Consider the following 57,671-nt stretch of genomic DNA (forward strand, 5'->3'; position numbering starts at 1 on the left):
GGGTGGCCCTGGCTGGCGGGGCGTGGTGGCCGCTCGCGGTGCCGGGTCCAGGTGTAACGACTGGCGGAGGCGGGCCATTCCCGTGGGGATCCGGCGTAGCCGTACTCGGGCGTTGGCCCTGCGTGCCCAGTCCCCGATTACAACGTCCTCCGCCCGCCACGAATTCCGCCGCCCTGATGCCAGGAGCCGACAAAAGCCTCATAAGCGGCGCCTGGTCAGGCATGCCCACCGGAGGTGGGTTGATTTGTTGTCGCTATGGCAGCAACAAATCAACCCACCTCCTCGCTTCTCCCGTGCCCACGCGCCGAGGCGTTAAGAGGGGACCCTTCCTTGCGTCGGGGGTCCAGCGGGGTGGGGGTGGGTGCAAGGAGGGGTCCCCTGCTAACGCCTGGTGTATAGGAAGGGTCCCTTCCTTGCATCCGGCCCGGCGGGGGTTGCGGAGTGCGGGGGGAGGGGGTGATCGGGGTCACAGTGAATACGGATCGGTTCCGTATCGAAATTGGGGGGCCTAGGCTCGGGGGGATTACGGTACTTGGCCGTATCGAAATGTGAAGGGTGTCGGGGGATGCAGCCGAACGAGAACACCGGGCACCCGAGGCGGTGGGCGATCCTGGCAGTGCTGGTGATCAGCCTGCTCGTCGTCGTCCTGGACAACACGATCCTCAACGTCGCCCTGCGTACGCTGGCCGACCCGGTGCACGGGCTCGGGGCCACCCAGGGTGAACTGGAGTGGTCCATCAACTCGTACACGCTGGTCTTCGCCGGGTTGCTGTTCACCTTCGGCGTGTGGGGTGACCGGGCCGGGCGGCGGCGGATGCTGCTGGTCGGGCTGGTCCTCTTCGGACTGGCCTCGCTGCTCTCCGCGTACGCGCAGAGCCCGACCCAGCTGATCGCGGCCCGCGCGCTGATGGGGGTCGGCGGCGCGGCGATCATGCCGGCGACCCTGTCGATCATCTCGAACGTCTTCGACCCGAGGGAGCGGGGACGGGCCATCGGTATCTGGGCCGGCGCGGTGGGGCTGGCGGTGGCGATCGGCCCGGTGCTCGGCGGACTGCTGCTGGAGCACTTCTGGTGGGGCTCGGTCTTCCTGATCAACGTGCCGGTGACGGCGCTCGGCGTGGTCCTGGTAGCGCTGTTGGTGCCCGAGTCGCGGGACCCCGCGCCGGGGCGCGTCGACGTGGTCGGTGTGCTGCTCTCGGTCGTCGGTCTGGTGACCCTGACGTTCGGCATCATCGACGGCGGCGAGCACGGCTTCGGTCGCCCGCTGGTCTGGGCCACGATTCTCGGCGGCCTGGCGGTGCTGGCCTGGTTCGTCGCGTACGAGCGGCGCAGCAGCCACCCGTCGCTGGACGTACGACTGTTCCGGGTGCCGCGTTTCGCCGCGCCGGTGGCGATGATCGGGCTGGTCTTCTTCGCCGCCATGGGCGTGATGTTCTTCAGCTCGTTCTATCTGCAACTGGTACGCGGCTACAGCCCGTTGCAGACCGGCCTGCTCTTCCTGCCGTTCGCGGTGGCCCAGCTGGTCTTCGCGCCCCGTAGCGCCACCATGGTCCGCCGGTACGGTGCACGGGCGGTCTCGGCGGTGGGACTGCTGTTGACCACGGTGTCGTTGGGCGCGTTCGCCTTCGTCGACGCCACCACGCCGATCTGGGTGGTGCTGGTCGTCTTCTTCCTGCAGGGGACCGGGATGGCGAACATCATGCCGCCCGCCACGGAGTCGATCATGTCGGCGCTGCCCCGGGAGAAGGCGGGCGTCGGTTCCGCCGTCAGCAACACCATCCGCCAGGTGGCCGCCGCGCTCGGTGTCGCGGTGATCGGCTCGGTGCTGGCCGCCGGGTACCGCACCGGCATCGCCCCGACCGTGGCGGACCTGCCGGCCGAGGCACGGGCGGTGGCCGGGGAGTCGATCTCCGGCGCGTACGGCGTGGCCGGTCAGCTCGGGCCGGCGGCGCCGCAGGTGATCGCGGCGGCCGACGACGCCTTCGTCTCGGCCATGCACCTGTCTGCGGTACTCGCCGCGCTGGTCGCGGCGGCCGGTGTCGCGGTGGCGCTGCGCTGGATGCCGGGGCGGGCCGCCGCCGCAGCGCCGACGCCGGTCGGCGAGCCCGAGTTGGCCGGTACGCCCTGATGTCAGGAACAATGCCGGCATGACGAGCAGCGCGGACGCCCCGCGACCGCCCGGTCGGCCGCGGAGCGTCCGCGCGGACGAGGCCATCGTCGAGGCGACCCTGGATCTGCTGGCGGAGGGCAGCACGATCGAGGCGATCTCGGTGGAGGCGATCGCCGCCCGGGCCGGAGTCGGCAAGGCCACCATCTACCGACGGTGGCCGGGCAAGAACGCGCTGCTGAGTGACGCGTTGCGGACGCTCAAGGGCGACCCGCCGCAGCCGGCCGGCGGGTCCGTCCGGGAGGACCTGATCACCCTGGTCAGCGCCATCGGGCATCACATCGACCCACGTGCGGCGAAGATCATGCCGTGTCTGGTGCCGGTGGTGAAACGAGACCCCGAGCAGTACGCGCTCTACCAGAACATCATCGAGCCGCGCCGCGCGGTGATGCGGGAGGTGCTGCGACGCGGCGTACGCGACGGTGAACTCCGCGCCGACCTCGACGTCGAGGTCACCATGGCCATGCTCACCGGCCCGATGCTCATCCAGCGGGTGATGAACTGGAACCCCGACCTCGACACGACGACCCTCCCGGAGAAGGTCGTCGACCAGGTGCTGGAGGGCATCACCGCCCGCTGACCACAAGCCGGAACCTCGCCCGGACCACGGCACGGTCCGGAAGTACGGCACGGTCCGCAGTGCGGCGCGGCGGGACGCGTTGGTACGAGAGGACGGCTCACGACCCGCCGCAACGCCCGTGACCTGCGCGGATCGGTGTGAGCTGATGTCGGGCACCGGGGCGATCGAAGGCGGCCTAGACTACGGGCGTCCCGCGCCGGTCGGGACGAATGCCGCGGTCTTCGGAGGTCTCCGTGTCGACGCCCATCACCACCACCCTGGCTCTCGGCCCGGACTGGCTCGATCCGGAGTGGTTGATCTCGACCTTCGGGTTGATCGGCATCCTGGTGATCGTCTTCGCCGAGTCGGGCCTGCTGATCGGGTTCTTCCTGCCGGGTGACTCGTTGCTGTTCACCACCGGCCTGCTGGTCGCCGACGGGCAGTACATCAAGTATCCGCTGTGGCTGGTGTGCCTGCTCATCACCATCGCCGCCATCGCCGGGGACCAGGTGGGATACCTGTTCGGCCGCAAGGTCGGGCCGGCGCTGTTCCGGCGCCCGAACTCCCGTTTGTTCAAGCAGGAGAACCTGCTCAAGGCCCATGACTTCTTCGAGAAGTACGGTGCCCGGTCGATCGTGCTGGCGCGCTTCGTGCCGATCGTCCGGACGTTCACCCCGATCGTGGCCGGGGTGAGCCGGATGAACTACCGCACCTTCGTCATCTACAACGTGGTGGGCGGCATCCTCTGGGGCACCGGCGTGACGGTGCTCGGCTACTTCCTGGGCCAGATCCCGTTCGTCAAGACGAACATCGAGTTCATCCTCATCGCCATCGTGGCGATCTCGGTCCTGCCGATCGTGTTCGAGCTGCTGCGGGCGCGGATGGCCGCCAAGCGGGGCGCCACGCCGCAGGAGCGCGCGGCGGCCGAGGAGGCGATCCGCGAGACCCGGGAGCACTACGGCAAGCACTGAGCGTCGCCACGGTGACCCGGGCGCCGTCGTCCGGGTCACACCGGCCACCGGAGATGGTGGTCCCGGTGGTGCCGCCCCATAAGGTGCGATCATGCAGACGCCGGCGGCCGAGATCGATCAACCCCGCCGGGACGTCGGGCGCCTGGTGGACCTGTTCCTGTGGGGTGCGACCGCACTCGGTGCGATGCTCGCGGCCCTGGCCCATCTCAGCGGCGCGGCGCCGGTGCTGCGGTTCTTCGTCGTGTTGGCCGCGATCACCCTCGCCTCGGCGGTGCTCGGGCGGTCGCTGGACCAGCTCGGTGGCCGGATGCGTCCGGCCGCCATCGGCACGTTCCAGGCCGTGGTCGGCAACCTGCCCGAGCTGATCATCTGCATCTTCGCGCTCCGCGCCGGCCTGGTGGCCGTGGTGCAGGCCGCGCTGATCGGGTCGGTGCTCAACCTGCTGCTGCTGGGCAACGGAATGTCCTACCTGGCCGGCGGGCTGCGCAACGGCACGATGAGCATCGACGGTCGGCACGCCAAGGTCACCCGGGTCATGCTCGTGCTCCTGATGGCCACCCTGATCACCCCGGCGATCGCGGTGAACCTCGGCACCCCCGCCGCCGAACACACCACCGCGGTCTCCTACGTGGTGGCGATCGCCCTGCTCACCGTCTTCGTGGTGTCGCTGCCGTTCCGGCTCGGCAAGGACGCCGACGCGCCGCCGCCGGTGCACAACGGGGCCGGTGAGGCCAAGGTGGGCACGTGGCCGCTGCCGCGCGTACTGGTGCTGGTGACCGTGGCCGGTCTGCTCATCGCGTTCGAGGCGGACTGGCTGATGGACGCCCTGCTGCCGGCGACCGAGGCGATGAACCTCAACGCCGCCTTCGTCGGTCTCTTCCTGGTGGCCACCGTCGGCAACCTGTCGCAGCTCGCCCCGGCGGTGCAGCTCAGCCTGCGGGGCGACGCCGACACCGCCACCGCGATCACCATGGAGGGCGCGCTCCAGGTCGCGTTGATGCTGGCCCCGGTGCTCATGCTGATCGCCCCGCTGCTCGGCGCCGGCGAGTTCACGCTGATCTTCCCGCCGTTGCAGATCGTCGCGGTCATCGTGGCCGCCCTGCTCGTCGTCTTCGTGACCATCGACGGCACGGTCAATCACCTCGAAGGTCTGGCGCTGGTGGCGCTCTACACCGTGCTCGGTTCGCTGTTCTGGTGGGGATGAGACCGGGTCGGGCCACACGGCGACTCCGGTGGCGTGGTGCGACGGTGCCGGGCGTGTCCCGGAGCGTGGCTCGCGGACGGCATCGGTAGGGTGTCGAACACACGTACTGGCCGGTGGCCGGGGGAGGAGGCGGCGTGCGGGTGCTCGGCGTCGACCCGGGGCTGACCCGGTGTGGGGTCGGCGTGGTCGAGGGGGTCCCCGGGAAGCCCTGCACGTTGATCGCCTACTACGTCGTCTACACCGATCCCGGTGACGAGCTGCCGGCCCGCCTGCTGCATCTGGACCGTTCGCTGACCGAGCTGGTCGCCGAGCACCGGCCGGACAGTGTGGCCGTGGAGCGGGTGTTCAGCCAGCACAACGTGCGTACGGTGATGGGCACCGCGCAGGCCAGCGGGATCGCCGTACTCGCCGGGGCGCGCGCCGGGCTGCCGGTGCAGACGTACACGCCGAGCGAGGTGAAGGCGGCGGTGACCGGCTCCGGGAAGGCGGACAAGGCGCAGATCACGGCGATGGTCACCCGGCTGCTGCGGCTGCCCGAGCCGCCGCGCCCGGCCGACGCCGCGGACGCCCTCGCGCTGGCCATCTGCCACGTGTGGCGCGGCGGCACCCGGTCCAAGCTGGCCGTCGCGGCGGACCGGGCGAGACGAGGAGGAGCGAGATGATCGCCAGTGTGCGCGGTGTGGTGACCGCGACCGGCCCGGCCCATGCGGTGATCGAGGTGGGTGGCGTCGGCCTGGCCGTGCAGTGCGCCCCCGGCACCATCGCCGACCTGCGGGTGGGTCAGTCGGCACGGCTGGCCACCAGCCTGGTGGTGCGGGAGGACTCGCTCACCCTCTACGGCTTCGCCGACGACGACGCGAGGGCGCTGTTCGAGCTGCTCCAGACCGCGAGCGGGGTGGGGCCCCGGTTGGCCCAGGCGGTGCTCGCGGTGCACACCCCGGACGCGGTACGCAAGGCGATCGCCAACGCCGACACGGGCGCGCTGACCCGCGTACCCGGGATCGGCAAGAAGGGCGCCGAGCGTCTGGTGCTGGAGCTGCGCGACCGGATCGGCCCGGTGGCCGTCGGTGCCGACGGCGCGGCCGGGGTGACCGGTGGGGCCTGGCCGGAGCAGGTCCGTCAGGCGCTGATCGGGCTCGGCTGGACGGCCGGTCAGGCCGACCAGGCGGTCACCGCCGTCGCGGAGACCGTGGACGGTCCCACGCCGCCGGTGCCGGTGCTGCTCAAGCAGGCCATCCGGCTGCTGGGCCGGTCCCGGTGACCGCGCCCGACGGCGGGCTGGTCTCGGCGTACGTCAGCGAGGCGGAGCGCGACGCGGAGGTCAGCGTCCGGCCGAAGCGGCTGGACGAGTTCATCGCCCAGCACCGCGTCCGCGACCAGCTCGACCTGCTGTTGCAGGGCGCGATGCGGCGCGGCTCGCCACCGGACCACATCCTGCTCTCCGGGCCGCCCGGCCTCGGCAAGACCACCCTGGCCAACATCGTCGCCGCGGAGCTGGGCACCGGCATCCGGGTGACCAGCGGCCCGGCGATCGAGCGTTCCGGCGACCTGGCCGCGATCCTGACCAGTCTCGCCGAGGGCGACGTGCTCTTCATCGACGAGGTGCACCGGATCGCGCGGCCGGCCGAGGAACTGCTCTACAGCGCGATGGAGGACTTCCGGGTCGACGTGGTGGTCGGCAAGGGGCCGGGCGCCACCGCCATCCCGCTCGACGTCGAGCCGTTCACGCTGGTCGGGGCGACCACCCGGGCCGGTCTGCTGACCAGCCCGATGCGGGACCGCTTCGGGTTCGTCGCCCACCTCGACTTCTACGCCCCCGCCGAGTTGGAGCTGCTGCTGCACCGCTCGGCCCGGATCCTCGGTGTGCCGATCACCGACGACGGGGCGGTGGAGATCGCCGGCCGGTCGCGGGGCACCCCCCGGATCGCCAACCGCCTGCTGCGCCGCGTCCGCGACTTCGCCGAGGTACGCGCCGACGGGGTGGTCACCGTCGAGACGGCCCGCGCGGCGTTGACCGTGTACGACGTGGACGCGCTCGGCCTGGACCGGCTCGACCGGGCGGTGCTGACCGCCCTGGTGGACTCGTTCCGGGGTGGCCCGGTCGGCCTGTCGACCCTGGCCGTGGCCGTCGGGGAGCAGCCGGACACGGTGGAGGAGGTCTGCGAGCCGTTCCTGGTGCGGGCCGGGCTGCTGGCCCGTACGCCGCGCGGCCGGGTGGCGACCGATGCCGCCTGGCACCACCTGGGACGTACACCCCCGAATGGTACATTTGGGGCCGAGGCTGCCGCTGTGCCCGATCTCTTCTCCGTGGACAGCGACCAGCCGTGATCTGTTCGTGATCTGTGCCGCATTCGGCGTTCCCAGATAGAGCGACTAGACTCGCCGCGGTCCGCACAGGATGTGAAAATCCGCCTCCGCTCGGTGTCAGCACCGTGACGGAGGCCAATGGGAAGGTCTACAACCGTGCACTACGCAGCAGAAGGCGGAGGAGCGGCGGGCTTCACGCCGATCCTCATGATCGCGCTGCTCTTCGGCGTCATGTACTTCATGATGATCCGCCCGCAGCAGAAGCGCCGCCGCGAGGCCGAGGCGATGCAGACCGGCCTCTCCGTCGGCGACGAGGTGGTCACCATCGGCGGGCTCTACGGCACGGTCACCGGCGTGGAGGACGACAGCGTCCTGCTCGAGATCGCTCCCGGAGTGCAGACCCGCTACGCCCGTCCGGCGATCGCCCGGGTGGTCACCAAGGCGGAGCGACCGGTCGAGTCGCCCGTCGAGGAGAGCGACACCGTCAAGGACTGAGCACCGACCACCCGGTCGACCGTCGCGCGGCGGTCATGCCCGGATGGAGCCGCCCGCACGCGTCCCCGAGCGGGTGGTCGCCGCACGCGGCGCGCGTGTGACAACTGGATAGATGGCCGACGCCGGGCGTCGGTGCTCCGGCTCGACCGGTCCACGCGCCCGCGTCGACCACCCGAGGCGGCGGCGCCGGCCCGGGCGCCGTCGGAAGGCAGACCGTGGGCCGGGCAGCCGGCCGACCCGCCGCCGCGCCCGCGGCGGCGCGACCGTACAGGGAGACAGGACAGCCGTGGCACCACCTCAGGGACAGATGCGCCCGGGACGGCAGTTGGCCGTACTCGGGGCCATCTTTGTCGTCCTCTACCTTTTGGTGTTCTTCTCGGCCGGCGCCAGCGGGGGCTGGAAGGACCGGCTCGAGCCTCGTCTCGGTCTTGACCTGGTCGGTGGTACCCGGCTGACGCTGGAGGCCACCAACACCCTCGACGGACGGGCCCCGACGGCGGAGAACCTCGAACAGGCCCGACAGATCATCGAGAGCCGGGTCAACGCGTACGGCGTGGCCGAGGCCGAGGTGATCACCGAGGGCGACCGCAACATCGTCATCTCCCTGCCCGGCGAGAACCGCGACCTCACCGAGGTCGGCAGCGCCGCCGAGCTGCGCTTCCGCAAGGTGCTGAAGATCGCCGACGGCAGCGGCACGGTCCAGGCCCCGGCGCCGACCCCGAGCGGGGCCGTCGAGCCGACGCCGTCCGGCGACGCCGCCGCGAGCCCGTCGCCCACGCCCGAGGCCGAGGTCACCTCCTCGCCGTCGGCCGGCGGCCAGGGCGGTGGCGCGCCGACCCCGACGCCCACCGAGTCGCCCGCCGCGACGCCCTCGCCGTCGCCGAGCGCGGAGGAGGACGTGCCGCAGAGCGTCGAGGAGCAGCGGCAGGCCGTCGAGCAGAAGGTCGGCGCCGAGGCGTGGGCCGCCGCCACCGGCCTCCAGGCCCCGGCGGACCTGGCGGCCGACCCGTCGCTGGCCGAGAAGCTCGCGCCCTTCGCCGAGCTGTCCGGCCGCGAGGTCGCGGTGCTGCCGACGCAGATGCAGTTCAACGTGCCGACCATCAGCTGCCTCCAGCTCGACGACCGGCCGCCGGCCTCGATCTCCGACCCGGAGCAGCAGGCGGTCTCCTGTGAGGCCGGTTCCATCAAGAACCTGCTGGACGTGGCGAAGGTGCTCGGCACCGACGTCAGCAGCGCCACCGCGGTGCGCGACCAGACCAGCCAGTGGGTGGTCAGCCTGGACTTCACCCGCAGCGGCGGGGAGAAGTGGACCGCGCTGACCCGCGAGGCGTTCAACAACGAGGGCCAGGCCTGCGACGCCTCCGCGCTCGGTGACGAGGGGCGCTGCCGGGTCGCGGTGGTGCTGGACAACCAGATCATCTCGTCGCCGCAGATCCAGGGCGTGCTCGTCGGCAGCTCGCAGATCACCGGCAACTTCACCAACGCCGAGGCCAGCGAACTGGCCGGCTACCTCAGCTACGGCGCGCTGCCGGTCACCTTCGAGGCGCAGGAGCAGCAGAACGTCACCGCCACGCTGGGCGCCAGCCACCTGCGGGCCGGTCTGCTCGCGGCCGGCATCGGCATGCTGCTGGTCATCATCTACTCGTTCTTCTACTACCGCCTGCTCGGCTCGGTCATCTTCCTGAGCCTGGTCGCGTCGGCGCTGCTCCTCTTCGGCGCCATGGTGTTCCTCGGCCGGCAGATCGGCTTCACGCTCACCCTCGCCGGCATCGCCGGCATCATCGTCTCGCTCGGTGTGGCGGCGGACTCCTTCGTCATCTACTTCGAGCGACTCAAGGACGAGATCCGCGAGGGCCGCAGCCCGCGCAGCGCGGTGCCGCGAGCCTGGATCCGGGCCCGCCGGACGATCATCTCGGCGAACGCCATCACCATCCTGTCGGCGGTGGTGCTCTACATCGTCTCGGTCGGCACGGTGAAGGGCTTCGCCTTCGCCCTCGGTCTGGCCACGGTGCTCGACCTGCTCGTGGTCTTCCTGTTCCGACACCCGATCATGACGATGCTCGCCAGCACCAAGGCGTTCCTGTCCCCGCGGGTCAGCGGGCTCGGCCGGGTGCTGCCCGCCCGCTCGGCGCCGACCCAGCCCCGCAACCAGCGCGCCAAGGAGGCGTGACATGTCCGCTGAGAACGGTCTGGCAGCTCGCCTCTACCGGGGCGAGGCCGGCCTCAACATCGTCGGCCGGCGCAAGATGTGGTTCACCATCGCCGCGGTGCTGGCGACGATCGCACTGGCCAGCGTCATCTTCACCGGGTTCAAGCTCGGCATCGAGTTCGCCGGCGGCAACTCGTTCCAGATCCCGACCAGCGTCGGCACCCTCCAGGACGCCGAGGCGGCCACGAAGGACGTTGTCGCTGCCCAGGGCGGCCAGGTGGTCACCGCGCAGCAGGTCGGCGGCGGTGGCGGCAACTTCTACGAGCTGCGGACCACCGAGCTGAACGGCGAGCAGGTCCAGGCGGTCAAGACCGCCCTCGGCCAGCAGTTCACCATCGACCCGGAGTCGATCAGCAGCAACCGGGTCAGCGAGGCGTGGGGCAGCCAGGTGACCAACCGGGCCCTGCTCGGTCTGGTCATCTTCCTCGCGCTGGTCACCGTCTACCTGGTCCTGCGCTTCGAGCTGAACATGGCCATCGCGGCGCTCTTCTCGCTGCTGATGAACCTGGTCCTCACCGCCGGCATCTACTCGATCGTCGGCTTCGAGGTCACTCCGTCGACGATCGTCGGATTCCTCACCATCCTCGGCTTCGCCCTGTACGACGTGGTGGTGGTCTTCGACAAGGTGCAGGAGAACACCAGAGGGATCACCGCGAACAACAACCAGACGTACGGCGAGGCGGCCAACCTGGCCGTCAACCAGAGCCTGATGCGGTCGATCAACACCTCGGTGGTCGCTCTGCTCCCGGTCGGTGCCATCCTGTTCATCGGGGCCGGCCTGCTCGGCGCGGGCACCCTGAAGGACCTCGGTCTGGTGCTGTTCGTCGGTATGGCGATGGCCTTCATCACCTCGATCACGCTGGCCACGCCGCTGCTGGTGGTGCTCAAGAACCGCGACCCGCGGATCGACGCGCACAACAAGCGGGTGCAGGCCCGGCGGGCCGGGATCGCCAAGGGCGAGACGCCCGCCAAGGGCTCCCGCAAGGCGGCGTCGACCGAGGCGATCGAGGCGGACGAGGAGCCGGTGACCGCCGAGACGGGTGCCGCCCTGGCCGGTGCCGCCGCGCCGAAGGTGGGCGCGCGTCCGGCCGGCAAGCGTTCCGGCGGGGCCCGTGGTGGCCGCCCCGGCGGTGGGGGCGGTAACCGCCCGGGTGGCGCCAAACGGCGCTGACCGGGCCGGGACCGACCCGGTAGGGACGAACACGACGGCGTCCTGCATGCTGTGCGAGCAGCGTGCAGGGCGCCGTTGTCTGGTGGAAGGGACCAAGCGTCGTGACGGAGACCCACAGCAGCGCGGTACGCGGCGACAGCGGCCCGGAGACCGCCCGGCTGGTGGCCAGCCGGGTGCTGGACGTGCCCGACTTCCCGAAGCCGGGCGTCATGTTCAAGGACCTGATGCCCCTCTTCGCCGACGGTGAGACCTTCCGGACGGTGATCGACGGGATCGTCGCGCACCACGGGCGGGACTCCTTCGACACGGTGGTCGGCATCGAGGCGCGCGGGTTCGTGGTCGCCGCCGCGATCGCGTACGCGACCGGGGTCGGTGTGGTGCCGGTGCGTAAGGCCGGCAAGCTGCCCCGCCCGGCGTACGCCGCCTCGTACGAGCTGGAGTACGGCGAGGCGACGCTGGAGGTGCACCAGGACGCCTTCACGGCGGGACACCGGGTGCTGGTCGTGGACGACGTCCTCGCCACCGGCGGCACCGCCGCGGCCACGCTGGACCTGGTGGAACGGGCCGGTGGCACGGTCGCCGGTTTCACCGTGCTGCTGGAGCTCTCCTTCCTGGGCGGGCGGGCGAAACTGGCGCCCCGTCCCGTCCATGCCCTGCTGACCGTTTGAACCGACCCGCCCCCGGCGACGGAGGCGGCACGGTACGTCCGGCGGAGCGGCAGGGCACCGTCGGTGCGGGTAGCATTGCCCATTGCTGACCGGACGGTGAGCCGTCCGAGAGGCGCGAGACCAGACCGGCCGACGCACGGTCGGTGTTTCCCCGGCGAGCGGTGAGGAGGCCGGTGTCCCACGATGTCGTCCCTCCGGTGGAGGGCACGGTGCACCCGACAGGTGACGCGAACGGCTCGCTGACCGACCCCGACGGCGCCACACCGGCCGTCGCCGGGGCACCCGGCCGGGTGCCGCCCAGCGGCGACGTGGCGGTCCCCACCGCGTCCGACGGCGCGTCCGTCGCGACCACCGGTGACCCGTTGCCGAGCAGCGGATTCGGGCTCTCCAACGCGCCCACCGGCCGACGGGTCCGGGCGCGGCTGGCGCGGTTCAACGCGCCGTGGCAGTCCTCGCAGGTCAGCGAGGTGTTGGAGCCGCTGATCTCGTCGCACCGGGAGAACCATCCCAAGGCGGACGCCCGGCTGCTGCAACGGGCCTTCGACACCGCCGCGCGGTGGCACTCGGGTCAGTACCGCAAGTCCGGCGACCCGTACATCACGCACCCGCTCGCGGTGGCCACCATCCTGGCTAACCTGGGCATGGACACCACCACGCTGGTCGCCGCGCTGCTGCACGACACCATCGAGGACACCGAATACTCACTGGACCAGATGCGGACGGACTTCGGTGGCGAGGTCGCGCTGCTGGTCGACGGCGTCACCAAGCTCGACAAGGTCAAGCTCGGCGACGCGGCGAAGGCCGAGACGATCCGCAAGATGGTCGTCGCCATGGCCAAGGACCCGCGTGTCCTGGTGATCAAGCTGGCCGACCGGCTGCACAACATGCGGACGCTCTCCTTCCTGCCCGCGCCCAAGCGGGAGCAGAAGGCCAAGGAGACGCTGGAGATCCTCGCCCCGCTGGCCCACCGCCTGGGTATGAACACCATCAAGTGGGAGCTGGAGGACCTCGCGTTCGGGACGCTGTTCCCGAAGCGGTTCGAGGAGATCAACCGGTTGATCGGGGAGCACCAGCCGCAGCGTGAGGCATTGCTGCGGCAGGTGACGCAGAAGGTGCAGGTGGATCTGAAGGCCGCCAAGATCAAGGCGGAGACGACGGGTCGGCCGAAGCACCTCTACTCGATCTACCAGAAGATGATCGTGCGGGGTCGGGACTTCAACGACATCTACGACCTGGTGGGTGTGCGGATCCTGGTCGACACGGTGCGGGACTGCTACGCGGCGTTGGGGGTCATCCACGCGAACTGGCAGCCGGTGCCGGGGCGGTTCAAGGACTACATCGCGATGCCCAAGTTCAACATGTACCAGTCGCTGCACACCACGGTGATCGGGCCGACCGGCAAGCCGGTGGAGATGCAGATCCGCACGTACGCGATGCACCGTACGGCGGAGTTCGGCATCGCGGCGCACTGGAAGTACAAGGAGAAGGGCACCCAGATCGTCGGTCCGCCGGCGCACATCGACGAGATGACCTGGCTGCGGCAGTTGCTGGACTGGCAGCGGGAGGCGGCGGACCCGAGCGAGTTCCTGGACGCGTTGCGGTTCGACCTGTCCAGCCAGGAGGTGTACGTCTTCACCCCGAAGGGCGACGTGATCCCGTTGCCGACGGGGTCGACGCCGGTGGACTTCGCGTACGCGGTGCACACCGAGGTGGGGCACAAGTGCATCGGGGCGCGGGTCAACGGCAAGTTGGTGCCGTTGGAGTCGACGCTGTCCAACGGCGACGTGATCGAGATCTTCACCTCGAAGTCGGAGACGGCCGGGCCGACGCAGGACTGGTTGGGCTTCGTCAAGAGCCCCCGGGCGCGGACGAAGATCCGGCAGTACTTCAACAAGGAGCGGCGCGAGGAGGCGATCGAGGAGGGCAAGGACGCGATCGTCAAGGCCATGCGCAAGCAGGGCATGCCCCTGCAGCGGATGCTCACCTCCGACAACCTGATGGCGATCGCCCGGGACCTGCACCTGGCCGACGTGGCGTCGTTGTACGCGGCGGTGGGGGACAGCCAGGTCTCCGCGCAGTCCGTGGTGCAGAAGCTGATGGCCACCTACGGCGGCGAGGAGGGTGCGGCCGAGGACATCGCGGAGACGGCGGTGGCCACCCGGCCGCCGCGCAGCCGGGCCTCCAGCCACGACCCGGGTGTGGTCGTACGCGGTGTCAGCGACGTCTGGATCAAGCTGGCCCGCTGCTGCACCCCGGTGCCGCCGGACACGGTGTTCGGCTTCGTCACCCGGTCCGGCGGGGTGAGCGTGCACCGCGACGACTGCGCCAACTCCGAGGACCTGCGCGCCCAGGGCGAACGGGTGGTCGAGGTGAGTTGGAAGCTCACCTCCGCCTCGACGTTCCTGGTCGCCATCCAGGTGGAGGCGCTGGACCGGCACAAGCTGCTCGCCGACGTCACCCGGGTGCTCTCCGAGGAGCGGGTCAACATCCTCTCCGCCACCGTCACCACCACCCGGGACCGGGTGGCGGTGAGCCGGTTCAGCTTCGAGATGGCCGACCCGAAGCACCTGGGGCATCTGCTGGCCGCCGTCCGCAAGGTCGACGGGGTCTTCGACGCCTACCGGGTCACCTCCGGCGCCTGACGCGTACGACCGGACGACGAAAAGCGCCCGCCGGCTCAGCCGGCGGGCGCTCTCGCGTGGAACCGAGGCGTCAGGCGTCGCTCATGGTGAGGTCGGTGATGACGATCTCCTTCTTCGGGTGACCGCCGCCGGCCTGCTGGGCGAACGCGCCGTCGTCACCGGCGGCGGCGACGTCGTTGACGATGTCCATCCCGCCGGTGATCGTGCCGAGCACGGTGTAGTTCGGGTCCAGCGGCGAGTCGCCGTAGACGATGAAGAACTGGCTGCCGGTGCTGGACGGCTGGCCCGAGTTGGCCATCGCGATGACGCCGGCCTCGTACGGCGGGCGCTTGTCGGTGGGCAGGTTCTCCTCCGGCATGCGGTACGCCGGGCCGCCGGTGCCGTCGGTCTCGCGCCAGCCGTCGCCGGTGGAGCTCGGGTCGCCGCACTGGAGCACCTTGATGCCCTCGGTCACCAGCCGGTGGCACTTGGTGTTGTCGAAGAAGTTCTGCTCGGCCAGGTGGGTGAAGCTGCCTGCGGTGCAGGGCACCGCCGACCGGTCGATCCGCGCGGTGATCGGGCCGAGGTTCGTGGTGATCGTCATGGTCTGGGTGCCGACCCGGCTCTGCTCGGCGTTCGGCAACCCGACGTCCTTGGTCGTCGGGGTCCGCTCACCCGCCGGGATCTCCACCCAGCCGCACTCCGCGGTGCTGCCGCCCTGGGCGGCGGTGTCGCCGCCGCTGTCGTCGCCGATCAGGTTGGTGGCGAGCCAGGCCGTGCCGGCGACCACCAGCAGCAGGACCACTCCGGCCCCGACCACCGCCTGGGTCTGGCGGCGCTTGCGCGCCCGCGTGGCCCGCTCGGCCATCTCCTTCTCGAGCCGGGCGCGGGCCGCCGCGCGCTGCCGCTCTCTGGTGGACGTCACGCCTCGATCCTCCTGGACTGTATGTGGATGCCGCTGGGGCGGGTGGAACCGCCGATTACCGGTCAGCCGGCGCTTGCGCTGGCCTCGGGCGCGCCGGATGCCGCCGGGCTTGCCGTGCCCGCCGGCGTGGGCTCGGCCGGCGACGCCGGGTCCAGCCCCGGCTCGCCGACGGTCAGGCTCTGGATGACCACGTCGTCGTCCTTCGGCTTGACCTTCTCCCCAGCCTCATTCTCCACGGTCGGCAGTGCGCCGATCTTCTCCACCACGTCCAGGCCGCCGGTGACCCGGCCGATGACCGGGAAGCTCGGCTCGGCGGTGGTGAAGTCCTCGAAGAAGATCAGGAACTGGCTGCCGTTGGCACCCGGCGGGTTGCTGATCATCGCCACCGTGCCCTTGGGGTACGTGGGCGGCTGGTCCGGCGACGGGCTGGGCGACGCCTCCGGGGCGGTCGGCACGTTCTCGTTGTGGAACGAGTACGACGGGCCGCCGAGACCGGTGCCGCTCGGGTCGCCGCAGCGCACCGCCCCGTCGGCCGTGATCTCGTGGCACTTGGTGTCGTTGTAGAAGCCCTGCCCGGCCAGGTGGGCGATGCTCGCGGCGGCGCACGGGGCGTTCGCGAGGTCCAGCTCGACCGAGATCGGGTCGCCCTGGTTGGTGGTGATCGTCATCGGTTGGGTGCCGGTCACCGGCAGGCCCGTGGCGGCCGGCTCGCCGACCTGGCGGAGGTTCGGGTTGCCCTCGGTGTTCTGCGGGGTCCAGAGGCAGACCTCGTCGTTCGCGGTGTCCTGTGTCGGCTCGCTGTCGAAGGCGCCCAGCGCCCACGCCGAACCGGCGACGACGAGCACGAGGATCAGGGCGGTGCCGACACCGGCTCGGATCCGTCGGCGGCGCCTGACGGTGGCGGCCCGGCGGGCCTGTTGCCGGTCGAGCTTGGCCCGCGCCAGTTTGCGCTGCCGGTCCCTGCTGGAAGCCACCCGTGCTCCCCTTTCCTCTACCCTGGTCGTCACCTGGTGGTCGCGTACCCGTCGGGCGGCAGGTGCGCCACGCCACACGCCCGCCAGAGTGTACGGGTACCGGCTGGGAAAGTCGTGTACGAGGTCGGTGCACATCCGCATCGGAGTCCGTCACTGCCCCCGCGCGCCGGTGGGACGACCGGCCCGAGCCCGCCGGGGGACGCCGGTAGGCTGCTGGCGAGGACGACTCGACGGAAGGGGAGCGGACGTGCTCGTGGCCGGCTTTCCCGCGGACGCCTTCGGCACCAACTGCTATGTGGTCGCCGCCGCGCCGGGGGAGCAGTGCGTGGTGGTCGACCCCGGCATCGGGGTGATCGACCGGCTCGACGCGCTGCTCGCCGAGCATCGACTGCACCCGGCGGCCGTGCTGCTCACCCACGGGCACCTCGACCACACCTTCTCCGTCGCGCCGGTGTGCGGCGCGCGCGGCATCACCGCGTACGTGCACCCGGCGGACCGGGAGTTGCTGGCCGACCCGACCAAGGCCCTGTCGATGGACCTCACCCAGCTCTTCGGTGGCCGGCTGCCGTACGCCGAGCCGGAGGATGTCGCCGAGCTGTCCGACGGGACGACGCTCAGCCTCGCCGGTCTGGAGATCACCGTCGACCACGCACCGGGCCATACCGGCGGGTCGGTGCTGTTCCGGCTGCCCGGCGCCGGCTCGCCGTGGGAGGCCGAGCAGATCTGTCTCTCCGGTGACGTGCTGTTCGCCGGCTCGATCGGCCGCACCGACCTGGCCGGTGGCGACATGCCGACGATGGTCGCCAGCCTGCGGGACAAGATCCTCCCGCTCGCCGACGACACCGTCGTGCTGCCCGGCCACGGCCCCACGACCACCATCGGCCGCGAGCGCGCCACCAACCCGTACCTCGTCGAGGTGGCCGGGATGGGCGGCGGACGACCGGCGGCCCCCACCCGCGGCCTGTAGTCGCCGCGGACCAGGACCTCCCCGCGCCGCTCGCGCGGGTGCCGAAGGAGCATCATGAGCAAGCCCACGCCCATCTCCGGCTTCCCGGAGTGGACGCCCGCCCAGCGGATGATCGAGCAGTACGTCCTGGACCGGATCCGGTCCACCTTCGAGCTGTACGGCTTCGCGCCGCTGGAGACCCGGGCCGTCGAGCCGCTGGACCAGTTGCTGCGCAAGGGGGAGACCTCGAAGGAGGTCTACGTGATCCGGCGCCTCCAGGGCGATCCGGAGGGTCCGGCCGGTGACGACGCCCTCGGCCTGCACTTCGACCTCACCGTGCCGTTCGCCCGGTATGTGCTGGAGAACGCCGGCAAGCTCCAGTTCCCGTTCCGCCGCTACCAGATCCAGAAGGTGTGGCGGGGCGAACGCCCTCAGGAGGGCCGGTACCGCGAGTTCCTCCAGGCGGACATCGACATCGTCGACCGGGACACCCTCGCCGGGCACCACGAGGCGGAGATGCCGCTGGTCATCGGCGACGCGTTGCGGGCGTTGCCGATCCCGCCGGTACGCATCCAGGTCAACAACCGCAAGATCTGCGAGGGGTTCTACCGGGGCATCGGGCTGACCGACCCGGAGGCGACGCTGCGCGCGGTCGACAAGCTCGACAAGATCGGCCCGGCCGGCGTGACGGAGCTGCTGGCGACCACGGCCGGGGCGAGCGAGGCGCAGGCCAAGGCATGTCTGGCGCTGGCCGAGATCTCCGCGCCGGACGCCTCGTTCGCCGACGCGGTCCGCGCGCTCGGGGTCAGCGACCCGTTGCTGGACGAGGGGGTCGCGGAGCTGACCGCCGTGGTGGAGACCGCCGCCGCGCACTCGCCCGGTCTCTGCGTGGCCGACCTGCGGATCGCCCGTGGCCTGGACTACTACACCGGCACGGTCTACGAGACGCAGATGATCGGGTACGAGAAGTTCGGCTCGATCTGCTCCGGCGGCCGGTACGACAACCTGGCCAGCGCCGGGACCACCCGCTTCCCCGGGGTGGGCATCTCGATCGGGGTGACCCGGCTGCTCGGTCTGCTCTTCGGCGCCGAGGCGCTGACCGTCTCCCGGTCCGTGCCGACCTGTGTGCTGGTGGCGGTGACCAACGAGGAGCTGCGGGCCGACAGCAACCGGGTCGCCGAGGCGCTGCGGTCGCGGGGCGTACCCACCGAGGTGTCGCCGAGCGCGGCGAAGTTCGGCAAGCAGATCCGGTACGCGGAGCGACGCGGCATCCCGTACGTCTGGTTCCCGGGCGCGGAGGGTGCCCCCGACGAGGTGAAGGACATCCGCTCCGGTGAGCAGGTCGTCGCGGCGGCGGGGGAGTGGTCGCCGCCTCGGGCGGACCTGACACCGCTGGTCAGCTGAACCCGGATGTAAGGAAGGGCCCCCTGCTAACGCCTCGCGTATAGCAGGGGGCCCTTCCTAACGTCGGGCCGAGCAGCCGGCAGCGGTGGAGCCCTCACTCCAGGGGGAGCAGCAGGCAGCTCGACGTGGCGTGCGCGACGAGGCGGGACCGCCCGTCGGTCAGTCGGGCCTCGGCCAGGGCGGTCCGTCGACCGCGTTGCAGCACGGTGCCTTCGCAGCGAAGCGTCCCGGAGCGGACGGTCACCGGGCGGAGAAACTTCACGTTGAGGTCCAGCGAGGTGTAGCCCATGCCGACCGGCAGCGTGGTGTGTACGGCGCACGCGGCGGCGGTGTCCAGCAGCGTGGAGAGCACGCCGCCGTGCACGGTGCCGAGCGGGTTGTAGTGGAACTCCTGCGGCTCCAGTTCGACGACGACCCGGCCCTCCTCGGCCTCCATCCGGGACATGTCGATCAGGTGCATCACCGGTGGGGCGGCCAGCTCCCCGGCGATCATCGCGCGGAGCAGTTCCAGTCCGCTGCGCCGGCCGACCTGGTCGGCGTTGAGGCCCGGGTCGGACCAGGAGAAGGTGCGGCTGCGCGTCGCCCCCTGCGTCTGCGTCATGGACGCAGCCTGTCAGGGCTTGCTGGGTCTGTCAATCAGACCTAGCCTGGCGGGCATGAGACCCGTGGCCCTGGACTGGTCGATCGACAACTGCACGGTCGCCCGCGCCATGGAGGTCCTCGGCGAGAAGTGGACCCTGGTGGTGCTCCGCGAGGTGTTCAGCGGCGTCCGCCGCTTCGACGACATGCGGGTACGCACCGGCGTCCCCCGGCAGGTGCTGGCCAACCGGCTGGCCACACTGGTCGCGCAGGGGGTGCTCCGGCGGGAGCCGTACCGCGAGCCGGGCAGCCGGCTGCGACACGAGTACCGGCTCACCCCCAAGGGAATGGATCTGTGGCCGGTGCTGGTCGCCGTGCTGGCCTGGGGGGACCGGTACCTCGCCGACCCGGAGGGGCCGCCGCTGAGCGTCGGACACCGCGACTGCGGCGCCGAGGTCGGGGTGGAACTGCACTGCGCGGACGGGCACCACGTCACCGACGCGCGTGACGTCGTGCCGCGTCCGGGGCCGGGCGCCCGTCGACGATGACGCCCGGCCGGTCTCCGGCGATGATGCCCGGCCGGTCTCCGGCGGTGGTGCCCGGCCGGCTTCCGGCGGTGGTGCCCGGCCGGCTTCCGGCGGTGGTGCTCGGCGGCTACCAGGCGAAGCCGACGGGGTAGGAGACGTTCGCCAGGACCTGCTGGCCGCTGGCGTTCGGGTGGAAGTAGTCCCAGCCGGAGAGCTGGGAGAGGCTGAACGGGTAGCCGAAGACCGCGTTGTCGTCGTACCGGCAGTTCGACCCGTACGCGGCGCAGGCGGCGGCGAGCTGGCCGTTGAAGTCGATCACCCGCTGCCGTACCCGGTGGCGTCGGTCCACCTCGGTCTGGGCGGTGGAGGTCGGGTTGGCCAGCAGCGACTGGCCGGTGCAGGCGCGTTCGCGTCGATCAGGATGGTGACGTACCCGGCTCCCCGGCTGACAGCGGTGCCGGGCCGGGTGCGGCCAGGGCGGGGGCGGCGGCGAGGGTGGCCAGCGCGCGTCGGACGAGGGTCATGGGTGGCCTCCGGTTCACGGTTGCCGGGTGGCGGCGGTGACCAGAGCGTATAGATGACCGTCTGTGTCCACAATGTTGCAGAGAGATGACTTGGGGGTGGTTGGTCGATTCGGCCGGAGGCGGGGCTTGTTGACGATCTTAAATGTGTGAATACTTTCCCTCGCTTGGCCATTTCCCCAGGTGGCCGAGTTGCCCCCGCTCCTGTCGACGTGACAGGGCACGAAACCCCCTACCGGGAGGCTGTTACATGCGACCCACAAGGTCAATGCTTCGCCGCGTCTTCTCCGTCGCCGCCGCCGGAACTCTGGTCGCCGGCGTACTGGCCGGTGCCCCGGCCCAGGCGGCGCCCGCGTCCGCCACACCCGACGCGGCCTCCGCCCTCGCCGACCGCCTCGGCGACCGCGCGGCGGGTGCCTACGCCGACGCCAGCGGCGCCATGGTCGTCGCGGTGACCGACGCCGTCGCGGCCCGCCAGGTGGCCGCCGCCGGCGCCACCCCGAAGCTGGTCACGCGTGGTGCCACCGAGCTGAACCGGGCCACCGCGGTGCTGGAGCGCTCCGCCGCGATCCCGGGCACCGCCTGGTGGACCGACCCCGCCACCAACCAGGTCGTCGTCTCCGTCGACAGCACCGTCACCGGCGCCAAGCTGGAGCGGGTCAAGGCCGCCGCCGCCCGCACCAACGGCGCCGTCCGCATCGAGGCCCAGGCCGGTGTGCTGAGCACCCGCATCTCCGGTGGCGAGGCGATCTACGCGCAGGGTGGCGGACGCTGCTCGCTCGGCTTCAACGTGCGCGCCGGCAGCACCTACTACTTCGTGACCGCCGGCCACTGCACCAACATCGCCGCGAACTGGTACAGCAACTCGGCGCAGACCGCGCTGCTCGGTTCGCGTACCGGCAGCGTCTTCCCGGGCAGCGACTACGGCATCGTCCGCTACGCCAACCAGAGCGTCGTGCAGCCGGGCAACGTCTACCTCCACAACGGCACCTACCGGGAGATCACCGCTTCCGGCAACGCGTACGTCGGCCAGTCGGCGCAGCGTTCCGGCAGCACCACCGGTGTGCGCAGCGGCTCGGTGACCGCCCTCAACGCCACCGTCAACTACGCCGAGGGTCAGGTGCGCGGCCTGATCCGGACCAACATCTGCGCCCAGCCGGGCGACAGCGGCGGTTCGCTCTTCAGCGGCACCATCGCGCTCGGCTTGACCTCCGGCGGCAGCGGCAACTGCAGCATCGGCGGCACCACCTTCTTCCAGCCCATCGGACCGGTGCTGAGCCGGTACGGCGTCAGCGTCTACTGACCCGTACTCACGTATCTGACCTTCTCCTCCGCCAGCGGGCCGCCGGATTCCTCCTCCGGCGGCCCGCCCGGCTTGTAAGCAGGGGTCCCCTGCTAACGCCTGCGGTATAGGAAGGGTCCCCTGCTAACGCCAACCGGCGCGCTGGTGTTAGTAGGGGACCCCTGCTATGCACGAGGCGTTAACAGGGGGCCCTTCCTTGCACCCGGGGAACGGGGACGGGTGAGGGCTGACAGAATGCCGGGAGCAACGGACGTAGAGCCAGACGAGGGAGACGCACGTCGTGATCCGTACCCATGACGCCGGCAGCCTGCGCGCGACGGACGCCGGCACCACGGTGACGCTCGCCGGGTGGGTGGCCCGCCGGCGCGACCACGGCGGTGTCATCTTCGTCGACCTGCGCGACGCCTCCGGCGTGGTCCAGGTGGTCTTCCGCGAGGAGGACGCGCACGCGCTGCGCAACGAGTACTGCGTCAAGGTCGTCGGTGAGGTCACCCGTCGCCCGGCGGGCAACGAGAACCCGGAGCTGCCGACCGGCGAGATCGAGGTGACCGCCGCCGAGTTGGACGTGCTCTCCGAGGCCGCTCCGCTGCCGCTGCCGATCGACGACCAGGTGGTGGCCGGCGACGACGTCCGCCTCAAGTACCGCTATCTCGACCTGCGCCGGGGCGGCCCGGCCCGGGCGATGCGCCTGCGCTCGCGGGCCAACCAGCTCGCCCGTGGCGTGTTGCACGAGCGGGACTTCCTGGAGATCGAGACGCCGACGCTGACCCGGTCCACCCCGGAGGGCGCCCGCGACTTCCTGGTCCCGGTCCGCCTGCAACCCGGCAGCTGGTACGCGCTGCCGCAGTCCCCGCAGCTGTTCAAGCAGCTGCTCATGGTCGGCGGCATGGAGCGGTATTACCAGATCGCCCGCTGCTACCGCGACGAGGACTTCCGGGCCGACCGGCAGCCGGAGTTCACCCAGCTCGACATCGAGATGTCCTTCGTCACCGAGGAGGACGTGATCGACCTCGGTGAGGAGATCGCCGCCGCCCTCTGGTCGGACCTGGCCGGGTACGAGATCCCGCGCCCGATCCCGCGCATCACCTGGCACGACGCCATGGCCCGGTACGGCTCGGACAAGCCGGACCTGCGCTACGGCGTGGAGCTGACCGAGCTGACCGACTACCTGCGCGGCACCCAGTTCCGGGTCTTCGCCGGGGCGATCGACGCGGGCGGGTACGTCGGTGCGGTGGTGATGCCCGGCGGCGCCGGTCAGACCCGCAAGGAACTGGACGGCTGGCAGGACTGGGCCAAGGCGCGCGGTGCCAAGGGACTGGCGTACGTGGTGTTGGACGCCGAGACCGGCGAGCCGCGCGGGCCGGTGGCGAAGAACCTCTCCGCCGAGCACCTGGCCGGGCTGGCCGACGCCGTCGGCGCCAAGCCGGGCGACGCCGTCTTCTTCGCTGCCGGCCCGGAGGCACGCCCGGCCCAGGAGCTGCTCGGTGCGGCCCGGATCGAGATCGCCAAGCGGGCCGGTCTGGTCGACGAGAGCGCCTGGGCGTTCTGCTGGGTGGTGGACGCGCCGATGTTCGAGAAGACGGACGATGGTGGCTGGACGGCCGTGCACCACCCGTTCACCTCGCCGAACGCCGAGTGGATGGACCGCTTCGAGGAGGCGCCGGACCGGGCGCTGGCCTACGCGTACGACATCGTCTGCAACGGCAACGAGATCGGCGGCGGCTCGATCCGTATCCACCGTCGTGAGGTGCAGCAGCGGGTCTTCGAGCTGCTCGGTATCACGCCGGAGGAGGCGCAGGACAAGTTCGGCTTCCTGCTGGAGGCGTTCAGCTACGGCCCACCCCCGCACGGCGGTATCGCGTTCGGCTGGGACCGGGTCTGCATGCTGCTCGCCGGTGTCGACTCGATCCGCGAGGTCATCGCCTTCCCGAAGACGCGCGGCGGCTTCGACCCGCTGACCGGCGCGCCCACCCCGATCACCGGGCAGCAGCGCGCCGAGGCCGGTATCGACGCCAAGCCGAAGCCGGCCCAGGTCCCGCACACCGGCACCGCCGGTCCGGCCGCCCCGGTCGCCGACCCCACCTGACCGACACCGCGTGAGGTCGGCGGGCGACGCGCCCGCCGACCTCATATCGCGTGGCCGTGGCCCGGCGGGAGGGCCTGGACCCGACCGGCCTGCACACCACCACCGGGGTCGCTGCCGGGGTGCTCCGTCCCGGCGAGGTGCGTCTGGATTCCACGCGCGCCGCCACGCTCCTGCGGACGCGGTTGCGTGGCGTCACCGAGCTTCTCGCCGTCTGAGTCGAACCACGAACACCGCTCCGCCCGGATGCACGATCTCTATGCACAATACTTGTGCATAAGAACTGTGCACCGCTACGGTGTGGTCATGGGAGACGTGCAGAAGCCGGCACCGCGACGGGTGCGGATCGATCATCGGCAGGTCCGTGCGTTGGCGCACCCGCTGCGTAACCGGCTGCTCGGTGCGCTGCGGGTGAAGGGGGCGGCGACCGCCACCACCCTCGCCGAGCTGCTGGACACCAACACCGGCGCGACCAGTTACCACCTGCGCCAGTTGGCCGAGGTCGGGCTGGTCGTCGAGGAGACCGACCGCGGCGCCGGGCGGCAACGCTGGTGGCGGGCCGCGCACGACGTCACGAGCTTCGAGAGCACCGACTTCGACGACGATCCGGACGCGCGGGCCGCGATCGAGTGGATCCAGGCCGACCAGGTGCGCCTCTTCGTCGAGCACGCCGAGCGATGGTTCGCCGTACGCGACCAGTGGTCGCCGCAGTGGCGCGAAGCCTTCGGCATGAGCGACGTCTTCATGACCATCCCGGCGGCCCGGCTCAAGGAACTCCAGGCGGAGCTGTTGCAGATCCTCCAGCGCTACCACGCCGAGGCGGATCCCGATGCGCCCGGCGCCGAGCAGGTGCAGGTCGTCCTGGCCAGCCACCCGCTGCTGATGGGGGAGAAGCGGTGACGAGCGACCTGTCCGTGCTCCAGATCCGCCGTCGTTTCCTGATCCTGCACGGGCTCCGGTGGTTACCGGTCGGTCTGATGATCCCGGTGACCATCCTGCTGATGCAGGAGCGGGGCCTGACCCTGACCCAGATCGGCCTGGCCGTCGGCGCGCAGGGGGTGGTGGTGCTCGCCCTGGAGCTGCCGACCGGCGGGTTCGCCGACGCGCTGGGCAGCCGGCCGGTGCTGGTGGTGGCGAACGTGGTCGGCCTGGTGTCGCTGGCCCTGCTGGTGGTCGCCGACTCCTTCGCCCTGCTGGCCGCCGTCTGGGCGTTGCAGGGCGTGTTCCGAGCCCTGGACAGCGGGCCGTTGGAGTCCTGGTACGTCAACAGCACCCTCGCCGCCGACCCGGACGCCGCGTACGAGAAGGGGCTCGGTCAGGGTGGCGCGGTCCTCGGCCTGTCGATGGCGGCCGGTGCGCTGCTCAGCGGCGGGCTGGTGGCGCTGGGGCCGGTGGGTCCGGTCAGCGCGCTCACCACGCCGATCGTGATCGCGGTCCTGTTGCAGGCCGTCGCGCTGGTGGCGTTGCTGGCGCTGCTGGTGGAGCAGCGCCCGGCGGCGGGCGCGGGTGCGCTGCGGTCCTCGGTCCGCGCGGCGCCGCGGATGGTGGGCGAGGCGTTCGGCCTGCTGCGTCGGTCCCGGGTGCTGCTCGCGTTGGTCGCGGTCGAGCTGTTCTGGGGCTTCGGCATGATGACCTTCGAGGGCCTGCTGCCGGTGCGGCTGGCCGAGGTGGTGGGTGACCCGGACCGGGCCGCCGCCCTGCTCGGTCCGGCCAACACCGTGGCCTGGCTGGCGTCGGCCGGCGGTGCGGCGCTCACCCCGCTGCTGATCCGTCGGCTGGGGGCCGCACCCGGTGCCGCCCTGCTGCGGATCGTGCAGGGCGTCACGGTCGTCGGCATGGCCCTGCTGGCCGGTCCGGTCGGCGTGCTGATCGCGTTCATCGCCTGCTACGCCGTGCACGGCGCGTCCAATCCGCTGCACATGGGACTGCTGCACCGGCAGGTGGACGGTCCCTACCGCAACAGCGTGATCTCGGTGAACTCGATGGTGGCCATGCCGGCGGGAGCGTTGGGCGGGGCGGTGCTCGGCTTCGTCGGCGACCGGGCCGGGGTGGGCACGGCGATGCTGGTCGGCGCGGTGGTGCTGGCCGTGGCCGCGCCGCTCTACCTGCCGGCCTGGCGGGCTGCCCGCGCGTCCGCCGGGGCGTCCGCCGGTGCGGGGAGACGGACCGAGGTGAGCGGGAAGGCGCCGGTGTAGCCGAGCCGCCGGTACAACCGGATCGCGCCGGTGTTGTCCGGGTAGACGCCGAGCGCCACCATGTCGTACCGCCGGGACAACGCCCGGGTCATGCCGGCGGTCAGCGCCGCGCCCAGCCCCTGGTTGCGGTGTGTCGGGCAGACGACCAGCCCGGCGAGGAATCCGACCTCGTCCCGGGTCCGGTCGGCCCCGGCGGCGATCAACCGGTCGCCGTCGCGGATGCCGTACCAGTCGACGATCCGGGGATCGCCCGGCCGCGCCGTACTGGTGGGGAACGCCGCGTCGATCAGCGCGGTCAGCGCCGGATGGTCCGCCGCGTCCAGGCGGACCACGTGTTCCTCACCGGGCTGCGGCGGCGGCGCGCCGGTCGTCCAGAGAAAGTCCCAGTCCCGGTACGCCGCCACGACCGCACCGGCGCGGTCGGTGGCCGGATCCCGCCGGGGCAGGTGCACCCACTGGCCCGGGTCGAGCGTCCGCTCCTCGGCCAGCGCGGCGACCAGTGTGACAGCCGCGTCCGGCGGCCCCACGGCGGCGCAGACCGTCGACTGTGGCGACGACAGCAGCCAGCACACCGCCCCCTCGTGTCGCCAGCCGCGCACCGGGGCGTGGCGCGGCACCGTGTGCCGGAAGAAGGGGTGGTGGTCCACGGCGGTCAGGATCGCCTCCCGGCCCACCAGCGCCTCCGCAGGGATGATCACCGCAACAGCCTAGGTGGGGGCGCTGCGGGGCGGCTCGCATCCAGGGTGGAGATTGGCGAGCCGACCGATCGGGTACATCCCGCGCCGAACCTACTGGAACCCCCACCGGAGGAACGACATGCTCGCCATCGCCGCCGCTGCGGTCTTCGGCTTCGCCCTGTTGCTCGACCTGCTCGACACCGACCTCGGCGCACCGGACCTGTTCAACTGGAACACGCTCGTGCTGATCGGCCTGCTGCTGCTGGCCCTCTTCCTGGCCGGCGTCGGCCGGGGCGGCGGTGGCGGTGGCGGCCGCTGGTACCGGGGCCGCCGGCCGGGGCGCGGCTGACCGAGCCCGGTACTGTTCTCGTGATGGAGTCCGACGCCCTGTTCACCCTCAGTGAACCCACGGCAGCACCCGGTGCGCCGACGGGTTCCGGCGGCGTCGGCGGCTTCACTCCGGCCGGTCCGGACGCGCCGCTTCCGGTCCGGATGCGCCCGGCCACCCTGGACGAACTCGTCGGTCAGGACCACCTGCTCGCCCCGGGAGCGCCCCTGCGGCAACTCGTCGCCGGCAACGCGCCGATGTCGGTCATCCTCTGGGGCCCGCCGGGCAGCGGCAAGACGACCATCGCCCACCTGGTGGCCGCCGCCACCGACCGGCGGTTCGTGGCCATGTCGGCGCTCTCGGCCGGAGTCAAGGACGTCCGGGCCGTGATCGACACCGCCCGGCGGCAGCGGCGCACCGGTGGCCCGCCGACCGTCCTCTTCATCGACGAGGTGCACCGGTTCAGCAAGACCCAGCAGGACTCCCTGCTCGCCGCCGTCGAGGACCGTACGGTCACGCTGCTCGCCGCCACCACGGAGAACCCGTACTTCTCGGTCATCTCGCCACTGTTGTCGCGGTGCGTGCTGCTCACCCTTCAGCCTCTCGACGACGCGGCGGTCCGCGCGCTGCTGCGCCGGGCCCTGACCGACGAGCGTGGTCTGGGCGGCGCGCTCGTCTGCGAGCCCGAGGCGGAGGACCACCTGGTCCGGTTGGCCGGTGGGGACGTCCGCAAGGCGCTGACCGCGCTGGAGGCGGCAGCCGGGTCGGCGACCGCGCTGGGCGCCGGCCGGATCGACCTGGCCACCGCCGAGCGGGCGGTGGACACCGCAGCCGTGCGGTACGACCGGGCCGGTGACGCCCACTACGACGTGACCAGCGCGTTCATCAAGAGCATGCGCGGGTCGGACGTGGACGCCGCGTTGCACTGGCTGGCCCGGATGCTGGTCGCCGGTGAGGACGCCCGGTTCATCGCCCGACGGCTGGTCATCTTCGCCAGCGAGGACGTCGGCATGGCCGATCCCGGTGCGCTGAGCGTCGCCACCGCGGCCGCGCACGCCGTCGAGTACGTCGGCCTGCCAGAGGTCCAGCTCAACCTCGCCCAGGCGGTGATCCACCTGGCCACCGCCCCCAAGTCGAACTCGGCCACCGCCGCGATCGGCGCGGCGATCGCCGACGTCCGGGCCGGTCGGGGTGGCCCGGTCCCGCGCGGACTGCGTGACGGCCACTACGCCGGCGCCCGAGGGCTCGGCCACGGCATCGGGTACCGCTACCCGCACGACGACCAGCGGGGCGTGCTCACCCAGCAGTACGTGCCGGACGACCTGGTCGGCACCGACTACTACCAGCCGAGCCACCACGGTGCGGAACGATCGGTGGCCACGCGGCTGCCGCTGCTGCGCCGGATCGTCCGCGGGCTGCCCGCGCCCGCCCGCGTACCGGCGGAGAGCACGGGTGACCGGGCGGCGCCGACGGACCGGGCCGAGACGCCGCCGTCCGGAGTCGACGGCGGCCCGTCCACGGGCACGGACGCCCACGCGGCGGATGAGGTCGGCCGCAGCGCCGACGGGAAGGGTCAACAGTGAAATCGTCGGAGCGACCGGAGGACGGCCAGGAGGAGCGGCGTCCCAAGGGCCGCCGCTGGGGCCGGAGCAAACCCGAGGCCGCCCCGGAGGACCCGGGCCCCGGTGAGGACTTCGGCTGGATCGACGACCTGCGCTCGGCGAAGCAGCAGCGCGGCGAACTCGGCCCGGACGGGGTCGCCCCGCCTCCGGACGGCCCCGGCGCCCGCCCCGGCCCGCCGGCACCGCCGGTCACCGACCGTCCCGGCCAGGTACCTCCGGTCCGTCCGGGGCAGCCGCCCGCCGGACGCCCGGCGTCACCGGCCGGGTCCGTTCCGCCGCCGCCTCCCGGATCCGTCCCGCCACCTCCCGGAGCAGTCCCGCCGCCGCCCGGCGGCCGGGCCCCGATGCCGCCCGGACCCGGCGCACCGGATCCGTCCGCCGGTCCACCGGCTGCTCCGCCCCGCCGGCTCCCGACCGAGACACCACGCTCCCGTCCGGTCGACGGGCCGTGGCCTGGCGCACCGGCCCCCCGGCCGCCCGCCGGTCCGCCGCCTCACGCTGGTCCGCCCCCGGCTGGTCCGCCTCACGCCGGTCCGCCTCACGCTGGTCCGTCTCCGGCAGGTCCGCCTCACCCTGCTTCGCCCGCTAGCGGGCCCCGGCCGGCCGCCGCCGCGCCTCCGGCCTCCGGCCCCCGGCCACCCGCCGGACCTGGCGACCGGGCTCCAGGTCGGCCGCCGTTCGCTGCCGGTCCGTCGCCGACGGAACACGGCGACCGGGCCCCGGGTGGACCGCCGTTCGCGGCTGTCCCGCCGCCCGGCGGGCGGCGGGAAGCCGGCCCGACGGGCGAGCCGACCGGTGGCTGGTCGTCCGTCGAGGCGGGCGGTCCGCCCGGTTGGCGTGGGCGTCCCGGACCCGCCGAGCCGCCCTCGGGTGCGCCGGGCGGTCCCACCTCCGCGATGCCGACCGGCCCGGTCCCTGGCACGCCGACCGGCCCGGTCCCGGGTGTGCCGACCGGGCCCGAGTCCGGTGGACCGGCCGGCCCCGCCCCGCATCAGCCCGCTCCACGGCGGAACCCCTCCGGGCGGCCCAGCGGGATTCCGGCCAGCGCGCGCCGGACCGTCCCGCGCGGTCCCGCCCGGGGCACGCCGCCGGATCCGGGCGCTGGTCCGCGTACCGCTGACCGCACCGACCCCGACGTGACCGCCGGCGGCCGGAGCGGAGGCCTCGGTGGCCCCGCCGTCGCTGGTGGGCCCTCCGCCGAGCCGGCGGGAGGCCGCCGGGGTGGACGGCGCCGCGCCGCCGAGCCCGAGGAAGAGCAACCGATCGTCCCGCTGTCCGGCAACGCGCCGGAGATCCCCGGCGTGCCGTCCGGCGACCCGTCGGCGATTCCTGTCGCCCCGCCGGAGACCCGCACCGCTACTCCGGCAGGCACCGACAGTTCGTTCCGGGGCCGCCGCGCCGCGCTGGAGGAACCGGCGACGCCACCGGCCGCGCGCCGGACCGACGAGCAGACCGAGACATCGGTACGGGGCCGCCGCGCGGCCGACGTCCAGGAGACGCCGCCCCAGGGGCGGCGGGCCGCCGACGATTCCGGGCGCGCTCCCGCCCCGGGCGACACCGGCGAACGACCGTTCGCGGCCCGGCCGGCTGACACGGGTGGGCGTCCCTTCGCGTCGCGGTCCGGCGACACCGGTGAGCGGCCCTTCGCCTCGCGGCCCGCTGACACCGGTGAGCGTCCCTTCGTGTCCCGGCCGGGTGACACGGGTGAGCGTCCCTCGGCGTCGCGGCCGGGTGACACGGGTGAGCGTCCGTACGTGTCACGGCCCGGTGACACCGGTGAACGGCCGTACGCGGCCCGGCCGGGTGACGGTCGGGCCGGGCGTCCGGAACGGCCGGCCGACTGGCTGCGGCAGGCCGGGCGGGGACACCACACCGATCCGGCACTGCCGACGGTCAAGAGACGGCCCGGTACCCCGCCCGGCGGTCCGGCCGGGCACTCGGGCGGTACCCCGTCCGGCGGTACGGCGATGCTCGGTGGTCGTCGTGACCCGGACGGCCCCTCGCGCGCGATGCCGGACGACCAGACGGAACCGGGCGGGATCCCGGGCTGGCCCGCCGCAGCCATTCCCGGAGCCGGCAACGCCGCGCCGGTACGCCCCGGTGGTGCGCGCCCCGACGGACCGCCGACCGACGGGCCACCGGCCGAGCACGGCCGCCCCGACGCACCGCGCGCCGGTCGTGGTCGCCCCGACGGCACGTCGGTGGATCGTGGTCGCCCTGACCGAGCGCCGGTGGATCGTGGTCGGCCCGACGGGCCACCGGTCGGGCGGGGCCGGGCCGAACCACCCGGTGGAGCCGGACCGGCCGGGCCCGGGGCAGTCCCCGGCCGACCCGGACCCGAGGCGTCCACGGGCCGCGTCCGACCGATCGGTCACCCGGACGGCGGTCCGGGTGGGCCCCCGCGTGGCACCGCTCCGACGGACGGCATGCCCGCCGGGCCGCCGAGGGGCAGCGCACGCCCCGACGCCGGTCCTGCGGCGCGTGGACCGCTGTCCCCGGACGCCACCGCGGCGCGTGGACCGGTGTCGCCGGACGGCGGGCCGCCGCGTGGTGCCGTACCCCCCGACGCCGGCTCTGCGCCGCGCGGACCGGTGCCTCCGGACGCTGGGCCGCCGCGTGGCGCGACGGGCCCCGAGACGATGGCGGCAGGTCCCGGCGCGGGACCGGGCCGTCCCGGCGGCATGCCACCGGGACCCGCGCGCGGTGCCGCCCGGCCTGCTGGCCCGCCCCACCCGGAGGGGGGACCGCGCCGCCCCGACGGCGGTCCGGCACGCCCTGACGCGGGCCCCCGTCGCCCCGACGGCGGTCCGGCTCGCCCCGAGGGCGGTCAAGGTGGTGGGCCTGACGGTGGTCCGGGACGACCCGAGGGTGGCCACGGGCGTCCGGACGCCGGTCCGGTGTCCGGTGCTGCGCCCGGCCGTCCGTCGCCGCCCGCCGCAGGTCCCGGCGAACCGCCGGCCGCAGTGGCCCGCGCCACCGCGTCGGCCCCCCGCCCCGACGACCGGCCGGCCGGTCGGGCCACGCCGCCACAACGGGACCCGGCCCGCGAGCCGTCCGGTGCCGCACCGGTGCCCCCGCCGCCGCGTTCCGGGGAGGCGCCTGCGATGGCCCGGGCCGCCGCCGTGGTGCCCTCCGCCGACCCGACCGGGCCCCGGCCCGCACCGGATCCGGCGCTACGGCGACCCACCGACCCGGACGACGGGGACGGCGACCGGCCCGACGAGGAGGCACTGGAGGCCGACCCGGAGACGCGCCGTCAGGCCGGTGCCGGCCAGCGTCGCCGTACGCTGCTGCTGGCCCTGGTCGCCGTGCTCCTGCTCGGTGGTGTACCGGCCTTCTTCGGCGTGCAGGCGATGAACCGGGACCCGGTCTTCGTCTCGCTCGACGAGCTGGAGGTGCCGGAGTGGGCCGCGGCGCAGCCGGAGGACTTCACCAGCGGCAGTCGCTGGTGCCTGCTCGACTGTCGGCTGCGTGAGCGGACCGCCACCTCCGAGCGGTCGCCGGAGGAGACGGCCCAGGTGTACGAGGACGCGCTGAGCCGCGACGGCTGGCAGCCCTGGCAGCCCGCGTACTGCCCGGGGCAGGAGGAGAAGGGCAGCTACACCTGCTGGCGGCGCGACGAGTTGACGCTGGACCTGTGGGTCCGGGAGCCGACCTGCGTACCGCCGCCGGTGGACGGTGAGCCGGCGGTCGTGCCGTCGCCCGACCCGTCGACCGCAGCCGAGGAGTGCTCCGGTTCGTTGGTCTCGGTGAAGGTCCGCAATGCGATCGACGACGAGCGGACCAGGCCACAGCCGGACACGGATCCGTCACTGACCGGTGAGGATCCCTACCCGACGCTGACCGACGATCCGCTGGGCGAGTTGACGCCGTCACCACCGTCCTGAGCCGATTGTCATCACGGACGGTAGGGTCTGCATCTGGCGGCCCGCCCGCTGCCAGCAGGCGCGAGGCGGGCCACCGATGACGGCGTGGGCGAGAAGGTCGTACGTCTCGTGGGCCGTGGTGTCCCGGGACCGTGTTGAGGAGGACAGGCGTGGGCTTTTTGGAGGTCGCGGCGTTGATCGCGGCTATCGCGTTCGCGATGCTGGTGCTGATCCTGACGCTGCCCATCCTGCGGCTGCGGCACACCGTGGACGCGACCACCCAGATGATCAACGACCTCAACGACCGGACCGGGCCGTTGCTCGGTGACGTGAACACCACCGTGCGGAACGTCAACGTCACCCTCGAACAGGTGCAGACGTCGCTCGACGGGGTGAACCTCCAGCTCGCCAAGGTCGACACCATGACCAGTCACGCGCAGAACATCAGCGCCAACGTCGCCAACCTGGTCACCGTCGTCTCGGCCGCCGCCGCCAACCCGCTGGTCAAGGTGGCCGCCTTCGGCTACGGCGTGCGCAAGGCCGCCTCGGCCCGGCGCAGCGCCGAGACCGAGCGCGAGGTCCGCGACACCATCAAGTCCCAGCGGCGCGCCGCCCGGCGCGGCAACCGCTGACCGACGGCGGAGGTACGAGCATGAAGCGGCTGTTCTGGCTGGGCATCGGTCTGGCCGTCGGCGTGGTGGTGGTGCGCCAGGCGACCCGTGCCGCGCACGCCTACACCCCGGCGGGGATCGCCGACAACCTGTCACAATCCGCTGGCGGTCTCGTCGAGGAACTGCGTAGCTTCGTGGCGGACGTACGCGCCGGGATGGCCGAGCGGGAGCACGAGATCCACGAGGCGTTCGCCCAGGGCGAGGCGTTCGACGACCAGTTCGCCGACGTGCGCGACGAGCCGCGCATCGGTGACAGAGACATCTTTCCGGAGGAACCCCAGCGATGAAGACGGCGGAGATCAAGCGGCGGTATCTCGCCCACTTCGAGGCGAACGGCCACGCCGTGGTGCCGTCCGCTCCGCTGCCCGCCATCAACGACCCGAACCTGCTGTTCGTCAACGCCGGCATGGTGCAGTTCGTCCCGTACTTCCTCGGGCAGCAGACGCCGTCGTTCTCCCGGGCGGTGAGCGTGCAGAAGTGCATCCGCACGCCGGACATCGACGAGGTCGGCAAGACCAGCCGGCACGGCACGTTCTTCCAGATGAACGGCAACTTCTCCTTCGGCGACTACTTCAAGGACGGCGCGATCCCGTTCGCCTGGGACCTGGCCACGAAGCCGGTCGAGGCGGGCGGCTTCGGGCTGGACCCGGAGCGGGTCTGGGCGACGGTCTACCTGGACGACGACGAGGCGTACGACATCTGGCGGCGCGTCGGGGTGCCGGTCGAGCGGATCGTGCGCCGGGGCAAGAAGGACAACTTCTGGTCGATGGGCATTCCCGGCCCGGCCGGCCCCTGCTCCGAGCTGTACTACGACCGTGGGCCGGAGTACGGCGCCGAGGGCGGCCCCGAGGTCGACGAGGACCGGTACCTGGAGTTCTGGAACCTCGTCTTCATGCAGTACGAGATCGCGGACGTGCTCGACAAGGAGCAGTTCCGGATCGTCGGTGAGCTGCCGAAGAAGAACATCGACACCGGCATGGGCCTGGAGCGGATGGCCTCCATCCTGCAGGGCGTCGACAACCTGTACGAGATCGACGAGGTCCGGCCGATCCTGGACCGGGCCGCCGAGCTGACCGGCAAGCGGTACGGGACGCACTCCGGGCACGCGGCGAACCAGTCGCACCCCGACGACGTCCGGCTGCGGGTGGTCGCCGACCACGTGCGCACCGCGTTGATGCTGATCGGTGACGGGGTGACCCCGTCCAACGAGGGCCGTGGCTACGTGCTGCGGCGGATCATGCGCCGGGCGATCCGCGCGGTGCGACTGCTGGGCTGGCAGGAGCGGGCGCTGCCCGAGCTGCTGCCGGTGGCCCGGGACTGCATGGCCCCGTCGTACCCGGAGCTGGCCGCCGACTTCGACCGGATCTCCGCGTACGCGTACGCGGAGGAGGACGCGTTCCTGGCGACCCTGCGGGCGGGCACCACGATCCTGGACACCGCGATCAGCGAGACGAAGTCGGCGGGTAGGCCGGCGCTCTCCGGGGACAAGGCGTTCCAGCTGCACGACACGTACGGCTTCCCGATCGACCTCACCCTGGAGATCGCGGCCGAGCAGGGCCTCCACGTCGACCAGGAGGGCTTTCGGCGGCTGATGGCCGACCAGCGGTCCCGCGCCAAGGCCGACGCGCAGGCCCGCAAGACCGGGCACACCGACCTGTCGGCGTACCGGTCGGTGCTCGACGCCGGTGGTCCGGTGACCTTCACCGGTTACACCGAGGTCTCCCGCGAGTCGACGGTGCGGGCGGTGCTCGGCACCGACGGGCCGCGTGCGGCGGCGGTCGAGGGTGACCTGGTCGAGCTGGTCCTGGACACCACGCCGTTCTACGCCGAGGGCGGCGGGCAGCAGCCCGACGTCGGCATGATCACCGTGGGCGGTGGGCAGGTCGAGGTCCTCGACGTGCAGCAGCCGGTGCCGGGGCTGATCGTGCACCGGGCCCGGGTGCTCCGGGGCGAGGTGCGGGCCGGCGAGACCGGGTACGCCGAGATCGACTCCAGCCGTCGACGGGCCATCTCCCGGTCGCACACCGCGACCCACCTGGTGCACCAGACCATGCGTAACTTCCTCGGCGAGTCCGCCACCCAGGCCGGTTCGCTGAACGCCCCGGGTCGGCTGCGGTTCGACTTCAACACCGCGACCGGGGTGGCGCCGAGCGTGCTGCGGGACGTGGAGCAGCAGGTCAACGAGGTGCTCCTGGCGGACCTGGAGGTGCACGCCTTCGTCACCTCGCTGGAGGAGGCGCGGCGCATCGGCGCGATGGCGCTGTTCGGCGAGAAGTACGGCGACCAGGTCCGGGTGGTCGAGGTCGGTGACTACGCCCGCGAGCTGTGCGGCGGCACCCACGTGGCCCGCTCCGGCCAGCTCGGTCTGGTCAAGATCCTCTCGGAGTCGTCCATCGGATCCGGCGTCCGCCGGGTCGAGGCGCTGGTCGGCATGGACGCGTTCAACTTCCTGGCCCGCGAGCACCTGCTGGTGGCCCGGCTCGCCGAGCTGTACAGGGTCCCCTCCGAGCAGGTGGCGGACCGGGTCGAGCAGACCGTGACCCAGTTGCGCGACGCGGAGAAGGAGCTGGAGAAGCTGCGCGCCCAGCTCGTACTCGGCGGTGCGGCGGCCTTCGCCGCGCAGGCCCGGGACGTGCGCGGGGTGGCCTACGTCGGCATCGAGGCGCCCGAGGGGGCGGCCGGCAACGACGTCCGCACGTTGGCCCAGGAGATCCGGGGCCGGATCGACGCGGCCCGGCCGGGCGTGGTCGCGGTGGCGGCCCGCGCGAACGGCAAGGCGTCCCTGGTGGTGGCGGTGAACTCGGCCGCCCGCAGCCGTGGTGTCGCCGCGAACGATCTGGTCAAGGCGGCGTTCTCCGGGCGCGGCGGTGGTAGCCCGGACCTGGCCCAGGGGGGCGGCCTGCCCGAGTCGGAGGTCCCCAACCTCCTGCTCGCGGTGGAGAAGACGGTCGCCGAGGCGTGATTCCTCAGTACCTGACGGCAGGGCGGACCGACCCGGTCCGCCCTGCCGCCTATTCCGGGCGAGGTGACGAAGCGTGACCGGGTTGTCCCGCGGTGTGCGGTTGGGCGTGGACGTCGGACAGGTCCGGATCGGGGTCTCCCGGTCGGATCCGCACGGGGTTCTCGCCACCCCTCTGGTCACCCTCTCGCGGGATCAGAACCCCAGGTCAGACGCGATACCGACGGACCTCGTCCAGGTGGCCGCACTGGTCGCCGAACATGAGGCGGTCGAGGTGGTGGTGGGCCTACCGGTCAACCTGGCGGGTAAACACGGCCCCGCAGCGGAGCACGTGAAGGCGTACTCTCGACAACTGGCCGATGTGATAGCGCCTGTTCCGGTGACGCTGACTGACGAGAGGATGTCCACGGTCGTGGCCAGTCGTAGGCTTGCCGAGCGCGGTGTCCGGGGGAAGAAACAACGGGCGGTGGTCGACCAGGCCGCCGCGGTGGAGATTCTGCAGAGCTGGCTGGACGCGCAGCGGAGGCGGACCGAATGATGGACGATCTGGACCTCGGGTTCGACGAGCAGGACCGGGGGGACAAGGGCAAGCACCGGCGTGGCCGCAAGCGCGGCGGCCGGTCCGGTGGCGGCAAGGGCAAGACAGTGCTCGCCCTGCTGCTGGCGCTGGTGCTGCTCGGCGGCATCGGCGGCGGCGCCTTCTACGGCTTCGACCGGATCCAGAGCTACTTCGTCACACCGGACTTCGACGGCGACGGCACCGAGGACGTGACGATCCAGATCCCGCAGGGCGCGTTCCTCGCCGACATGGCCGTGGTGCTCCGCGACGCCGGCGTGATCAAGAGCACCAAGGCGTTCACCGAGGCGGCGCAGGAGAACTCCCGCAGCCGCAACATCCAGCCCGGCACGTACAAGCTGCGCAAGGAGATGAGCGGCGCGAACGCCCTGGCCGCGATGCTCGACCCGCAGAACCGGATCGTCAACGGGCTCACCATCCCCGAGGGGCGCACCGCAAAGAGCATCTTCAAGCTGCTCAGCGAGCAGACCGACATCCCGGTCAAGGAGTTCGAGGCCGCCGCGAAGGACCCGGAGAAGCTGGGCGTACCGGACTGGTGGTTCAAGCGGGAGGACGGCAAGAAGTCCGCCAAGTCCATCGAGGGCTTCCTCTTCCCGGACACCTACGAGATCCCGCCGAACGCCACCGCCGAGGCGATCCTGGGGCAGATGGTCGACCACTTCCTCTCCGTCACCGGGCAGATGAACTTCGCCGACCGGGTGCAGAAGGAACGCGGCGGGATCAGCCCGTACGAGGCGTTGATCGTGGCGTCGCTGGCCCAGGCCGAGGCCGGCACCAAGAAGGACCTCGGTCGGGTCGCCCGGGTCGCCTACAACCGGGTCTACTCGGGCACGTTCGACTGCAGCTGCCTGGAGATGGACGTCACGGTCAACTACTACTTCGAGTCGATCGGGCAGGAGGGCAAGACCTCCGGCCAGATGACGCGGAGCGACCTCGACAACCCGAAGAACCCGTACAACCGCAAGCTTCCGGGCATGGTCCCGACGCCGATCAACAACCCGGGCAAGGAAGCGCTGGAAGGCGCGATGGACCCGCCGGCCGGCGACTGGCTCTTCTTCGTGGCGATCGACAAGGAAGGCAACTCCGCCTTCACCAAGGACTACAGCCAGCACGAGCGCAACATCGAGAAGGCCAAGGAGAACGGCGTCCTGTGACGGTGGTGGCACGGCGGGCGGCAGTGCTGGGCAAGCCCATCGCCCACTCGCTCTCCCCGGTGATCCACAACGCCGGCTACGCCGCCGCCGGGCTCACCGGCTGGTCGTACACCCGGATCGAGTGCGCGGCGGCGGAGCTGCCGGACCTGGTCGCCGGGCTGGGCCCGGAGTGGGCCGGGCTGTCGGTGACGATGCCCGGCAAGGAGGCGGCACTGACCGTCGCCGCCGAGGTCTCGCCGGTCGCCGCCGCCGTCGGCGCGGCCAACACGCTGGTACGCCGCCCCGACGGCACCTGGTACGCGGACAACACCGATGTCACCGGCATGGTCGACGTGCTGACGTCCGCAGGCGTACGCGCGAGTGCGTCCGTCACGGTGCTGGGTGCCGGTGGCACGGCGCGGGCGGCGCTGGCGGCGGCGGCCCGACTCGGCGCGACCGGCGTGACCGTGGTGGCCCGCCGCCCGGTGGCCGTCGACGAGTTGGCGCCCGTGGCGACCGCGCTGGGCCTGACGCTGACCGCCGCTTCCTGGGCGGACGCGGCGGAGCTGACCGACGTCGACCTGCTGATCTCCACGGTGCCGAAGGGCGCCGCCGACGAGCTGGCCGATGTGGTGCGCTGGCGTCCCGGCACGGTGCTCTTCGACGCCATCTACGACCCGTGGCCCACCCCGCTGGCCGCCTCGGCCGCTGCCGCCGGCTGCCCGGTCGTCTCCGGCCTGGACCTGTTGCTGGCCCAGGCCGTAGGCCAGTTCGAGCAGTTCACCGGCGTTCCCGCCCCCCGGGCCGCGATGACCGCCGCGCTGACCGCCGCTCGGGTCGCTGCTCAGGTCGACTGACCGCCGTGCGGTCGGCTTGGCCGTCGCGCGCTTACCGCATCTCGGGTCGACTGACCGCCGCGCTGACCGCCGCCCGGGTCGCTGCTCGGGTCGACTGACCGCTCGATCCAGGATCGAGTGGCCTTCTTCTGCTCGGGAAGCCACTAAATCCTGGATCGAGTGCCTTCGCCGCCTGGGGTCGGGGCGTCCGGGGTGGGGCCGTCCGGGGTGGCGGCGTGGGGCTGCCCAGGCGAGGAACCGGGTGAAGAGGGTGGCCGGGTCGGGGCCGTCGTGCTGGTCCGCGACACCAAGGACCGGGACGGCGGCACCCTGCGGTTCGCGCCGGCCGCCTGGCAGTCGTTCGTCGCGCTGGCGAAGCAGGCCGCCCCGAACTGAGCCGCACGTGCGGCACCGAAGGCCCCCGACCACGTCGGGGGCCTTCGTCGTGCCCGTGCCGCTGAGTGCGCCCGTACCGCTGGGTCGCGGCATCGCCCGGCGCGGACTTGCGTATCGGTCGTCACTGGGGTAGATCATCGATCCCGGCCCGGATGCGACGCCGCTCGGCGCTGAGATGTGGTCCCCGCTGCGGCGCTGACCTGCGGATCGGCCGGTGCTGAGTCGCCAGACTGCCGGTACGCTGCCGCAGCTCCGACCGGGCGCGGTGTCGCAGCGTCGGCTTAGGCGAACTTTAAGACGCGCTTAGGTTCCCCGGTCATTCACACGCTCTGTTGTGTACGCCGATACGCTCCACAGCGTTATCGCCGAATTCACAAGGAGTCTGAGTGACCAGGCGCGGACTGCACCGCCTCATCCGGCATCAGGGCCCCCGGCGCAAGGCCGTGGTGCTCGGTGTCCTCGGCACCACGGTCGTACTCGGCATCGGCGCGACCATGGTGCCCCTGATCGCCGACGACGACCTCTCCATACCGGTGGTGTTCGACACCACCGCCACGAGCGTTCCGCAGGACGGCGACAACAGCGTCAAGACGACGTTGGCCACCTGCGCCGCCCCGTGTGACGGCAACCCCCGTGGGGACCGGCAGGCGGTCCTCGCCTTCTCGGTGACCTCACTTCCCGCGAACGCGACGAACATCCGGGCGACGTTGCGGGTGCACTCCTGGCAGGCGTTCGACGCGGCGGTGACCGCGCACGACTCCGGGCTCGACGCCCGGGCCGCCCGGCCGGCTCCCGGTCAGGTCGGTGCCGCCCTGGACGCGGTGTCCGGCGTCGGCAAGGGCTTCAACGAGTGGGACGTCTCCAAACTGGTGACCGGCAACGGCACCTGGACGGTGTCGCTGGCACAGGCCGGGCTGGGCAGCCGGATCTACTGGGCGTCGGGGGAGAACCGCAACCCGGACGTCCGTCCCCGCCTGGTGTTGCGCTACGACGCGGGTACACGTCCGGCACCCGCCCCGTCCAGCGTCTCGCCGACGCCCTCGGCCGCGTTGCCGACCCGTCCACCCGCCTCGCCGACCGTGTCGCCGAGCGTGAGCCCGAGCCCGGCCCGGCCCAGCCCGACGCCGACCAAGCCACCGGCGGACCCCGGTGCGTGCGGTCAGGTGTCGGCGAAGCTGGTGCCGTCCTGCGGTGCCTGGTGGGGGATGTACTCACCCTCCGGGGCGGGCAGCGGATGGGACCACGGTAAGGCGATCACCGACGTGGAGAAGCAGGTCGGGCGGACGTTCGACATCGTGCACCGCTACCACGACTTCTCCAACAGCGGCAGCAACGGTGCCTTCCCCGACGCGTACCAGCAGCAGCAGATGCGCGAGGGGCGGCTGATGTTCTTCGCCTGGGAGAGCCGGGTCTTCTCGTCCGGCACGGTGCTCACCTGGCGGGACGTCTACAGCGGCCGGTACGACCAGACGATCGACGACGTGGCCGGCCGGATCAAGGCGGCCGGGGTGCCGGTGTTCATGGGCTTCGACCACGAGCCGGAGGACGAGCCGGAGAAGGGCAGCGACGCCGAGTTCGTCCGTGCCTGGCGGTACGTGCACGACCGGTTCGCCGCGGCGCAGGTCCGTAACGCGGTGTGGGTCTGGACGATGATGGGCTGGTCCGGCCACTACAACCGGTACGCCGGCCTGTACCCGGGTGACGCCTACGTCGACTGGGTGGCCTGGGATCCGTACAACTTCCACGTCTGCAACGGCAGTACGACCTGGAAGAGCCCGAGCACCACGATCGGTTCGTTCTACCGCTGGTTGGACGACACCGGGATCGGCAAGGGCAAGCCCCGGATGCTGGCCGAGTTCGGCACGAACTTCGACAGCGCCGACCCGAACGCCAAGCGGCGGTGGTTCGAGGAATTCCCGGCGGCGCTGAAGGCGCATCCGAAAATCAAGGCGGCGATCTACTTCAACTCTCCGGGGATGACGAAGACGACGAACGTCTGCAACATGACAATGAACCAGGACCCCAGCGCGGTGGCCGGATTCGCCGCCGCCGGACGCGACAGTTACCTTCGGCAACCCACCGGAGGCAGCCGCTGACCTGAGGTAACCCGCGGGCGGTCCGGTGCCGAAGAGGTGCTGTCCGACATGCGACCGCCCGCGGTGTTGTCTGCAACTGGATGAACTGACCGCCCAATCGGCGGATGTCGCCTCCGGGGCGAACGGGAGAAGCTACGCAACGCACATTCCCGTCCACCCTGGAGGCGCAGCGTGCCCATAATCTCCTTCCCGTGGCGGAACACCCGCCGAAAGCGCGTACGGGCAGGGGCTGTCGCATTAGCAACCGTCGCGGCCGTCCTGGCCGTGCCCAGCGCGACATCCGCCGCCGTGGTGCCGGTTCCCGAACCGGCGACTCTGGTGTCCGCGAACCCCGCCGACGAGACCCCGCACGCGCGGGACGGTGAGGCCCGTGCCTTCGCACAGGTCGGCAACACGGTGTTCGTGGGAGGAAGCTTCACCCAGATCCGGCAGACCGTCAGTACGCCATGGATCACCCAGCGTTATCTCTTCGCCTACGACCGGACCACCGGGACGATCTCCACCGCCTTCCTGCCGGTGCTCGACGGGGCGGTCAACTCGCTCATCGCCGGTCCCGGCGGGACGCTGATCGTCGGCGGCGTCTTCAAGAACGTCAACGGGGTGGCCCGCCGCAACCTGGTGGCGCTCGACCCCTCCACCGGCATGATCATCGACAGCTGGGTGGGCCGGTCCGACGGTGGCACCGTGCGCGACCTGGTGCTGCACGGCAACTGGCTCTACGTGGCCGGCGCGTTCAACTGGCTCAACGGCACGGCGCACGCCGGGCTCGGGCGGCTGAACGCGACCACCGGTGCGATCGACCCGACCTTCAACATCAACACCTCGGTCGGTCGACACGACACGAGCATGTACGCGTGGGCCATCGACGTGTCGCCGGACGGCAACACGCTCGTGGTCGGCGGCAACTTCATGTTCGTCAACGACCTGCCGCGCAACCAGATCGCGCTGATCGACCTGACCGGTACGCCGAGCGTGATCGACTGGAGCAGCGAACGGTTCGTGGCGCCGTGCGCGGCACCCACCACCTTCGTGCACTACGTCCAGGATGTGCGTTTCGGTGGTGACGGCAGCTGGTTCGTCGTCGGCACCAACGGCGGCGCGGGCTGGCCGTCGGCGTACTGCGACGTGCTGGTGCGCTTCGAGACCGCCGCCCGGGGCAGCGGTCAGAACGCCACCTGGGCCAACTTCACGGGCAACGACACCATCACCTCGGTCGAGGTGGCCGACAACATCATCTACCTCGGCGGGCACTTCCGCTGGTTGAACAACCCGAACGCCAGCGACAAGGCGGGCAACGGCGCGATCGACCGGCTCGGCATCGGCGCGGTCAACTCGGCCACCGGCATGCCGGTGAACTGGAACCCGCGTCGCAGCGGCGGCTCGGCCCTGCCCTCGGGCGCCAGCTCGTGGGGCTCGACCGTGCCGGTCCTCTGGCGGGGTCCGGACGGCCTGTACTTCGGGCACAACTCCGACGGCATGGGCAACGAGTACCACGGCCGGCTGGGCATGTTCCCGGTCAGCGGTGGACGCACCATCACTCCGCGCAACCCTCCGACGGCCGCCAGCGGTCACCTCTACCTGAACGTCGGTAGCGGTTCGGTGGCGAAGGTGCCGTTCGACGGCAGCACCCTCGGCACCGCCACCACGGTGAGCCAGGCCAACTACACCGGTGCCGGGGCGACCTGGCGGGTGGACGACCGGATCTACTGGTCGCGGCTGGTCTCCGGTTCGCCGACCGGCAGTCGGATCGACATCTCGATGTTCAACGGCACCACCATCGGTGTGCCGTGGGAGGCGTCCGGCTACAACGACTGGTTCAACCCGGCGCAGCTGAACGGGGCGTTCTTCCTCGACGGGCGGCTCTACTACACCCGGACCGGGACGAACAACCTGTATTACCGGTTCTTCGAGATCGACGGCAACTACCTGGGTGCCACCGAGTTCACGGTGCCGACCACGGGCATCACCTGGTCGTCCGTACGCGGCATGGCCTGGGTGAACGGGAAGATCGTCTACGGGGCGACCGACGGGTCGCTGCGCAGCGTGCCCTTCGACCCGACCCTGGCCCCCGCTGCGGCGGCCACCGGTGCCGAGGCTACGGTGATCGCCACCGCTACCACGGAGCTCACCTGGTCGACGTCGTCGATGTTCTTCTCCGTGCAGTAGCGTTCACTGTTCGTAATGTAACCTCGGTAAATTGTTCACGTTGGGCCGGCGGCGGATCCACCGTCGCCGGCCCACGGAACGTGGGGAGGACCGTTGACCGGCATCCGGCGTGGATTCGTGGTGCGCATGGTCTTCGCGATCAAGCGTCGCTGGTACGCCCTGCGCTATCCGCGCCTGACCCTCGGGCGGGACGTCGAGATCCGGGGACGGATCCGGCTGCGGCGCGGGGTCCGCGTGACCATCGGTGACCGGACCAGGGTGAACAAGCTGGTCCGTTTCGCCGGTCCGGGCGAGGTGCGCGTCGGGGCCGACTGCCTGCTCAACGCGACATGGGTGGGCACGTGGACGTCGGTGACGATCGGGAATCGGTGCCTGTTGTCCGACTGCGAGTTGCTGGACAATGACTTCCACAACCTGCCACCGGCTCAGCGGCACGATCCGCCCACCCCGGCCACGCGTGCGCCCATCACGGTCGAGGACAACGTCTGGATCGGCGCGCACGCGCTGGTCATGAAGGGTGTACGGATCGGCCGGGACAGCGTGGTGGGGGCTGCGACCGTGGTGCGGACGGACGTGCCGCCCGGAGTCGTGGTCATCGGCAACCCACAACAAACGGTGAAGAAGTTCAATGACTGATGCCGCTCCGAGCCCCTGGGCCAACGACGGTGCGAACGCCGAGTCGTCGCCCCGCTCCGTCACCATCAGCGACGTGCTGCGCGTGCCGCTGCACCGGATCCGGCAGGTCGGCGCGGTCGCCGCGCTCGGGCTGCTGGCCGCCGCGGGCTACGCGTTCCTGGCCCCGTCGGCGGTGAGCGCAAACGCGGTGGTGGCGGTCCGTCCGGTGGTCACCGACGCGTTCACGCCCAGCGGCGCCAACGCCGACCGCGCGGTGAACATGAACGTGGAGAGCCGCATCGCCACCGGCACCGAGGTGGTCGGGAAGCTGGCCGACGAGTTCGGCTCGGACCAGCGTTCGGTCCGCGACGCCCTCGAGGTCGAGGTGCCCACCGGTGGGCAGATCCTGCGCTTCGTCTACCAGGCCCGCAGCGCCGACGACGCGGTGCTCGGTGCCAACCTCGCCGCGGAGAGCTACCTGAACGTCCGGCGGGCCATGTACGAGCGGCAGCGCGAGGAGATGCTCCGCTCGTACGACGAGAGCATCGAGAAGGTCGCCACCCAGCAGGCGGCGGCGCAGCGACGGGTGAACAACTCCCGGGACACCGCCGCCAGCAACGTGGCCGTCGCCGAGCTGAGCGCGATCAACAACCAGCTCACCCAGCTCAACTCCGCCCGCACCGAGATCGCCGCCGTCGACGTGAACCCGGGGTGGGTCACCCAGTCCGCCGAGCGGGCGCTGACCTCGGCGGCCGGCAACGCACCCATGCTGATGGCCGCCGGGCTGCTCGGTGGTGCCCTGATCGGTCTGGTGCTCGCGTTCGCCTGGGAGTCCTTCGACCGGCGGGTGCGGACCGTCGTCGACGCCAAGGACAACACCGGCCTGCCGCTGCTGGGCACCATCCGGTACACCGGCCTGCGCGGGCGGGCCGTCGACGCGGACGTGCGCTACGTCGCGATGGCCATCGCCGAGCGGGTACGCCATCCGGCCCGGGTCGCCGTGGTCACCGCCCGGGAGGACGCCAGCGCGATCACCGCCGGGCTGGCCGTGGCGCTGGCGGTGGCCGGTCGCGAGGTGTTCGTCGCCGACGACAGCGGCCGGATCGACCGGCTGCGCGCCGCCGTGCAGGCCGACCGGGACCGGCTGCCGCCCAGCATCGACCCGAGCCGGCCCACCGTGCCCAAGCCGCGCACCGCACCGGCCCGGCCGGTCAGCATGGAGGGGCCGGACGACTCGCCCACCGAGATCATCCGCCGTCCCTCGCCGCACCCGCCGGGTGCGCGTCCCTCGACCGACCCGGAGGCGACGATCACGATTCCCCGGGTCACCTCCGCCAAGGCCAGCGTCACTCCGGTCGTCAACGGTCAGGTGAGCACCGGTGACCAGGTGACCGTGGGCGCCGGCAGTGTCCGGTTCGGCACCTGGCGTCAGGGTGCGGACCAGCGTCTGGTGCTCTACAACGCCCCGCCGGCCGAGGCCGACGAGCGGGGTGTGGCCGTGGCCCGGCAGGGCACCGCGGTGGTGGTGGTCGAGCGGGACCGGACCCGGCAGACCGATTTGCGTCGGCTCGCCGAGCGACTGCGGGCGGCCGGGGTGAATCCGCTCGGCTTCGTGCTCTCGCGCAGCGGCCGAGGCTGAGGCGGTGCCGGTGATCCAGGCACCGCCGGCCACCGAGCCGGCGCCGCCGGCAGCCGCCGACACCCCGTCGGTCCTCGCCCCGCCACCACGGCTGCCGCTGTGGCCGCTGATCGCCATGTTCGGGCTGGTGCCGATCTGGTGGCTGGCCGGTTTCTTCTATCTCGGCTGGCCGCTGCTGGGCGCGTTGCTGTTCGTGCTGCTGGTCACCCGAGGGCGGGTGCCGTTGCCGCCGGCCACCGGGATCTGGCTGCTGTTCCTGGCCATCGTGCTGGTCAGCGTCACCCAGTTGCAGTCGCCGGTGTCGTTGCTGACCTTCGCCCTGCGGCTGGGCTTCTACCTCACCGCGGTGGTGGTCGGCGTCTACGTCTACGCGGTCGCCCGGGAACGCCCCGACCAGACCGCCGTCCTGGTGCCGCTCTGCGCGTTCTGGTTCGGGCTGGTCGTGCTGGGCTGGCTGGGTGTGATGGTGCCGAGGTTCGAGATGACCACGCCGGTCGAGGTGCTGCTGCCGGGCGGGGTGTCCGGCACCCCGTTCATCAACGACATGGTGCACCTGGCCACCGCCGAGTACAGCGCCCGGTCGTTGAACCCGATCTTCCGGCCGGCGGCACCCTTCGCGTACACCAACAACTACGGCAGCGCGTACGCGATCACGCTGCCCTGCGTGGTCGCCTTCACGATGCTGCGCCGACGGGGGCTGCTGCGCTGGGCGCTGCTCGCCTCGCTGCCGCTGTCGCTGGTGCCGGCCTTCCTCACGCTCAACCGCGCGATGTTCCTCAGCCTCGGCGCCGGCCTGGCCGTGCTCGGCCTGCGCGCCGCGTTGCGCGGCAACGTCCGGGTGGCGGCCTCGATCGTCGGCGTGGTGCTGGTCGGTGGCCTGGTCACGCTCTTCATCCCGGTGACCGAGTTGATCGGGAACCGGGTCGAGTCCAGCGACACCAACACCGACCGGTTCTCGCTCTACTCGGAGGTGTTGCGCCGGGTGGGCGACTCACCGTGGCTGGGCTACGGCGCCCCGGTGAACGTCGACACCGTCTCCGCCGACGCGCCGATCGGCACCCAGGGCCAGCTCTGGATGGTGCTGTTCAGTCACGGCGTACCCGCGCTGCTCTGCTTCCTCGCCTGGTTCGTCGTCGCCGCGTTCGTCTGTGCCCGCGCCACCTCGGCAGCCGGGCAGTGGCTCTCCATCGTCCCGGTGGTCTGCCTGGTGCAGGTGCCGTTCTACGGGATGGCCAACCAGAACCTCGCCGTCGCCTTCTTCGCGGTCGGCTTCGCGATGGCGCTCACCGAACGGGAGGTGCACCGCGCGGACAGGCGGTCCCGACCACGACCACGACCGGCGGTGCGACCGACATGACCGTCACCACCAGTTCCCCGGCCGGGGACCGGCCCGCCGGAACGGATCCGGGCCGGGACGACGGCGCGACCGAGACCCGGCGCAGCGTCCGCAGCGGTGTCGCCGGGCTGGTCGGCGCCGCCACCAGTGGCCTGTTCGGTTTCGTGCTGGCGGTCGTCATCACCCGGGGGTACGGCACGACCGGGTCCGGCGCGTTCTTCGCCGCGATCGGCGTGGTGACCGTCGCCGCCGCGGTCTGCACCCTGGGCGCGGAGACCGGGCTGATGTGGGCACTGCCCCGGCGCCGGGCCGGGGCGAGTGGCGACGCCGCCCGGGTGCTGCCGGTGGCCCTGGTGCCGCCGCTGCTGTTCGCGGTGCTGATCGCGATCGGTGGTGCGTTGCTCGCCGGTCCGCTGGCCGGGCGGCTGCTCGGGCCGGAGGGGGAGTCGCTGCTGGTGGTCACGTTCGTCGCGGTGCCGGTGGTGGTCGCGATGAACCTGCTGCTGGCCGTGGTGCGGTGCGTGCGCCCGATCCGCTCGTACGTGGCGGTGCAGTTCCTGCTGCTGCCGGTGGCCCGACCGGCGCTGGTCGGCATGGCGTTGCTGGTCGGCGGCGGGCTGGTCGCCGGCATGACGGGCTGGCTGGTGCCGGCCGCCGTCGGGTTGCTGGTCTGTCTGATGATGGTCGCCCGGCCGCTGGGCGTGGGTCGCGGCGTCCGGCTGCGTCCGGAGCCCACGGACTGGTCCACGTTCTGGCGGTTCGCGCTGCCTCGGGCCGCCTCCGCCGCGATCGACGCCGGCAGCATGTGGGTCGGCGTCCTGCTCACCTCGGCCCTGGCCACCCAGGCCGACGCCGGTGTCTTCGGCGCGGTCGGCCGGTACGTCCTCGCCGGGCAGTTGGCGATGCAGGGCCTGCGGGTGGCGGTCTCGCCGCAGTTGTCGCGGTTGCTCGGGCGTGGCGAGCGGGTCGCCGCGGCGGCCGTGCACCGGCAGTTGACCACCTGGGGGCTGGTGCTGTCCTGGCCGGTCTACCTGCTGCTCGCCGTGTTCGGACCGGCCTTCCTGGCGCTGTTCGGTCCCGAGTTCACCGCCGGTGCCGCCGCGTTGACCGTGCTCGCCCTGGCGATGCTGATCAACACCGGTGTCGGCAACGTGCAGAGCCTGCTGCTGATGGGTGGGCGCAGCGGCCTGCACCTGGCCGGCGCGCTGGCCGGACTGGTGGTCACCGTCGGTCTCGGCCTGGTGCTGATCCCCGCGTACGGCGCCACCGGCGCGGCCCTGGCCTGGGCGGCCGGCATCGCGACCGAGAACCTCACGGCGGTCACCTGCGCCCGGCTGGTGGTACGCCAGCCGTTGGTCGACGCGGGGATGCTGCGGGCGGCGGCGGCCACCGTCGGCGGCGTCGGGCTGGCCTCGGTCGCCGGCCTGGTGGTGGGCGGTCGGGGCATTCCCGGCCTCCTGGTAGCGGTGGCCGTGTTGGCCGCCGGCTGCGTCGGCTTGTTGACGTTACCCCGGGTGCGACGCGGCATCCGGGCGACCATGGTGCAGATTCGGGGCGGGTCGCCGCAGGGCACCCCGCCCCCGCCGTCGAAGGGCAGGTGAGGTCGTCGTGTCGTCCATCCGGGACCGGGTGAAGCAACTGGTGCCGACCCAGGTGACGAATCGGGTGCGGGAGAGCCTCGTCGACTACGGGGTCCGCACCAGCGACCGGCGTCCGCTGCCGGACTTCCTCATCATCGGGACCAAGCGGGGCGGGACCACCTCGCTGTGGAACTACCTCATCCAGCATCCGCTGGTGCCCCGGCTCTTCCCGGCCTGGAACACGAAGTCCTCGCACTACTTCGAGGAGCACTGGGGTCGCGGCGAGGCGTGGTACCGCTCGCACTTCCCGACCCTGCGCCAGCGGGAGGCGCTGGAGAGCCGTCACGGCGGCCCGGTCCGCGTCGGCGAGGCGGCACCGCTGTACATGTTCCATCCGCTGGCCGCCGAGCGGGTCGCCGCGCTGATGCCGACGGTGAAGCTGATCGTGCTGCTGCGGGACCCGGTCGAGCGGGCGTACTCGCACTGGAAGGAGCGGCGGACCAACGGCGTGGAGCCGCTGGACTTCGCCGCCGCGTTGGCCGCCGAGCCGGAGCGTACGGCGGGGGAGCGGGAGCGGTTGATCGCCGAGCCGGAGTACTTCAGCGAGCCGTACGACTGGCACACCTACCGGGCCCGGGGCCGCTACCTGGAGCACCTGGAGCCGTGGCTGGACCGGTTCGACCGTTCGCAGCTGCTCTTCCTGCCCAGCGAGGACCTGTACGGCGACGCACGGGCCACCTACCGCCGGACCCTGGACTTCCTCGGCCTGCCCGCTTTCGACCTGCCGGACTTCAAGGTCTACAACGACCGGCGGTCGGCACCGCTGGAGGCGGACCTGCGTGCCGAGTTGACCGAGTACTACCGCCCGCACAACGAGGCGCTGCGGCAGCGGCTGGGGCTGTCGCTCGACTGGCCGGACCGGGTCGCGTGACCACAGCGGCCACCGCGACGGCCGACCCCCGCTCGCGTGACGACGGCCTGGGCTGGGTCACCCGGGCGGTCTTCGGCGACGAGCGGATCGCCCTCTCGGTGGACGCCGGGCCGCCCGCCGGGCACACCGTGGTGGCCCGGTACGCGGTCGTCCCGTCGATCGCCCGGGCCCGGTTCCTGCTGCCGCTGGGTGCGCCCCGGGTGACCGCGGCGGCGCTGCTGGCGTACAACGCGTTGCGGCCGGCGAAGGTGCGGGCGGTGCGGGCCGCGCTCGGTGCGGCGGCCCGGGTCGGCATCGTCGACCGGGCCTCGTTCCCGGTGCTCACCGTCGCGGTGCCGACCGGGCTGGACCCGGCCGAGGCGCTGCTGGCCGCCCGGGTCGCCGCCGCGCTCGGCGACGAGCCGCTGTACGCGGCGTGCGGGGTCCGCCCACCGGATCCGAACCACAAGCCGACCCTGCAACTGTTCGACCGCACCGGTGCGCCCCGTGGCTACGCGAAGATCGGCTGGAACGACGCCACCCGCGCACTGGTCACCACCGAGGCGGCGGCGTTGCGGGAAGTGGCCGCCTCGGCCGGGGTGGGCGGGCATCCGGGCACCCCCCGGCTGCTCACCGAGCTGAGCTTCGCCGGGCAGGTGGTGGCGGTGGTCGAGCCGCTGCCGGCGCGGATCCGGGGCGTACCGGTCGACGGGCCGCCGGAGGTCGCGGCGCTGCTCGCGGTGGCCCGCCGGGGTGGGCCGGCGACCGCGTCCCGGCCGCTGGCCGGTTCGGCGTTCCTGGCCCGGCTGGCCGAGCAGGCGCAGCGGTCCGCCGCGGCCGAGGGGGTCGGTGACCGTGCGGTGACCGCAGTCGCCGCACTGGCCCACCGGTACGGCGACGTGGACGTGGAGTTCGGCCACTGGCACGGCGACTGGGTGCCGTGGAACCTCGGTCGGCACGACGGTGACCTCGTCGCCTGGGACTGGGAGCACAGCGGGCCGGAGGTGCCGGTCGGATTCGACCTGGCCCACGACGCGTTCCAGCGGTCGGTGGTGCTGCGCGGCGAACCGGCCGCCCACGCCGCCGGGCAGGTCGACGCCGGGCTGGCCCGGCACGGTGCCGCCCTCGGGTTGGATCCGGCCCGGCAGCGGCTGGTCGCCGACGCCTACCTGGTGGAGATGTGGTTGCGTACCTGGCGGCTCGCGGACGCCGGGGCGGGGTGGAATCCGGCACTGCATCCCGCGTTGCTGGACGTCATCGAGAAACGACATAGCGGCTGATCCATCCGCAGCACCACACTGTCGATGTCGGACAGTGACGAGAAAGTTCCAGGTGGTGACGATGGTCGGCGGCCGGTCGGCCACTCGGCCCACCGCAACCGCCACGTACGGAGATCACGTCACACCCGGTCACACCTTTCACCGCCGGGCGACGTGTGGTCTGCTGCTGCGTGGCGCCGACAGGAATTCCAAGCGAACTTGTGGGGAGTCGCGTGGACGCGAAGATCGACGAGCCCGGGTCCGACCAGCAGCCGGTGTTACTGCTGGTCGGTTCGAGTGGCGGGCACCTGGCCCAGCTGCTGGCCCTACGGCCCTGGTACGAGACGTGGCGACGGTGCTGGGTCACCTTCGACACCCCGGAGGCGGTGTCGCTGCTCGCCGGGGAGGACCTGGTGCCGGCGTACCATCCGACCACCCGCAACGTGCGCAACCTGCTGCGCAACGCGGTGCTGGCGGCCCGGGTGCTGCGGCGGCGCAACGTGGCGGCGGTGGTCACCACCGGGGCCGGCGTGGCCGTCCCGTTCGTGGTGCTCGCCCGGCTGCGCGGGATCCCGACCGTCTACATCGAGGTCTACGACCGGATCGACACGCCGACGCTGACCGCCCGGCTGTGCCGCCCGTTCCTGTCGGCGATGCTCGTGCAGTGGGAGGAACAGCGCCGCCAGTACCCGGAGGCCACCGTCGTCGGGACGCTGCTGTGAGCGCGGCCGGCGACGCGCACCGGGTCGCGCCGGTACGCCCGCGCCCCACCCGGGTCGAGCCGGGCCGGGTGCCCGCGCCGCGCGGGCCGCACCCGGACGGCCGCACCCACGTCCTGGTCGCGGTCGGCACCGACAAGCACCCCTTCGACCGGCTGGTCGACTGGCTGCGGGACTGGCACGGCGAGGTCGCCGGCGAGGTGGTGCTGACCGTGCAGCACGGGCACACCCGCGCCGACGGGCTGCCCGACGCGGTGCCGTTCCTCGGCCACGCCGAGCTGCAGACCGCGATGGCCGGGGCCGACCTGGTGGTCTGCCACGGCGGGCCGGCCACCATCCTGGAGGCGCGCCGGCACGGGCACATGCCGATCGTGGTGCCCCGCGACCCGACCCGGGGCGAGCACGTCGACGACCACCAGTTGCTGTTCACCCGCCGGCTCGGTGCGGCCGGGCTGGTGGCGCTCTGCGAGTCCCGGCAGGAGCTGCTCGACGCGCTCGCCGCCGGTCGGGCCGACCGGTCCCGGTTCGCCGTGACGGTCGACGCCGAGGCGGTCGCGGGGCAGCGGGCCGCGGTCCGCCGGGTGGGGACCATCGTCGAGGAATTGGTGGCCGAGGCCGCGCAGCGGCGTCACCGGCCGTGGTGGCGGCCGTGGCGTGGGCCCGGTCCGAACGGAAGGCGGAACCGATGACCTCCTACCCGAGCGTGAGCGCCGTGGTGCCCACCCGGGATCGCCCCGAGCTGCTGCGGGCCGCGGTCCGCGCGATCGTGGCGCAGGACTATCCCGGCCCGGTCGAGGTGGTCGTGGTCTACGACCAGTCCGAGCCGGACCCGTCGCTGGTCAATCTCTCCGGCCCGGACCGGACGGTCCGCGTGGTGACCAACACCCGCACGCCGGGGCTGGCCGGGGCCCGCAACTCGGGCACGCTGGCGGCCACCGGTGAGCTGATCGCCTTCTGCGACGACGACGACGAGTGGCTGCCCGGGAAACTGCTGGCACAGGTCGACGCGCTGAACGCGGTGCCCGGCGCCGAGTTCGTCAGCTGCGGCATCCGGGTCACCTACGACGGGCACACCGTCGAGCGGGTGCTGGACCGCGACTCGATCAGCCTGGCCGACCTGCTGCGGGACCGGATGACCGAGCTGCACCCGTCGACCTTCGTGATCCGCGCGGCCGCGTTGCGCGACGGGTTCGGGCTGGTCGACGAGGAGATCCCGGGCAGCTACGCGGAGGACTACGAGTTCCTGCTCCGGGCCGCCCGCAGCGCCCCGCTGGTGAACCTGCGCGCCCCGTACGTGACGGTGCGCTGGCACAAGCGGTCGTACTTCGCCCAGCGCTGGGACACCATCTCCGAGGCGTTGCAGTGGCTGCTGGAGCGGTATCCGGAGTTCGCCACCCAGCCGGCGGGGGAGGCCCGGGTCGCCGGGCAGATCGCCTTCGCCCGAGCCGCCTCGGGGGACCGTCGCGGAGCGGTGCGCTGGGCCCGGCGCACCATCCGCCGCAACCCGCGCGAACCCCGGGCGTACCTGGCCCTGGCCGTGGCCGGACGGGTGGTCCGCGCCGACGCCGTGCTGCGCACGCTGCACAAGCGCGGCCGGGGCATCTGACCGATCGGGTCTCGGCGTGCCGTTCGCCGCGTCCGCAGGGCGGGACGCGGCGGGCGGTGCGCGTCGGCGGGCACCGGGCGTGACAGACTGGCCGCTGTGTTGCGCTGGTTGACCGCAGGGGAATCACACGGGCCCGCTCTCGTCGCGATGCTGGAGGGGGTGCCGGCCGGGATCGAGGTGACCTCCACCGAGATCGCCGGGGAGTTGGCGCGTCGCCGGCTCGGCTACGGCCGAGGTGCGCGAATGGCCTTCGAGCAGGACGAGATCGAGATCATCGGCGGCCTGCGTCACGGCGTGACGCTCGGTAGTCCGGTCGCGATGCGGGTCGGCAACTCCGAGTGGCCCAAGTGGCGCACCGTGATGGCCGCCGACCCGGTCGATCCGGAGGAACTGGCCCGGCAGGCCCGCAACGCCCCGCTGACCCGGCCCCGGCCCGGTCACGCCGACCTGGCCGGCATGCAGAAGTACGGCCACACCGACGCCCGGCCGATCCTGGAGCGGGCCAGCGCGCGGGAGACCGCCGCCCGGGTGGCCGTCGGCACGGTGGCGAAGGCGCTGCTCCGTCAGGCCCTCGACGTCGAGATCGTCTCGCACGTGGTCGAGTTGGGTCCGGTCGCCGTCAAGCCGGGGCTGCGTCCCCGGCCCGAGGACGCCGAGCGCATCGACGCCGACCCGCTGCGCTGCCTCGACCCGGAGGCGAGTGCCCGGATGGTCGCCGAGGTCGACGCCGCGAAGAAGGCCGCCGACACCCTCGGCGGCGTGGTCGAGGTGCTGGCGTACGGCGTACCGCCGGGCCTGGGCAGCCACGTGCAGTGGGACCGCAAGCTCGACGCCCGACTGGCCACCGCGCTGATGTCGATCCAGGCGATCAAGGGTGTGGAGATCGGCGACGGCTGGCAGCAGGCCCGGTCCCGGGGCTCCGAGGCCCACGACGAGATCATGCCCACCGCCACCGGGGTCCGGAGGGTCACCGACCGGGCCGGCGGGCTGGAGGGCGGCATCACCACCGGTGAACCGCTGCGGGTGAAGGCCGCGATGAAGCCGATCTCCTCGCTGAACCGCGCCCTGGCCACGGTGGACGTGACCACCGGCGAGCCGGCCACCGCGATCAACCAGCGCTCCGACGTCTGCGCGGTGCCCGCCGCCGCCGTCGTCGCCGAGGCGATGGTGGCGCTGGTGCTGGCCGAGGCGGCGGTGGAGAAGTTCGGTGGCGACTCGATCGCCGAGATGCGGCGTAACCTGACCGGCTACCTCGACGCGCTGGTGATCCGGTGACCGCTCCGACCCGCCCGGTCTGCGTCCTGGTCGGCGCACCCGGCTCGGGCAAGACCACCGTCGGGCAGGGGCTGGCGGAAGCGCTCGGGGTCGAGTTCCGCGACACCGACGCCGACATCGAACGGCTCGCCGGCAAGCCGATCCCGGAGATCTTCCTCGACGAGGGGGAGGCGCACTTCCGCGCCCTGGAACGCGCCGCGGTGGCGGCGGCACTGGCCTCCTGCTCCGGCGTGCTCGCCCTGGGCGGTGGCGCGGTGCTCGCCGAGGAGAACCGGGCCGCGCTGGTCGGGCACCGGGTCGTGCACCTCTCCGTCGAGTTGCCCGACGCGGTCAAGCGGGTCGGTCTCGGTGCCGGACGGCCGCTGCTGGCGATCAACCCCCGGGCCACCCTGAAACACCTGATGGACCAGCGCCGGCCGCTCTACACCGAGGTGGCCACCCACACGGTCGTGACCGACGGCCGGACGCCGGAGGAGATCGTCGCCGAGATCGCGCAGCTGCTGCGCACGGAGGGTTAGGTTCCCGCGATGGACGAGGTGACCCGGATCCCGGTCGGCGGCGAACGGCCGTACGACGTCCTCGTCGGGCGGGACCTGCTCGACGCCCTGCCGGGGCTGCTGCCCGACGCCACCCGGGTGGCGGTGCTGCACACCGCGGCGCTCAAGGAGTCGGCCGACGCGATCGGCACCCGGCTGGCCGCGTCCGGTGTGACGCCGCTCGCCATCGAGGTGCCGGACGCCGAGGCCGGCAAGCACGTCGACGTGGCGGCACACTGCTGGGACCGGCTCGGTGAAGCCGGCTTCACCCGTACCGACGCGGTCGTCGGGTTGGGTGGCGGCGCCGTCACCGACCTGGCCGGCTTCGTGGCGGCCTGCTGGCTGCGCGGGGTCCGCTGGGTGCCGGTGGCCACCTCGCTGCTCGGCATGGTCGACGCGGCGGTCGGCGGCAAGACCGGCATCAACACCGCCGCCGGCAAGAACCTGGTGGGTGCCTTCCACCCGCCGGTCGGGGTGCTGGCCGACCTGGCCACGCTGGACAGCCTGCCCCCGGTCGAGTTGGCCGCCGGAATGGCCGAGGTGGTCAAGTGCGGCTTCATCGCCGATCCGGCCATCCTCGACCTGGTCGAGCAGGCACCGGCGGCGGCCACCGACCCGACCGGCCCGGTCGTCCGGGAACTCATCGAACGCGCGATCCGCGTGAAGGCCGATGTGGTCGCCGGAGACCTGCGCGAGTCGGGCGTACGCGAGGTGCTCAACTACGGGCACACCCTCGCCCACGCGATCGAGAAGGCCGAGGGGTACCGCTGGCGGCACGGTCACGCGGTCGCGGTCGGCCTGGTGTACGCCGCCGAACTGGCCCGGCTGGCCGGCCGGCTGGACGAGTCCACCGCCCGCCGGCACCGCGACGTGGTGACCGCACTCGGCCTGCCCACCGAGTACCCGGCCGACGCCTGGCCCGGGCTGCTGGCCACGATGCGGGTCGACAAGAAGACCCGGGGCAGCCGGCTGCGGTTCGTGGTGCTCGACGGGCTGGCCCGCCCGGCCATCCTCGAAGGCCCCGACGACGACCTGCTCCGTGAGGCATACCGGGCGGTATCCCCATGAAGGTCTACGTGCTCAACGGGCCGAATCTGGGGCGGCTGGGCACGCGTCAGGTCGACGTCTACGGCGTGACCAGTTACGCCGACCTGGTCGAGCTCTGCGAGTCGACCGGACGCGAACTCGGACTGAGCGTCACCGTCCGGCAGACCGACGCCGAGCACGAACTGCTCGGCTGGCTGCACGACGCGGCGGACGAGGGCGCAGCCGTGGTGCTCAACCCGGCCGCGTGGTCGCACTACTCGATCGCGGTCCGGGACGCCTGCGCCCTGTTGCGCGCCCCGCTGGTCGAGGTGCACATCTCCAACATCCACGCCCGGGAGGAGTTCCGGCACCACTCGGTGGTCTCGGCGGTGGCCACGGGAGTCATCTGCGGGCTCGGCGTGGACGGCTACCGCCTGGCCCTGCACCACCTGGCCACCCATCTCGACCAGGACGGCTGACCTGGTCCGCTGCGCTGACCCGGCGCGTGGCCGAGATTGATACCCGCTTCGGCGCTGAGGCGTGACGGTAGCCGGGAGTGACGGTCGCGCTGAGTGATTGCCCGGAGCGGCGGTCGTGGTGGTCCCGCTGGCCTTTGCTCTGCTTCAACCCACGCAATAGCTGCTGAACAGGGGCGATGTGGGGCGTGGTCTCCGCTGTCCGGGTTCGATCAACGCGGACGGTGACCGTTGCGTGGGTTGAAGCAGAGCAAAGGCGGCGTGGGGGTGATCCGGGGCAACGGCGACGCTACCGGCCGTGACGATCGAACGGGTGCGGTGGTCCTCCGGGCCCTGCCCGATCGCCCCGACTGGCGGGACCGGGTGGCCGCCGGATCGGGGGTCGCGGGGTGAGCGGGACGGCGGCGGGCAGCGGGTCGGGCGGCGGCGAGTAGACTTGTCAGGTCTGTCCGCCAGCTGATGATCAAGGCAGGAAATGGCCACCACCAACGACCTGAAGAACGGCCTGGTACTCAACCTCGACGGGGAGCTCTGGGCCGTCGTCGAGTTCCAGCACGTCAAGCCCGGTAAGGGTGGTGCGTTCGTGCGTACCACGCTGAAGAACGTGCTCTCCGGCAAGGTCGTCGACAAGACCTTCAACGCGGGCACCAAGGTCGAGACCGCGACCGTGGACAAGCGCACCATGCAGTACCTCTACGCCGACGGCGAGGACTTCGTCTTCATGGACATGGAGACGTTCGACCAGATCACGGTGCCCGGCGGGACGGTCGGCGAGGCCGCCAACTATCTGCTGCCCGAGGCCGAGGCGATCGTGGCCACGCACGAGGGCGTCCCGCTGTACATCGAGCTGTCGACCTCGGTCGTGCTCGAGGTCACCTACACCGAGCCCGGCCTGCAGGGTGACCGTTCGACCGGCGGCAACAAGCCGGCGACCGTGGAGACCGGCGCGACCGTGAACGTGCCGCTCTTCATCACCACCGGCGAGAAGATCAAGGTCGACACCCGCGACGGTCGTTACCTCGGCCGCGCCTCCTGATGGCCGAGGGTCCCAAACAGCAGATGCCGGCGCGCCGCAAGGCGCGCAAGCGGGCGCTGGACGTGCTCTTCGAGGCCGACCTGCGTGATCGTCCACCGGTGGAGGTGCTCGCCGGTTACATCGAGCGGCTCGACAAGCCGCATCCCGAACACCTCGGGTACGCGGTCGGCCTGGTCGAGGGCGTGGCCGGGAACCTGGACCGGATCGACGAGCTGATCGCCAGTTACGCCGAGGGCTGGACGCTGGACCGGATGCCGACGGTCGACCGGAACCTGGCCCGGATCGCGGTCTACGAGCTGCTCTACATCGACGAGATCGACGACGCGGTGGCGATCAGTGAGGCGGTGGAGTTGGCCCGACAGATGTCGACGGACGACTCGCCACGCTTCCTCAACGGTCTGCTCGGCCGGATCGCCGAGTACGCGACCCGCTGAACGCTCCCGCCGACAGGCCGGACGCACCAGGGCCGGCGCGACAACCGGTCCCGCGACAGCCGGACCTA

The 57,671-nt window shown here is 72.1% G+C and carries 53 protein-coding genes; 47 read left to right on the top strand and 6 right to left on the bottom strand.

Annotation, left to right across the window (positions count from 1 at the left end):
• Window positions 1–565 precede the first annotated feature (565 nt).
• The 12 genes from ABZ738_RS30775 to ABZ738_RS30830 all read left to right on the top strand — a co-directional run bounded on the left by ABZ738_RS30775 (window position 566) and on the right by ABZ738_RS30830 (window position 14,393).
• The gene (locus ABZ738_RS30775; protein ID WP_357219106.1) at window positions 566–2,128 is read left to right on the top strand and encodes an MFS transporter; all 1,563 of its coding nucleotides are present in this window, start codon (window positions 566–568) and stop codon (window positions 2,126–2,128) included.
• 19 nt (window positions 2,129–2,147) lie between these two features.
• Complete coding sequence (locus ABZ738_RS30780) at window positions 2,148–2,747, top strand: TetR/AcrR family transcriptional regulator (RefSeq protein ID WP_357219109.1); 600 nt, start codon at window positions 2,148–2,150, stop codon at window positions 2,745–2,747.
• A gap of 233 nt (window positions 2,748–2,980) precedes the next feature.
• A complete protein-coding gene (locus ABZ738_RS30785) occupies window positions 2,981–3,697 on the top strand; it encodes a VTT domain-containing protein (protein ID WP_357219112.1) in 717 nt (238 codons plus the stop codon).
• 91 nt (window positions 3,698–3,788) lie between these two features.
• Entirely contained in the window at window positions 3,789–4,901 is a 1,113-nt protein-coding gene (locus ABZ738_RS30790; protein ID WP_176093284.1) for a sodium:proton exchanger, read from the top strand.
• 134 nt (window positions 4,902–5,035) lie between these two features.
• A complete protein-coding gene (gene ruvC / locus ABZ738_RS30795; protein ID WP_176093285.1) occupies window positions 5,036–5,563 on the top strand; it encodes a crossover junction endodeoxyribonuclease RuvC in 528 nt (175 codons plus the stop codon).
• Complete coding sequence (gene ruvA, locus ABZ738_RS30800; RefSeq protein WP_131057678.1) at window positions 5,560–6,162, top strand: Holliday junction branch migration protein RuvA; 603 nt, start codon at window positions 5,560–5,562, stop codon at window positions 6,160–6,162. The genes ruvC and ruvA overlap by 4 nt, the downstream gene beginning before the upstream one ends.
• The gene (gene ruvB, locus ABZ738_RS30805) at window positions 6,159–7,229 is read left to right on the top strand and encodes a Holliday junction branch migration DNA helicase RuvB (RefSeq protein ID WP_176093286.1); all 1,071 of its coding nucleotides are present in this window, start codon (window positions 6,159–6,161) and stop codon (window positions 7,227–7,229) included. Before ruvA ends, ruvB begins: the two co-directional genes overlap by 4 nt.
• A gap of 135 nt (window positions 7,230–7,364) precedes the next feature.
• Window positions 7,365–7,703, top strand: coding sequence for a preprotein translocase subunit YajC (gene yajC / locus ABZ738_RS30810; protein ID WP_131057677.1), 339 nt, complete (start codon window positions 7,365–7,367; stop codon window positions 7,701–7,703).
• Between the two features lie 286 nt (window positions 7,704–7,989).
• On the top strand, window positions 7,990–9,873 hold the full coding sequence (gene secD / locus ABZ738_RS30815) for a protein translocase subunit SecD (RefSeq protein ID WP_357219119.1): 1,884 nt from the start codon (window positions 7,990–7,992) through the stop codon (window positions 9,871–9,873).
• A 1-nt stretch (window position 9,874) separates the two neighbouring features.
• Window positions 9,875–11,083: a protein translocase subunit SecF gene (gene secF / locus ABZ738_RS30820; protein WP_357219122.1), complete on the top strand. Its 1,209-nt coding sequence runs from the start codon at window positions 9,875–9,877 to the stop codon at window positions 11,081–11,083.
• Window positions 11,084–11,184: 101 nt separating this feature from the next.
• Window positions 11,185–11,751: an adenine phosphoribosyltransferase gene (locus ABZ738_RS30825; RefSeq protein ID WP_131055195.1), complete on the top strand. Its 567-nt coding sequence runs from the start codon at window positions 11,185–11,187 to the stop codon at window positions 11,749–11,751.
• A gap of 197 nt (window positions 11,752–11,948) precedes the next feature.
• Window positions 11,949–14,393: a bifunctional (p)ppGpp synthetase/guanosine-3',5'-bis(diphosphate) 3'-pyrophosphohydrolase gene (locus ABZ738_RS30830; RefSeq protein WP_357219192.1), complete on the top strand. Its 2,445-nt coding sequence runs from the start codon at window positions 11,949–11,951 to the stop codon at window positions 14,391–14,393.
• Between the two features lie 70 nt (window positions 14,394–14,463).
• On the opposite strand, the gene ABZ738_RS30835 is transcribed toward ABZ738_RS30830, so the two are convergent.
• Window positions 14,464–15,297 (bottom strand): peptidylprolyl isomerase, encoded by an 834-nt coding sequence (locus tag ABZ738_RS30835; RefSeq protein ID WP_131055198.1) that lies wholly within the window; start codon window positions 15,295–15,297, stop codon window positions 14,464–14,466.
• Between the two features lie 62 nt (window positions 15,298–15,359).
• Window positions 15,360–16,271, bottom strand: a complete 912-nt coding sequence (locus ABZ738_RS30840) for a peptidylprolyl isomerase (RefSeq protein ID WP_176093289.1) — start codon at window positions 16,269–16,271, stop codon at window positions 15,360–15,362.
• A gap of 247 nt (window positions 16,272–16,518) precedes the next feature.
• On the opposite strand from ABZ738_RS30840, the gene ABZ738_RS30845 reads away from it, so the two are divergent.
• Window positions 16,519–17,238: an MBL fold metallo-hydrolase gene (locus ABZ738_RS30845; RefSeq protein WP_131056184.1), complete on the top strand. Its 720-nt coding sequence runs from the start codon at window positions 16,519–16,521 to the stop codon at window positions 17,236–17,238.
• Window positions 17,239–17,292: 54 nt separating this feature from the next.
• Entirely contained in the window at window positions 17,293–18,621 is a 1,329-nt protein-coding gene (gene hisS / locus ABZ738_RS30850; protein WP_131056186.1) for a histidine--tRNA ligase, read from the top strand.
• A 94-nt stretch (window positions 18,622–18,715) separates the two neighbouring features.
• Here hisS and ABZ738_RS30855 read toward each other — a convergent pair whose 3' ends face one another.
• Window positions 18,716–19,222 carry a PaaI family thioesterase gene (locus ABZ738_RS30855; RefSeq protein WP_131056188.1) on the bottom strand — a complete coding sequence of 169 codons (507 nt, stop codon included), beginning with the start codon at window positions 19,220–19,222 and terminating at the stop codon, window positions 18,716–18,718.
• 55 nt (window positions 19,223–19,277) lie between these two features.
• On the opposite strand from ABZ738_RS30855, the gene ABZ738_RS30860 reads away from it, so the two are divergent.
• The gene (locus ABZ738_RS30860; protein WP_176093291.1) at window positions 19,278–19,748 is read left to right on the top strand and encodes a helix-turn-helix domain-containing protein; all 471 of its coding nucleotides are present in this window, start codon (window positions 19,278–19,280) and stop codon (window positions 19,746–19,748) included.
• A 106-nt stretch (window positions 19,749–19,854) separates the two neighbouring features.
• On the opposite strand, the gene ABZ738_RS30865 is transcribed toward ABZ738_RS30860, so the two are convergent.
• Window positions 19,855–20,076, bottom strand: coding sequence for a hypothetical protein (locus tag ABZ738_RS30865; protein WP_357219129.1), 222 nt, complete (start codon window positions 20,074–20,076; stop codon window positions 19,855–19,857).
• Window positions 20,077–20,498: 422 nt separating this feature from the next.
• Between ABZ738_RS30865 and ABZ738_RS30870 the strand changes: the two genes are divergently transcribed.
• The 5 genes from ABZ738_RS30870 (at window position 20,499) to ABZ738_RS30890 (ending at window position 25,829) form a co-directional block, all read left to right on the top strand.
• Entirely contained in the window at window positions 20,499–21,551 is a 1,053-nt protein-coding gene (locus ABZ738_RS30870; RefSeq protein ID WP_357219132.1) for a S1 family peptidase, read from the top strand.
• 280 nt (window positions 21,552–21,831) lie between these two features.
• On the top strand, window positions 21,832–23,637 hold the full coding sequence (gene aspS / locus ABZ738_RS30875; RefSeq protein ID WP_131055628.1) for an aspartate--tRNA ligase: 1,806 nt from the start codon (window positions 21,832–21,834) through the stop codon (window positions 23,635–23,637).
• A gap of 56 nt (window positions 23,638–23,693) precedes the next feature.
• Entirely contained in the window at window positions 23,694–23,852 is a 159-nt protein-coding gene (locus ABZ738_RS30880; protein ID WP_236145933.1) for a hypothetical protein, read from the top strand.
• An 88-nt stretch (window positions 23,853–23,940) separates the two neighbouring features.
• A complete protein-coding gene (locus ABZ738_RS30885) occupies window positions 23,941–24,534 on the top strand; it encodes a helix-turn-helix domain-containing protein (RefSeq protein ID WP_176093293.1) in 594 nt (197 codons plus the stop codon).
• The gene (locus ABZ738_RS30890) at window positions 24,531–25,829 is read left to right on the top strand and encodes an MFS transporter (protein WP_357219138.1); all 1,299 of its coding nucleotides are present in this window, start codon (window positions 24,531–24,533) and stop codon (window positions 25,827–25,829) included. The genes ABZ738_RS30885 and ABZ738_RS30890 overlap by 4 nt, the downstream gene beginning before the upstream one ends.
• Here ABZ738_RS30890 and ABZ738_RS30895 read toward each other — a convergent pair.
• On the bottom strand, window positions 25,736–26,527 hold the full coding sequence (locus ABZ738_RS30895) for a GNAT family N-acetyltransferase (protein WP_176093295.1): 792 nt from the start codon (window positions 26,525–26,527) through the stop codon (window positions 25,736–25,738). The genes ABZ738_RS30890 and ABZ738_RS30895 overlap by 94 nt on opposite strands.
• A gap of 118 nt (window positions 26,528–26,645) precedes the next feature.
• Here ABZ738_RS30895 and ABZ738_RS30900 point away from each other — a divergent pair, with 118 nt between their 5' ends.
• Window positions 26,646–26,855, top strand: coding sequence for a hypothetical protein (locus ABZ738_RS30900; RefSeq protein WP_176093296.1), 210 nt, complete (start codon window positions 26,646–26,648; stop codon window positions 26,853–26,855).
• A 23-nt stretch (window positions 26,856–26,878) separates the two neighbouring features.
• Window positions 26,879–28,417: a replication-associated recombination protein A gene (locus ABZ738_RS30905; protein ID WP_131057797.1), complete on the top strand. Its 1,539-nt coding sequence runs from the start codon at window positions 26,879–26,881 to the stop codon at window positions 28,415–28,417.
• Between the two features lie 228 nt (window positions 28,418–28,645).
• On the opposite strand, the gene ABZ738_RS30910 is transcribed toward ABZ738_RS30905, so the two are convergent.
• Window positions 28,646–28,843 carry a hypothetical protein gene (locus ABZ738_RS30910; protein WP_176093297.1) on the bottom strand — a complete coding sequence of 66 codons (198 nt, stop codon included), beginning with the start codon at window positions 28,841–28,843 and terminating at the stop codon, window positions 28,646–28,648.
• Window positions 28,844–31,686: 2,843 nt separating this feature from the next.
• Between ABZ738_RS30910 and ABZ738_RS30915 the strand changes: the two genes are divergently transcribed.
• From ABZ738_RS30915 to nusB, 25 genes are all read left to right on the top strand, one after another.
• Window positions 31,687–32,343 (top strand): hypothetical protein, encoded by a 657-nt coding sequence (locus ABZ738_RS30915; RefSeq protein ID WP_131055270.1) that lies wholly within the window; start codon window positions 31,687–31,689, stop codon window positions 32,341–32,343.
• 149 nt (window positions 32,344–32,492) lie between these two features.
• On the top strand, window positions 32,493–32,954 hold the full coding sequence (locus ABZ738_RS30920; protein WP_131055269.1) for a DUF948 domain-containing protein: 462 nt from the start codon (window positions 32,493–32,495) through the stop codon (window positions 32,952–32,954).
• A gap of 20 nt (window positions 32,955–32,974) precedes the next feature.
• Window positions 32,975–33,280 (top strand): hypothetical protein, encoded by a 306-nt coding sequence (locus tag ABZ738_RS30925; protein ID WP_131055267.1) that lies wholly within the window; start codon window positions 32,975–32,977, stop codon window positions 33,278–33,280.
• A complete protein-coding gene (gene alaS, locus ABZ738_RS30930) occupies window positions 33,277–35,955 on the top strand; it encodes an alanine--tRNA ligase (RefSeq protein ID WP_357219144.1) in 2,679 nt (892 codons plus the stop codon). The genes ABZ738_RS30925 and alaS overlap by 4 nt, the downstream gene beginning before the upstream one ends.
• A 73-nt stretch (window positions 35,956–36,028) precedes the next feature.
• Window positions 36,029–36,490, top strand: a complete 462-nt coding sequence (ruvX, locus tag ABZ738_RS30935) for a Holliday junction resolvase RuvX (protein ID WP_357219147.1) — start codon at window positions 36,029–36,031, stop codon at window positions 36,488–36,490.
• A complete protein-coding gene (gene mltG, locus ABZ738_RS30940) occupies window positions 36,487–37,683 on the top strand; it encodes an endolytic transglycosylase MltG (RefSeq protein ID WP_357219150.1) in 1,197 nt (398 codons plus the stop codon). The genes ruvX and mltG overlap by 4 nt, the downstream gene beginning before the upstream one ends.
• Window positions 37,680–38,519 carry a shikimate dehydrogenase gene (locus tag ABZ738_RS30945; RefSeq protein WP_357219153.1) on the top strand — a complete coding sequence of 280 codons (840 nt, stop codon included), beginning with the start codon at window positions 37,680–37,682 and terminating at the stop codon, window positions 38,517–38,519. The genes mltG and ABZ738_RS30945 overlap by 4 nt, the downstream gene beginning before the upstream one ends.
• A 207-nt stretch (window positions 38,520–38,726) precedes the next feature.
• A complete protein-coding gene (locus tag ABZ738_RS30950; protein ID WP_236145808.1) occupies window positions 38,727–38,894 on the top strand; it encodes a DUF397 domain-containing protein in 168 nt (55 codons plus the stop codon).
• Window positions 38,895–39,280: 386 nt separating this feature from the next.
• Window positions 39,281–40,990, top strand: coding sequence for a glycosyl hydrolase (locus ABZ738_RS30955; protein WP_131054027.1), 1,710 nt, complete (start codon window positions 39,281–39,283; stop codon window positions 40,988–40,990).
• 258 nt (window positions 40,991–41,248) lie between these two features.
• Window positions 41,249–43,156 carry a hypothetical protein gene (locus ABZ738_RS30960; protein WP_176095733.1) on the top strand — a complete coding sequence of 636 codons (1,908 nt, stop codon included), beginning with the start codon at window positions 41,249–41,251 and terminating at the stop codon, window positions 43,154–43,156.
• A 93-nt stretch (window positions 43,157–43,249) separates the two neighbouring features.
• Entirely contained in the window at window positions 43,250–43,792 is a 543-nt protein-coding gene (locus tag ABZ738_RS30965; RefSeq protein WP_131054028.1) for an acyltransferase, read from the top strand.
• Window positions 43,785–45,410 carry a lipopolysaccharide biosynthesis protein gene (locus ABZ738_RS30970; RefSeq protein ID WP_176093301.1) on the top strand — a complete coding sequence of 542 codons (1,626 nt, stop codon included), beginning with the start codon at window positions 43,785–43,787 and terminating at the stop codon, window positions 45,408–45,410. Before ABZ738_RS30965 ends, ABZ738_RS30970 begins: the two co-directional genes overlap by 8 nt.
• Window positions 45,411–45,525: 115 nt before the next feature.
• Window positions 45,526–46,767 (top strand): O-antigen ligase family protein, encoded by a 1,242-nt coding sequence (locus ABZ738_RS30975; protein ID WP_236145809.1) that lies wholly within the window; start codon window positions 45,526–45,528, stop codon window positions 46,765–46,767.
• Window positions 46,764–48,347, top strand: coding sequence for a lipopolysaccharide biosynthesis protein (locus tag ABZ738_RS30980; RefSeq protein ID WP_131054030.1), 1,584 nt, complete (start codon window positions 46,764–46,766; stop codon window positions 48,345–48,347). Before ABZ738_RS30975 ends, ABZ738_RS30980 begins: the two co-directional genes overlap by 4 nt.
• A 7-nt stretch (window positions 48,348–48,354) precedes the next feature.
• Window positions 48,355–49,257, top strand: a complete 903-nt coding sequence (locus tag ABZ738_RS30985; RefSeq protein ID WP_131054031.1) for a sulfotransferase domain-containing protein — start codon at window positions 48,355–48,357, stop codon at window positions 49,255–49,257.
• Complete coding sequence (locus ABZ738_RS30990; protein WP_176093302.1) at window positions 49,254–50,516, top strand: hypothetical protein; 1,263 nt, start codon at window positions 49,254–49,256, stop codon at window positions 50,514–50,516. The genes ABZ738_RS30985 and ABZ738_RS30990 overlap by 4 nt, the downstream gene beginning before the upstream one ends.
• A 224-nt stretch (window positions 50,517–50,740) precedes the next feature.
• Window positions 50,741–51,217 (top strand): UDP-N-acetylglucosamine--LPS N-acetylglucosamine transferase, encoded by a 477-nt coding sequence (locus ABZ738_RS30995; protein ID WP_131057871.1) that lies wholly within the window; start codon window positions 50,741–50,743, stop codon window positions 51,215–51,217.
• A 68-nt stretch (window positions 51,218–51,285) separates the two neighbouring features.
• Window positions 51,286–51,903 carry a glycosyltransferase gene (locus ABZ738_RS31000; protein WP_357219198.1) on the top strand — a complete coding sequence of 206 codons (618 nt, stop codon included), beginning with the start codon at window positions 51,286–51,288 and terminating at the stop codon, window positions 51,901–51,903.
• A complete protein-coding gene (locus tag ABZ738_RS31005; RefSeq protein ID WP_131053406.1) occupies window positions 51,900–52,820 on the top strand; it encodes a glycosyltransferase family 2 protein in 921 nt (306 codons plus the stop codon). The genes ABZ738_RS31000 and ABZ738_RS31005 overlap by 4 nt, the downstream gene beginning before the upstream one ends.
• Window positions 52,821–52,916: 96 nt before the next feature.
• Window positions 52,917–54,095, top strand: a complete 1,179-nt coding sequence (gene aroC / locus ABZ738_RS31010) for a chorismate synthase (protein ID WP_131053405.1) — start codon at window positions 52,917–52,919, stop codon at window positions 54,093–54,095.
• Window positions 54,092–54,613 (top strand): shikimate kinase, encoded by a 522-nt coding sequence (locus ABZ738_RS31015; protein WP_131053404.1) that lies wholly within the window; start codon window positions 54,092–54,094, stop codon window positions 54,611–54,613. Before aroC ends, ABZ738_RS31015 begins: the two co-directional genes overlap by 4 nt.
• 9 nt (window positions 54,614–54,622) lie before the next feature.
• Entirely contained in the window at window positions 54,623–55,699 is a 1,077-nt protein-coding gene (aroB, locus tag ABZ738_RS31020; protein ID WP_357219162.1) for a 3-dehydroquinate synthase, read from the top strand.
• The gene (gene aroQ, locus ABZ738_RS31025) at window positions 55,696–56,136 is read left to right on the top strand and encodes a type II 3-dehydroquinate dehydratase (protein ID WP_131053402.1); all 441 of its coding nucleotides are present in this window, start codon (window positions 55,696–55,698) and stop codon (window positions 56,134–56,136) included. The genes aroB and aroQ overlap by 4 nt, the downstream gene beginning before the upstream one ends.
• 472 nt (window positions 56,137–56,608) lie before the next feature.
• On the top strand, window positions 56,609–57,169 hold the full coding sequence (gene efp / locus ABZ738_RS31030; RefSeq protein WP_131053401.1) for an elongation factor P: 561 nt from the start codon (window positions 56,609–56,611) through the stop codon (window positions 57,167–57,169).
• A 23-nt stretch (window positions 57,170–57,192) separates the two neighbouring features.
• Window positions 57,193–57,603 (top strand): transcription antitermination factor NusB, encoded by a 411-nt coding sequence (nusB, locus tag ABZ738_RS31035; RefSeq protein ID WP_176093304.1) that lies wholly within the window; start codon window positions 57,193–57,195, stop codon window positions 57,601–57,603.
• The last annotated feature ends 68 nt before the right edge of the window (window positions 57,604–57,671 follow it).

This window comes from Micromonospora sp. NPDC047793 (assembly GCF_040642635.1).
Taxonomy (GTDB): domain Bacteria; phylum Actinomycetota; class Actinomycetes; order Mycobacteriales; family Micromonosporaceae; genus Micromonospora.

Bases quoted from the DNA above. Each gene is read 5' to 3' on its own strand.
- hisS (WP_131056186.1), top strand. From the start codon at position 17,293: ATGAGCAAGCCCACGCCCATCTCCGGCTTCCCGGAGTGGACGCCCGCC.
- nusB (WP_176093304.1), top strand. From the start codon at position 57,193: ATGCCGGCGCGCCGCAAGGCGCGCAAGCGGGCGCTGGACGTGCTCTTC.
- alaS (WP_357219144.1), top strand. From the start codon at position 33,277: ATGAAGACGGCGGAGATCAAGCGGCGGTATCTCGCCCACTTCGAGGCG.
- ABZ738_RS30980 (WP_131054030.1), top strand. From the start codon at position 46,764: ATGACCGTCACCACCAGTTCCCCGGCCGGGGACCGGCCCGCCGGAACG.
- aroB (WP_357219162.1), top strand. From the start codon at position 54,623: ATGGACGAGGTGACCCGGATCCCGGTCGGCGGCGAACGGCCGTACGAC.
- efp (WP_131053401.1), top strand. From the start codon at position 56,609: ATGGCCACCACCAACGACCTGAAGAACGGCCTGGTACTCAACCTCGAC.
- ABZ738_RS30900 (WP_176093296.1), top strand. From the start codon at position 26,646: ATGCTCGCCATCGCCGCCGCTGCGGTCTTCGGCTTCGCCCTGTTGCTC.
- secF (WP_357219122.1), top strand. From the start codon at position 9,875: ATGTCCGCTGAGAACGGTCTGGCAGCTCGCCTCTACCGGGGCGAGGCC.
- ABZ738_RS30975 (WP_236145809.1), top strand. From the start codon at position 45,526: ATGTTCGGGCTGGTGCCGATCTGGTGGCTGGCCGGTTTCTTCTATCTC.
- ABZ738_RS30860 (WP_176093291.1), top strand. From the start codon at position 19,278: ATGAGACCCGTGGCCCTGGACTGGTCGATCGACAACTGCACGGTCGCC.
- ABZ738_RS30780 (WP_357219109.1), top strand. From the start codon at position 2,148: ATGACGAGCAGCGCGGACGCCCCGCGACCGCCCGGTCGGCCGCGGAGC.
- ABZ738_RS30885 (WP_176093293.1), top strand. From the start codon at position 23,941: ATGGGAGACGTGCAGAAGCCGGCACCGCGACGGGTGCGGATCGATCAT.
- ABZ738_RS31005 (WP_131053406.1), top strand. From the start codon at position 51,900: ATGACCTCCTACCCGAGCGTGAGCGCCGTGGTGCCCACCCGGGATCGC.
- aroQ (WP_131053402.1), top strand. From the start codon at position 55,696: ATGAAGGTCTACGTGCTCAACGGGCCGAATCTGGGGCGGCTGGGCACG.
- ABZ738_RS30790 (WP_176093284.1), top strand. From the start codon at position 3,789: ATGCAGACGCCGGCGGCCGAGATCGATCAACCCCGCCGGGACGTCGGG.
- ABZ738_RS30870 (WP_357219132.1), top strand. From the start codon at position 20,499: ATGCGACCCACAAGGTCAATGCTTCGCCGCGTCTTCTCCGTCGCCGCC.
- mltG (WP_357219150.1), top strand. From the start codon at position 36,487: ATGATGGACGATCTGGACCTCGGGTTCGACGAGCAGGACCGGGGGGAC.
- ABZ738_RS30925 (WP_131055267.1), top strand. From the start codon at position 32,975: ATGAAGCGGCTGTTCTGGCTGGGCATCGGTCTGGCCGTCGGCGTGGTG.
- ruvA (WP_131057678.1), top strand. From the start codon at position 5,560: ATGATCGCCAGTGTGCGCGGTGTGGTGACCGCGACCGGCCCGGCCCAT.
- ABZ738_RS30775 (WP_357219106.1), top strand. From the start codon at position 566: ATGCAGCCGAACGAGAACACCGGGCACCCGAGGCGGTGGGCGATCCTG.
- ABZ738_RS30970 (WP_176093301.1), top strand. From the start codon at position 43,785: ATGACTGATGCCGCTCCGAGCCCCTGGGCCAACGACGGTGCGAACGCC.
- ABZ738_RS30905 (WP_131057797.1), top strand. From the start codon at position 26,879: ATGGAGTCCGACGCCCTGTTCACCCTCAGTGAACCCACGGCAGCACCC.
- ABZ738_RS30855 (WP_131056188.1), bottom strand. From the start codon at position 19,222: ATGACGCAGACGCAGGGGGCGACGCGCAGCCGCACCTTCTCCTGGTCC.